Raw genomic sequence first — 57,671 nt, 5'->3', positions numbered from 1 at the left:
GTAGTCCACGGTCCGCGTCGCCCCTACTTCACCGAGGACGATGCCCGCACCGCGGAGGCGCCCACGTCGGAAGCCGCGAGGGCCGAGGGTGACGGCAGCGCCGCCAGCTCCCTCTCCACGGCGGGCTCCAGCTCCGCGAGGAACGCTCCGAAGAGGCGCTCCTCCAGGGCCAGCGCTTCCTCCAACGAAGCGCCCACGGCGGTGAGGCGCGCCACGCACGCGTCCTCGATGGTGCGGCGGTGGCTCTGCTCCTCGGTGACGACGCGCCCCAGCTCCTCACGGACGCTCGTGTTGCGCGAGGCCGCCTTGTAGAGCGGGTAGAGCACCATGGCGCGGCGCTCGATGGCCGTCGTGGTGAGCAGGTAGTGCAGGTACACGTCGGGCTGGCCGGTGTGCGCGGTGGCCCAGGTGGCCAGCTCGTGGTCCAGCCCCTGGAAGTAGCGGCCCGCCGCCTCCGGACAGAGGAAGGTGGTGATTTCACCCCCGGCCACCTCGGCAGACAGGCGCTTGAAGGCGAACGCGTGGCGCGTCTCGTCGGACAGATGTCCGAGCACTTCCAGCGAAGGATGACGGTCCGCCACCGTGCGCGAAATCTTCCGCGCCCCGATGAACTCCATGAGGGACAGGGTGTGCAGCCAGCGAGCCTCGAGCTCGGGAGCCTGGGCCAACTGACGAAGCACCGCCTGGATTCGGTCACGCATACCGCGCCTCTAGCGCGAGGACGGCCCGGGAGCGAGCACCAAGACGCCGCCCCCGCCAAGGCAACAATACGCGGCGCCCGTCATGCGGGCGCGGGCGCCTCCGAGCCCCAGAGTTCCTCCGCCACCGAGCGCGTCGTCGCGTGACTCACCGGCGACACCCCTTCCAGGAAGCGGAACAGCTCCATCGCCACCGCGTGCGGCGCGTCCCACATGACGAAGTGCCCCGCATTCGGGACCTTCATCCACCGCGCACCGGGGATGTCCCACGCCAGTCGCTCGCCGTACTTCGCGGGCAGGATGCCGTCCTTCTCCCCCCACAACACCAGCACTGGCACGACCAGGTGCCCCAGCTTCGACGCCAGCTCCAGCGTCTGGTTGGTGTTCAGCGCCACCGCGTCGCGTGACAGCGACACCATCCCCACCTCCGTCGCGTACGGCGCCAGCAACCCCTCCAGCATTTCCGCGGTCTGCGGCGTCGCGAAGCCCTTGCGCTTGAGTGCCTGCGTCAAGAAGCGCGTCAGGCGCTCCGGCGTCAGCCTGCGCGCCATCGCGGGCGTGCCCAGCTGCGCCATCAACCCCTTGGGCCACGCGTCGTAACAGACGCTGTCCATCAGACACAGCCGCCCCACCCGCTGGGGAAAGCGCACCGCGAGCTGCTGCGCCACGCCGCCGCCCACGTCGTGCCCCACCACCGTCGCGTCCACCACGCCCAGGCGGTCCATCCACGCCTCCAGCGCCTCCGCCTGCCGCGATATCGAACGGTCGAACCTGTCGCGCCGGTCGGAGAACCCGTAGCCCAGCAGGTCCGGCGCCAGCACGCGGTACGACTCGGCCAGCCCCGGCGCAATCCCGCTCCACAGGTAGCCCCAGTTCGGAATGCCGTGCAGCAGCACCACCGGCGGCCCCGAGCCCCAGTCCACGTAGCTCACGAACCGACTGCCCAGCTCCATCACCTCTTGTCGTCCCTGCCACTCGCGCCAGTTCATCGCAGCTCCTCCGCCGCCACCCAGTCCGGCACCAGCCGGGACGCTCCCGGCATCGGCTGACGCAGCATGTCCGGCACGTCCTGCACCAGCCGCGACAGGTTCAACAGCAAGGCCGGCGAGCGCCGCTCCAGCGCCTGCGTCACCTTCAGCACCGCCTCCGCGTTCTCCCCCAACGCCGACACCCGCTCGCGACTCAACGCCACCGGGTACGGCAGCGCCCGCGCCCGCCGTCGCGCGGACTCCAACAGTTGCTCCGATGCGCGCTGGAAGGCCTCGTCCTTCATGCGCGGCTTCAGCCGTCGCCACGCGGTCTCCAGATACGAGGGCCAGCAGCCCAGCGCGCGGTACTCACCCGGCACTCCCGGCGGCCCCACCGTCTTCACGATGTCCGCGAACAACGTCCGCAGCACAGCGTCGCCCGGCTTCTCCGCCACCCAGTCCATCGCCGCCATGCGCGAGGGGACGCCACGCTCCAGCCGCTCCGACGTCCCCAGGGCGCCCTGCTGTCCCACCGGCTGGCCCTCCAGCGCCATCCGCACCGCGGACACCATCAACATCACCCGAGGCTGCATCGTCTCGAACAGCTCCAGGGCTCCGCGCGCGTGGAAGCGCTGGCTGGGCCCCAGCCTCGTCGCGCCCCACGCGCCCAGCGCCTCCCACTGCACCGTCGAGTCCAGGACCTCCTGCCACAGGCCCAGCGCGGACTCCTCGAAGGCGCGCGTCTCCACGTTCGGCCCCAGCGCTTCCCACATCGCCACGAAGAAGCGCGGGTATGCGGCCCACGTGCGCAAGGACACGTCCACGCCCGTCACGCGCATCGTCCGCCGCAGCTCGTGGTAGACGCGCTCGACACCGCCCTCCGCCCCATGCTCGCTCACCTGTCTCACCCTGGCCATGCCGGCACCCCCGGCAACGGTGGGAACGGCGGGGCGCGGTGGACACCTCCCTCAGCGCACCCGGCCGCCTGGAAGGCCCCGCTCCCAGGGCAGTCGCCTCGCGGACATCACGTCGGCTCTCCACCACCTCGCCACCCTCCGGGGCGGTGTCGCCGGACACTAAAGAACACTCGCGGCTCCAGCGGTTTGACTCCGTCCTTGACGGCTCGCTTTGCTTCCGTTCGCGCGACGAAGGAGTCGTGCCTGCCTGGTTCGCGGGGGGCAACCAGCATGTGGCTTCGACACGTGTCGCATCGAAAGCCATTTCGAAGCAGCCCCCCAGGTGCGCGGCGAGAGGCGGACGCCCCGCGTGAGGCGTCTGGCCCCGCGCGCCACCACCACCACCGCAGCGAGGGACGCCAGCGGGCGCCCGGGGGAGAGACGACATGAGCAGCGACAACGACACCTGGGGACCCCGGCTGGTCAGCGTCCCCCTGGTCGGCGCGGTGAGCGATTACCTGCAGCGCATCCAGGACCTGGGCGCCGTGGAAGGCCCCGGTGGCGCGGTGGGACTCAACCCCGCGCTGGAGCCGGTGATGGAGGCGCTGCACCACCTGCTGGCCGGTGGAGAGGTGGAGGTCCGCGTCACGCGGCGCGGACACTCCCGGCTCGTCCAGGAGCTGCGTCAGCGCGTCGAGGACGCCACGCGCGAGGTGAACGAGTTCCAACGAGTGGCGGGCTGCACCCTGTCCACCACCGTATGAGCACGCGCTTCGCCGGCGGCGCCGCCGTCACGGCCTCGTTCCGGCGCTGGACGCGTGCCCAGGACACCGCGGAGGTGCTCGCCGCCGCCGGCGTGGGGGCTTGGTGGGCGCTCACCACCGTCGTGCTGGCGGTGCTCGCCGCCGTCGCGTGGGCGCCGGGCGCGAGCACCCTCTTCGGCATCTCCTTCGTCGACGGGCTGCTGTGCGCGGCGCCCATGCTCGTCAGCGGCCTGCTCTTCTCCGCGGTCCACCGGAAGCGGCGCCACATCGAGACGTGGGGCTGGCTGTGGCTGCTGCTCGGCGTGACGTCGCTGCACTTCTTCCTCGCCGCGCTGATGGCGATGTCGGACCTGCAGGGCGCCACCGTCATCACCTCCCTCTTCCTCTTCACCACCGCGTTCCACGGCCGGCTGCACCGCGTGACGCCCCGGCAGCCCTTCCTCGCCCTGGGCACGGCGCTGGCGCTGGTGGCCGCGCTGCCCTTGCTCGAGAGCCCAGAGCACCTGGTGTTGTTCGGCGTCATCGGCCCCGCCGCCCTCACCGCGGAGCTGTACCTGGGCACCTTCGCCGTGCAGCACGACCAGGCCCGCGCGGAGGCCGAGCGCCTGCGCGCCGCCGTGCAGGCGCAATTGCTGGAACAGCAGGAGCAGGACGTGGGCCGGCTGTCGCGCGCGCTGGGGGAAATCCTCGGCTACCACCACGAGCTGGACAGCGCGCTCATGTCGGCGGGCACCGCGGCGGACATGCTGGCGGTGATGGGGGTGCAGCGCAACGCGCTGGCCCGAGGCGACTTCGAGGACCTGGTCAAGACGCTCAACGACAGCCTCACCCAGATTCGGAACATGGTCGGGGAGATTCGCGCGAAGGGCCGGCGTTATGTCGGCTCGGAGCCGGAGCCGGTGGAGCTGACGCCGCTCCTGGAGGGCGTGCGCACCAGCATGGGCCTGCGCTTCCCGGACGTGGACTTCGAGGTGGCGGTGGAGCCGGGGCAGCCGCTGCGCGCGCTGATGCGAGGCGGGGCCACCACGCTGCGACGGGTGGTGGAGAACCTGGTGCTCAACGCCTGCGAGGGAGACGGCAAGCAGGGCGCCTCGCGCGTGCGCATCCAGGCCCGGGTGGAGCCGCTCAGCGGCCGGCTGGAAGTGGTCATCGCGGATGACGGGCCGGGCTTCCCGGCCGCGCTCCTCGACGTCCCCGCGGAGGAGCTCTACACGTCCAAGCCCGAGGGCACCGGCCTGGGCCTGTACACCAGTGAGTGCCTGCTGCGCGCCAGCGGCGGAATGCTGTACCGACGCAACGCCCCGGACGGCGGAGCCCTGCTGCGCCTGTTTCTGCCCAGGGAGTACCGATGAGCGGTGGAGCCCTTTACCAAGAGGCCCTGCGGGTGCTGCGGCGACTGGAGCTGCCCGAGGAGTCGGAGCACGACGTGCTCGCCGCGTTGGAGGCCGCCCAGCCGGGCCCCCTGCCCCTCTTCTACGAAGCCGGCGCGGAGGCCGGACTGGAGCGCCCCGTGCTCACGGCGCGCGGCGTGGGCCTCTTCTTCATCTTCTGCGCGGGCAACCTCGCCGACGACCTCATCGACGGCGACTGCACCTACTACGACACGCCCCTGCGCATGGGCCCGTGCGCGCAGTTCCTCCTGCAGAACCTCGCCTGGGCCACGCTGGCGGAGCCTCGCGCCCGCGTGCTCCCGAACGCCATGGAGGAGAGCGCACGGCTGTTGGCGCAAGCCGCGGGACCGCAGGCCCTGGAGGTGCGCGCCCAGGCGTGGAGCGAGCCCTTGTTCCGCCGGGTGGCGGAGGGCATCGCCGGGCGACAGTGGGCCGCGTACCTGCGCGTGCTCTGGGCGGGGACGTGGCTGGAGGAGCGCGCGGTGTCGGTGGGCCTGAGCCTGGGTGTGGCCGCCCATGTGGCGGAGGACATCCGCTCCAAGGACCCGCGCTTCACCTCCATGCCCCCGAGCGACCGGCTCACCGTGGTGACGTGGGGCAGGCAGGCCGCGGAGGCGCTGCGCGGACAAGACTTGCGCTGCCTGGACGCGGCGCTGCGCCGCATCGAACCGATACTTCCGGAGGTGGAGCCATGAGGGCGGAACCCCCACGGTGTGAAGCCCGCCATGACGCGGTGGCCGCCTACTACGAGGAGAAGACGGAGCGCATCCTCCGTCGCTACGGGCCCGGCCCCCGCATCCACTTCCACGTGGGGCTGGTGGACGACGTGCCTCCACCGGGCGAGCCGGAGCCGCTCGTGCGCGAGCGCGTCCACGCCTCCCAGGAGGCCCTGCTCGCGGAGCTGGCGCGCGCGGTGGGCTCGTTCCCTCGCGGAGCCGACGTGCTGGACGTGGGCTGCGGCCTGGGCGGCGGTTCGCTGTACTGGGCCGCCGAGCATCAGGCCTGGGTGACGGCGGTGACGAACGTGCCCTCGCACGTGGAGCTGGTGCGCACGTTCGCCGAAATCGAGGGCGTGGGCGCGCGCGTGAAGCCCCTGCACTGTGACGCGCTCGCGGTCCCGGGCCGCGCCTGCTTTGACGCCGTGGTGGCGGTGGAGAGCAGCAGCTACCTGCCGCGCGCGGAGTGGTTCCGCCGCGTGCGTGCGCTCTTGAGGCCCGGAGGCGTGGTGGCCATCGCGGACTGCTTCCTGGGCCGCCCCGAGCTGGCCGCGCCCTTCGACCGGTACTGGCGCACGCGCATCGGCTCCCTGGACGAATACCTGTCCGCCGCGCACGCCGCCGGACTGGAGCTGGAGGTCCGCGACGATGTGTCCGCGCGCGTGGTGGGCTTCTGGTCTCTCACGCTGGAGCTGCTCGCTCACGAGCGCTTCACGTCCCCCGGTCAGCCTCCGGCGCGCGTCCTCGCCCGAGGGGAGTCCCGCCGCGAGCACCTGCGACTCCAGCAGGCGTTGATGGATGGCGGACTGGAGTACGCGCTGCTCGTGCTGCGCCGCGAGGACTGAGCACCGCGCCTGTCCTCCGGCCCGGGGCTGACGAGCAAGCAAGCACCCCGGGACACCATGCCCCGCGCGCGGTGCGGCCCCAGCCTTGGGCGAGCCTTAAAAAAGGGAGGAGCGCGCGATGAGGACTTTCACGCGATGGCTGACGGTGGCGGCGGTGGCGGCGGCCCTGACGATGACGGGGTGCCGTGAGCGGAGCCGTGAGGACAACTCCGGGGCCATGGGTGGCTCTGGCGACAACAAGGGCGCCCTGGACCACCAGGGCACGGGCGGGTCCGGCAAGCCGACGAAGGGCACGGACGCGGGCACCGTGCGGTAGCGCCAACCGCGCCAGGTGGGCTCCGGCTGTTATCGTGACGACTCGACGTCGTCGGACAGCCGGAGCACATCATGCGCGGGTGGAAGTGGGGGAGCGTCATCGCGGGGGTGCTCGCGCTCCTGGCGTGGTGGATGCTCGGAAGCACCGAGCCCATGGCGCCCGCGCGCGAAGTCGCTCCAGCGCCCCGGCGCGCCTCGGGGGATTCGCTTCCGCGCACGTCCGCGCCCACGCGGGCGGAGCAGGCGGGAGCGGGACTGTCCATTCGCGGCACCGTGGTGGACTCGCTGGGTCGACCCGTGGCGGGCGCGCGCGTCTCCGCGTCGTGGCCGGAGGCGGGCGAGACGTTGTCGGAGCTCCCCTGTCCGGAGGAGGTGCTTCCCTCCTGGGAGGCGCTGGTCGATGCGTCCCAGGGTCGGCGCAAGCTCCCGTGGTGTCTGCCGCAGGTGGAGGACACGCTCACCGCGCTGCTGCTCGCGCGGCAGGGTGAAGCTCCCATCCACGCGGAGACCGTGTCGCGCGACGACGGCGCCTTCGTATTGGAGGGACTGCCCGAGGGCCCTCAAGCCCTCCTCGCGCTCTCCGAGCGGGGCACCGCGCTGCGCCCCGCCGTTCCTTCCGGCAGCCAGGACGTGGAGCTGCTGTTGGAGCCGCCGTGGTTCGTGACAGGACAGGTCCACGGGGACGGCGAGCCATTGGCGGGCGTCGCGGTGACGGCGGTCAGCATGCACCACACCCGCTTCTTCGATACGAGCACGGATGACCAGGGCCGCTTCAAGCTGGGGCCCCTTCCCCGCCAGAGTTATCAGGTGCTCGCGACGAAGGAGGGCTGGCTGCCGACGCTCGCGCCGGAGCGGTACAGCGACCAGGTCCGGGAGGTGACGCTGTATCGGCCCCGCGCGCTCCACGGCCGGGTGCTGTCCGACGGAGCGCCCGTTCCGGGAGTGGAGGTCCGAGCGGCGCGCGCCGACCTGGACGACGGGGCACCGGTTCCCCGGACGAAGACGGACGCGGAGGGACGCTTCACGCTGGAGCTGAGCACGGGCAGGTACGCGCTCACAGTCGAGCAAGGGGGCCGATACGCCTTCGCGCGAGTGGAGCTGGGCTCAACGCCTCCTCCCGAGGTGGTGTTGAAGCTGGGCGAGGCGCTCCAGGTCGAAGGCACGGTGTTCGACGATGCGCACGGCGCGGTGGAGGGCGCGCGTGTGAAGGCGCACTTCAGACAGGGCGGACGGGAGTCCCTGGAGGCAGTCACCGCGGCGAACGGCCACTACCGCCTGGGCCCCGTGGAGCCCGGCCCGTGGGAGTTCACCGTCGAGGCGAAAGGCCATGTGGACCTGACGGTGGGCCAGGAGCACGAGCTGGCTAGCGGCATGGGCCCTCGGGACTTCACGCTGAAGCGCACGCAGACCATCACCGGTCGCGTCGTGGACGGCGCGGGCCAGCCGATATCGGGCGTGCCCCTGGCGATGGAGCTGATGGGGACCGAAGGCCCCGAGGACTACGAGCCGCAAGAGCTGACCTTCTCCGACCGGGACGGACGCTTCGTGATGGATGCCACGCGCGCCGGCGGCTCCTACGAAATCACGGCGCGCAGTGACGACTACGTCCATGAGACCGTGGTGGCGACAGCCCCTGGCCCCGAGGTGACGCTCACCTTGCGCGCGGGCGCGACGGTGGAGGGGACGCTGACGGATGCGCGCGGCCTGCCGGTGGCGCGGTTCATGGTGAACGTGCTCCCGCTGGACCACGACGACGAGCAGGAACGCCTGCTGGAGACCGAGGGCACGGACGACCAGGGCCACTTCCGCCGCAAGGGCATCTACCCGGGGCGCTATCGCGTGGAGGCCAAGCAATGGGCGTCCAGCGTGGACCGGAGGGTCTGGGCCGACGTGGAGCTGCTGCCGGACACGGTGACGAAGGTGGAGCTGCGGCTCCAGGAGGAGCACTCGCTGGAGGGCATCGCCGTCGACACCGCCGGCCAGCCCGTCCAGGGCCTCTCCGTGCGAGCCCAGTCCCTGGCCAGGGTCGATGGCCCCAAGTTCATCGAAATCCACGGGGACCGGCACGAGAGACCGCGCGGTGTCCTCACGGACGCGGAGGGGCGCTTCGTCCTTCGCGGCCTGGGCCCCCTCGACCATGCGCTGTTCGCCATCAAGCCAGGCCATGAGCTGCTGCCGGAGCGTTGCTCGGGAGTCGTGCGCAGCGGCGAGGACGTCCACTTCACGGCGGACACGAAGCAGGTGCGGCTGGTGTTCCGGCGCCACCCCCACGTCCGGGGACGGCTCCTCGGACCAGACGGCGCGCCCCAGCACTCCTTCACCGTCGGACACACGCGGGTCCAGAGCGAGGACGGCACCTTCGCCGTCCCCCTCCACGAAGAGCCCATCACCCGTCAGTACCTCTTCAGCGTGTACGAGATGCCCACGGCGACGCGCGCGGTGAAGGGCGGCGTGGACGTGGCGGATGTCGACCTGGGGGACATCCGGCTGGAGGAGGGGCGCTACATCCAGGGGCTGGTGCTCGACGCGGAGACAGGCGCGCCGGTGAAGGGCGCCACGGTCGAACTCGACGCCGAGCCTGACGAGGACGGTGAGCGGGGCCAGCTCGCGGGCGCGCGCACGAACAGCGACGGCGAGTTCTATCTGGACAAGGTGGCTTCCGGTCCCCACACCCTCCGGATGAGCCACCCAGGCAACTACCGCGAGCTGCGCGTCCCGGTGGCCGCCACGCAGGAGAAGGTGACAGCGCGGATGGAGTCTGGCGCTCGCGTGAAGGTGACGGCGAGGGACCGCCAGGGCCGTCCGTTGGACGCGTTCATCAGCTACCAGGGAGCGGGCGACGAAGGCCTGGTCGAGATGGGCAAGGGCGTGAGCACGCTGCGCGGCCTGGAGCCCGGCCGCTATGCGCTCAAGTTGATTGCGCGGCACCGCAACGAGTCACTGCCGGACTTCCAGCCGTTGAGCGTGGACCTGCCCGAGCGCGGAGCGCTGACGGTGGCCTTCCTGCCCGCGACGGGAGGGGCCACGGTGAAGCTGCGCCTGCCCTCGCAAGTGGGCGTGGGCCTGGGACTGGTACCCGGCGTGGTGCCGCCTCCCAGCACCTCATCGGCGCTGCGCCACCTGATATTCCAGGGCCTGCCCTGGCAGTACAGGGAGGACAACCCGGAGGTCGTCTTCACCCATGTCCCCGAGGGCAGGGTCACCGTCTTCTTCCACACGTCCGACGTGCCCGGTCAGTTCCACATGGAGGAGCTGGACATCCCGGCGGGAGGGACGGTGTCAGTCACCCTACAGCCGTCCTGGCGGAGGCTCGACGTCGCGGCGAAGTGAGCGCCTCTCGCCTGGCTGACAGCGCGCGGGCGCCGCGGGTGGAAAGCAGGCTCCTCGCCGTGCTTCGGGTACGGTGCGGGGCCCGACATGCACTTCAAGTTCGTCCACGCCGCCGACCTGCACCTGGACACTCCCTTCCGTGGCGTGGCCGCACAAGGACCCCTGCTGGGACGCTTCCAGGAGTCCACCTTTCGCGCGCTGTCGCGCATCGTCGACCTGTGCCTGCGCGAGCGCGTCGCCTTCCTGCTCCTGGCCGGAGACTTGTTCGAGGTGAAGGACCGCTCGGTGCGCGCTCGACTGGCGCTGCGGCGCGAGCTGGGGCGGCTGCACGACGCGGGCATCGAGTCCTTCATCGTCCACGGCAATCATGATCCGCTCAGCGGCGACACCGGGACGCTGGGGCTGCCTTCGTCGGTGAAGGTGTTCGGCCCGGACTGGGAAGAGGCGGAGGTGCGGCGCGAGGGACGTCGGCTGTGCCGCGTGCAGGGCATCTCCTATCCGGACGTGGAGGTGCGCGACGACTTGTCCGCGCGCTTCCGTCGCACCGGGGACGGCTTCAGCGTGGGCCTGCTGCACGCGAACCTGGGCGGCGCCGAGGGACACGCCAACTACGCGCCCTGCACCCCCGCGGGCCTGGGCGCGCGCGGGCTGGACTACTGGGCGCTGGGACACGTGCACACGCGCAGCGAGCTGATGCTGCCCGGTGGCGGCATGGCGGTGTACCCGGGCAATCCGCAGGGACGGCACGCGCTGGAGACAGGGGAGCGCGGCTGCGTGCTGGTCGAGGTGGAGGACGGGGGCATGCGGCGGCGCTTCGTGCCGGTGGACACGGTGCGCTGGCATCGGCTGGAGGTGCCGCTGACGGGCGTGGCCACGCTGGACGCGCTGCTGGGCACGGTGGGTGAGGTGGTGGACGCCGCGTGCGCGCGGGAGCTGGACGGCCACGCGGTGCGCCTGGTGCTCACGGGGCGCGGGCCGCTGCATCGCGAGCTCACGCGGCCCGGAGCGCTGGCGCAGTTGGAAGAGGACTTGCGCGCGCGACTGGCGCGGGGGCATCCGCCGGTGCTGTTGGAGTCACTGCGGGATGGAAGTCGTCCGGAACTGGACTGGGAAGCGCTCCAGACGGAAGGCGGCTTCGCGCGCACCTTGCTGGAAGAGGCGCGCTTGCTGGAAGAAGACCCGGTCGCGCTGGCGCGACTGTGGGAGCAGGAAGCGCTGGGCAGCCTGGGCCAGCGGCTGAAGCGACTGGGGGTGGATGTGCTGGAGATGCCACGGACGGAGTGGATCTCCCGCGCGAGCCTGCTGGGCGTGGAGGCGCTTCACGAAGAGGAGGAGGGGGCATGAAGCCAGGGTTGCGCATCGATACGCTGCGGGTGCGGCGCTTTGGGCACTTCTCGGACCTGACGCTGGAGCTGGGGCCCGGGCTGCATCTGCTCCATGGCCCCAACGAGGCGGGCAAGAGCACGCTGCTCGCCTTCCTGCGCGCCGTGCTGTTCGGGTTCGAGCGCCGGGGGAACCCGGAGCGGTATGCCGCCCTGGACGAGGACACGACCATCGGCGGTGAGCTTCGACTCTTCACGGCATCGGGGCCGCTGCTCGTGCGCCGCATGGCCGCGCCTCGGGGCAAGAAGTCGGAGACGCTGACCGTGCTCGGGTCCGAGGGCGAGCCCGTGTCCGAGGAGCGCCTGCACGCCGCGCGCGGCCACGTCACACGCGAGCTGTTCTTCGATGTCTTCGCCTTCCGGCTGGAGGAGCTGACGGGGTTCGAGCAGTTCGCGAAGGAGCGCGGAGTGTCCGAGGCCCTCGTCGCCGCGAGCATGCAGGGCGCGCGACGATTGCCCGTCGCCATGTCCGAGCTGAGCAAGAGCGCCGAGCAGCTCTACAAGCCCACCGGCTCGAAGTCCGAGTTGAACGTGAAGCTGCGCGAGCTGGAGGAGGTGCAGGAGCAGCTCCGCGACGTGGGCAACCGGCCCGCGCTCTACTTCGCGAAGCGGGAGCGGCTGGAGTCACTCGGCGTCGAGCTGGGCGGCCTGGAGTCGCGCGTGCACGAGGACAGCCGCGAGCTGGAGCGACTGGCGCGGCTGGAGTCGGCGCTGGGAGATGTCGCCGCGCTGGCGACCGCCCGGACGGAGCTGGAGTCCCTCCCCGCGCTGGAGACGTTCCCCCAGGGCGGCGAGGCGCGGCTGGAGGCAGCGCTGAATCAGAGCAGGACGCATCGCGGGAACGTGGCCCGGCTCGCGGAGCAGTTGAGCTTCACGGAGGCGGAGCTGGCGCGGCTGTCCGCTCCTTCGCCGGTGCGAGGGCAGGAGGACGCGCTGCGGGCCGCGGTGGCGGCGTACTCGGAGCGCTCGGAGCTGGTGCGGGCGTTGCCGGCGCGGCGCGCGGCGCTGGGGATGAAGCGGCGACAGGTGGAGTCGGCGCTGGAGGAGCTGGGGCTTGGTGTGGATGGGCCAGGGCTGGTGGCGCTGGATTTGAGCGCGGGGGCTCGCGCGGGGTTGGAGGCCCTGTCGTCCCGGCTGGACGTGGAGGAGACGGGGCGGCGCGAGGTGGGTGGGGCGCTGGCTCGGGCTCGCTCGGAGCGGGAGCGGCTGGAGGGTGTGCTGGCGCGCGCGGAGTCGGAGCTCGCGGAGCTTCCAGACGTCCGTCCGGCGCAGGTGCGACAGCAGCAGACGGGGCTGGCGCGGATGCGCGACGCGCGCTTGGACCTGGAGCGGCTGGGTGAGCAGAAGATGGCGGCCCGGCGGCGGATTGAAGAACTGCGGGGGCTGGTGACGGAGCCTCCGACTGCGTCGAGCCCGGTGATTCCAGTGTGGTGGGTGCCGGTGGCGGCGGCCGTGGCGGTGACGCTCGCGGTGGCGGCGTGGCTGCTCGGGGGCACGGTGGTGGGAGTGCTGGGGCTCGCGGGTGGGCTGATGTTGACGGGCCTGCTGGAGCTGGCGCGGCGGCGGGTGGAGTCCGCGCGGGATGCGGAGCGTGGGGCGCGGGAGGCTCGGCAGCAGTCGCGAAAGCAGGAGGAGGAGCGACTGCGTGTGGAGCTCTCGGGGTACGTGGCTCGCGAGGAGCTGGCGCGTCGGGAGCTGCTCGCCTCCGCGACGGAGGCGGGGCTGTCTCCGGCGGCGACGTCCTCGGACATGACGGCCCGCGAGAGCGTGCTCGCGGAGGCACTGGAGCACGCGGGGCGACGCGAGGCACTGTCACGCGAGCGGGACACGCTGCGCGCCACGCATGACCTGGCGCTGCGCGACGAACGACAGGCGGATGAGCTGCTGCGCGGGCACGAGGCGCGGCACGCGTCACTGAGCATGGAGCTGACGACGTGTCTGTCGGCGCGACGTTTCCCGGCGGGGCTCCCCGCGCAGGCGGCGCTGGCCTTGTGGCGCGATGCCTCGGCGCTGCGGCAGCGGTGGCAGGACCTGGTCGCGGACGAGGCGGCGCTGTCCGCCGATGAAGCGGCCTGCGCGGACGTGGTCTCTCGGCTGCGAGCGCTGGCAATGGAAGGCCTCCTCCCTGAAGCTGAAGCGCCCGTGTCCCAGTCATCAGGTTCCATGGACCTGGTGGTCCTGCGAGTGAACGCGGCCCTGGAGGCAGCACGCGAGCAGGAGACGGAGCGACGCGCGGCGGAGGAGCGGCGTCGCGAGCTGCGCGAGGAGAAGGCCCACCTCGATGAACTGTGCCGCACGGAAGAAGCCGCTCTCGCGGCGTTGCTCTCCGAGGGCGGTGGCGGTGACGAGGAGACCTTCCGTCGGCGCGCCGTGCAGGCACACCGCCACGCGGAGCTCACCCGCCATGCGCGAGAGCTGGCCCACCGCATCGAGGCTCGCACGGGACTGTCCGACACCGAGGCCCGCGAAGCCCTGCGCGCCCTGGGCGGAGAAGAAGGTCTGCGCACGGTGCTGAGCCAGCTGCGCGCCCGACATGCGGAGGCGCAGGAGAAGTCGAAGGAGGTGCTCACCGAGCAGGGCGCCACGCAGAACCAGCTCGAGCAGTGGGAGAACGACGACCTGCTCGCGCGCCTGCGCATCCAGGAGGAGACCCTGCGCGCGAAGGTGGCGGAGCTCGCCACGCGCTACGCGGAGGACAAGCTGGCGCTGGCCCTGCTGGGACGCGCGCGTCGACGCTTCGAGGAGGAGCAGCAGCCGCGCGTGGTGCAGCTCGCCTCGGAGCACTTCGCCCTGCTGACGGAGGGCCGCTATCGCCGCGTGTTCATCCCCGCAGGTGACGAGCGTGAGCTGCGCGTGAGCGACGGCGAGCGGGACTGGAGCGCGGCTCAGCTCTCACGGGGAACCCGCGAGCAGCTCTACCTCGCCTTCCGTCTCGCGGTGGTGCGCGACTTCGGAGAGACCCGAGGCGCGCTGCCGCTCATCGTGGACGACGTGCTGGTGAACTTCGACCCCGGCCGGGCCCGAAGCGCCATCCATCTCCTGGCCCGTCTCGCCGAGCACCAGCAGGTGATTGCCTTCACCTGTCACCCCTGGCTGCGCGAGCTGTTCGAGGCCGAGGGCGCGCAGACGCAAACGCTGGAGTCCCGCGACTCCATCGCCGCGCTCCAAGCTGGCTGAATCGAGACTCCGGGTCTCGGGGCTCTCGGGACGTCCGCTGCTACACTCGTGAGCGTGGCGAGCGGAGGCGGCATGCGGACGTCGCGAAAGATGGCGGTCACTCTCGGAGCGCTCACGCTGGTGGGCGCGCTGGGCATGTGGCACCTCCCGAAGCCCGGGGATGCCCCGTCTGTTCCCCGAGCCTCCGCGCCTCGCGGGAGCACAGGCCTCATCCTGGCTCCACCCGCGCCACGGGCCGAAGGCACCCTGCGCATCCAAGGCATCGTCGTCGGAGACGAGGGTCCCCTGGCCGGAGTCCGCGTCACGGCCACGCGCCCCGAGCCAGGTCAAACCCTCTCCGAGCTGCCCTGTTCGCAAGTGCTGCGGCGGCACACCGGCGGGAGTCACGCGAAGTTTCCGGAGTGCTTCTTCGATGAGGAAGACACCACCCTGGAGTTGCTCCTCGCACGCCAGGGAGAGGCCCCCGTGTACGCGGAGGCGCTCACCACGGAAGACGGTCGATTCACCCTCGACAACCTGCCCGAAGGTCGTTTCACGCTCTGGGCCATCGGAGCGCGCGACGCACGACTCCAGCCGGAAGTCGCGGCGGGTACGGAGGGACTTCAGCTCCGACTCGGAGAAGCCTTTTTCCTGAAGGGACAGCTCATCGACGAGGACCTCGTGCCCCTGGCCCAGGTCCGGGTGATGGCCGTGCATCAAGGGTCGACACGCTTCTTCGACGGGGAAACCGGAACGGACGGCAGCTACCGCATGGGTCCGCTTCCCTCCGGAAGGTATGCCATCACCTTCGCGAAAGACGGCTGGCTTCCCACGTTGGCGAACCAGTGGCCCGACAATCCCCTGACACTCCTTCGCCCCAGGCGCATCACCGGCCAGGTGTTGAACCAGCGCTCGCCCGCCCCCAACGTGACGGTCTCCATGCATGACGTCACCCAGCGGCGGTACAGGAGCCCTCCCTCCGCGATGCGCATCACGGACAAGCAGGGGCGCTTCACCTTCGAGGAGCTTCCGCCCCAGTCCTTTCAGCTCAGTGCCAGCAAGGGTGAGCAACACGCGCTGGCCGAGGTCGACTTGAAGGTCCCTGGGACCTCGTCGGAGGTCACGCTGGTGCTGGGCCATGCGGCCCTTCTCGAAGGACGCGTGCAAGACGAGGCTGGAGCTGGCATCGAAGGAGCCACCATCACCGTCCGTGACGTCGACAACCACGAAGCCGCGAGTGCGAGAACCGACGCCGCTGGCCACTATCGGGCGAGCCCTCTGCTCCTCAAGCCCCATGAGGTCGAGGTCTCGGCGAGTCGCTACCTTCGTATCAAGCAAGCCATCCCTGAGCTGGGTCCCGGCACGAAGCGACTCGACTTCACGCTCCGCCCCACCGTCTGGGTCGATGGCGTCGTTCTCGATGAGGCAGGTCGCCCGATTCCGGACGTCAGCATCGAGATTCATGAGAAGCCGCAAGCGCCCAGCGGTGGATCATTCGTTATCGCCAGGACCCAGTCAGATGGAGCAGGACGATTCCACCTGGACCTCGCCTTGCCTGGCACATTCACCCTGAAGTCTCGGTCAGAGCGCTTCGCGGAGGACCAACGCCAGGTCCAGGCTCCCGACACGAATGTCCGCTGGGTCCTGAAACAGGGGGCGAGTGTTTCGGGGACGGTCCGGGATGAACTGGGAACGCCCTTGCCCGAGGTCAGCGTGAGCCTGTGGAGCCAGGAGCCCGATGTGCCCCACATGAGCGAAACCACGACGGACCCACAAGGCCACTACACGCTCGGGGGGCTCAAGTCGGGGCGATACGTGCTCGAAGCCATACACACCTCCGGAGCCGTGGAGCGCAGCGCATCCCAATCGATGGAGCTGCGCGACCAGGAAGAAGCGCAAGCGGACCTGCGCCTCGCCGCGGGCTGGACGCTGTCGGGAATCGTCGAGGACACCGCCGGCAACCCCATCGCGGGAGCCGCGGTCGGCCTCCTCGAGACTTCAGAGTCGGCGCCGGAGTGGCGACGTCATCAGAGGACCTGTGAAGGGCCACCCGTTACCATCACACAAGCCGATGGACGCTTCACGCTGCGGAACCTCCAGCAACCGAAACTGAAGCTGGGCGCATGGACCACGGGCGTCAGCTTCGCGCCCCACCTCTCCACGGGCGGCCACCATGACTCCGGGGACTTTCTCGTCCGCGAGGGTGCCCCCCACGTGCGCCTGGTCATGAAGCGGGAGGGACGCGTCCAGGGGCGCGTCGTGGGCCCCGACGGAAAGCCCATCACGCACTTCAACATGCCCTGGGAGGTCAAGCACCCGCGCGGCGAGTTCTCCGTGAACGTGGACAGCCCGGGCTCATTCCGCCTCAACATCAGCGCACGGGGAATGGCGCCGATATCCCGAGCGGTCGAGCTGCATGACGAGTCCGAGGTCATGGACCTGGGCGAGCTGCGGATGAGCCCTGGACGTCAGGTGGCCGGGCGCGTGCTGGACGCGGAGACGTCCGCGCCCGTCGCGGGTGCCACACTTCGCATTGCTCCAGACCGGATGCGCGGAGAGCCACTCCACCGTCTCGCGGAGCAGGTGGAGACAGCCCGGGATGGTTCCTTCTCGCTTCCCAACGTGGAGGAGCGTTCCCTCACGTTGTTCATTGAGGCCGGTGGCTACCCCTTGAAGCAACTGACCTTGGCACCTGGACCTCAGGAAGGTCTCGCGGTGCTCCTCGATCACGGCGCGAAAGTGGAGTTCTCCGTCCTTGATGCGCGGGGGCAGCCCACCAACGCCACCGTCTACGTGGACCGCGATGGCGAGGTCATGAACTCTCGCTACATCGAGGTCCCAAAGAGCGGCCTGCTCGTCGTGCGAACCCTGGGGCCCGGCGACTACCAGGTGCGAGCCATTTCTTCCTGGGACCGCCCCGCCACCTACGCACTCCAGCGCGTCCAGATTCCAGCGAGCGGGAGGGTTGCCATCACCCTCAAGGCCCGGCACGAAGGGGCAACCCTGAAGCTGGGGGTGAAGACCGATGACAGCTTGAGCCCCATCCTCCTCGTGGGTGAAGTCCCCCTGCCGGAGCGCACCAATGACGTGAGTGAGCTGGATAGCCGTGGACTGCCCAGCCAGCTCAGCGATTCCGGAGCCAGGGTTTTTCGAAACCTTCCTCCTGGCAAGGTGACGCTCTTCCTGATGAGGCCGAACCAGGAATACATTCACTGGGAACTCATCGACATCCCCGAGGAAGGCACGGTGGTGCGCGACGTGACGCCTGCATGGCGGCGACTCAAGCGCCACACCCCGTAGAGGATTGTCGAGTCTCACGAACCGCGTCGACGCACGACACGCACGTGGGTGACGAGCACGCGAGGTTCGCGTCAGCGCCCCGGGGTCCTCCACTGCTACATTCCCGGACGTGGCGAGTGGACACGACATGCGGAAGTCGCGACGGGTGGCGCTCACCCTCGCGGTGCTCACGCTGGTGGGCGCGCTGGGAGTGCCGTACCTCCTGAAGTCAGAGGATGTGCCCGCCCCCCGCCGAGCCCCCGCGCCACGAAAGAGCACGGGCCTCATCCTGCCCGCGCCCGCGCCACGGGCCGAAGGTTCCCTGCGCATCCAAGGTGTCGTGCACGGAGACCAGGGCCCCCTCGCGGGAGTCCGCATCACCGCCACCCGCTCCGAAGCACATCAGACACTCTCCGAGCTGACGTGTGAGGAAGTGCTGCCCCACCGTCGCGGAGACCGTCGGGAATTCACCCTGTGCTTCTACACGGAACCCGCCACCACGCTGGAGCTGCTCCTCTCCCGCCAGGGAGAAGCGCCCCTGTACGCGGAGACCGTCACGGACGAAGACGGCCGCTTCACCCTCGAACAGCTCCCTGAGGGAGCGTTCACTCTCTGGGCCATCGACCCGCGAGGTGCGCGGCTGCAACCGGGAGTCCTCGCGGGAACGGAGGGACTCCAGCTCCGGCTCGAAGGGGGCGTGTTCCTGGAGGGCACGGTCATCGACGAGGCCCTCGCGGCCCTGCCCCAGGTCCAGGTGATGGCCGTGCATCAGGGCTTCACCCGCTTCTTCGACGTGGAGACGGACGCGGACGGGCGCTTTCGCATCGGCCCGCTCCCCGCAGGAGACTACGCCCTCGCCTTCACAAGAGACGGCTGGATTCCGGACCTCAAGGGCTCCTGGTTCGCCGAGTCCGTGAAGCTCCTGCGTCCCCGCCGCCTCGTCGGTCGAGTGACGAAACAGGGCGCCCCCGTCCCCCAGGCCACAGTCCAACTGCGAGACATCACCCTCAACGAGCGGGGCATCATGCCCCCAGGATCCGCGAAGCAGCAGACCACGGACGCCCAGGGACGCTTCACCTTCGAGCCGCTCGCCTCGCATCACATCCAGCTCGACGCCACCCAGGGCGAGCACCACGGCAGGGCCCTGGTCGACATGAAGACCCACGACACCCAGAAAGAGGTCGTCGTGGAGCTGGGCCCCGGAGCCATGCTGGAAGGCACCGTGACGGACGAAGCCGGAGCCGCCATCGAAGGCGTGCGCCTCCTCATCCAGGAACGTCGAGCACAGCGCCAGTCCGTGGAGACCACCACGGACGCCATGGGCCACTACCGGCTCGGCCCGCTGTCCCTCGCGCCCCATGAACTGGAGCTCACCTCCCCTCGACACTTTCCCACCGGCGAATCCTTCGCGGAGCTGAGTCCTGGCACGAAGCGGCTCGACTTCACGCTGCGCACCCCGCTCTGGGTCGACGGGGTCCTCGTCGATGAAGCAGGGAGCCCCGTCCCGGACGTGTACGTCACCGTCGACAATCCTCCTTCCGAGGACACCGACGACACGCTCCTCCTCGCGCCCTACGAGGCCCGGTCGGATGAGCAGGGCCGGTTCCACCTGAACTTCCCCACGCCGGGGTCCTTCCTCCTGAAGCTCCTCGACGAGCCTCGCTTCCGCATGGAGGAGCTCCAGGTCCAGGCCCCGGACACGAAGGTCCGCTGGGTCTTGAAGCGAGGAGCCACTGTCTCCGGCACCGTCTTCGACGAGTTGGAAACGCCCATGCCTGGGCTCCTCGTGCGCCTGTCGACCGAGCCGCCCGAAGAAGGCACGACGAGCAGCCCGTGGCCAGAGGTGCTGAGCGAGACCCGGACGGACACGCGAGGCCACTATGCATTCGGGGGCATGAAGCCAGGACGGTACGTGCTCGAAGCCGTCCACGAATCCGGCGCCGTGGAGCGCTTCGTCACCCGACACCTGGAGCTGGGAGCGCGGCAGGAGGCCCACGTGGACCTGCGCCTCGAGGCGGGCTGGACGCTGTCAGGCACCGTGGTGGACACCCAAGGACAACCGCTCTCCGGCGCCGACGTCCTCATCCAGTCTCCGCCGGACTCCACTCCCAAGTGGCGCGTGGGCCATCGCCACCACGCCGCGGACCCCGTCACGCGCACCCGGTCAGACGGGCACTTCACGCTGCGAAACCTGCCGAGCCAGGACGTGGAACTGAGCGTGACGAAGCAGTCCTTCCGCCTCGCGCCTCACCTGTCCACCGGCGGCAGACCCGGGCTCGACTCACTGCATGCCCATGAGGGCGGACCGCCTGTCCGCCTCGTCATGTCGCGACGGGCCCGCATCCACGGGCGCGTGGTGGGCCCGGACGGCAAGCCCCTCACGCGCTTCCAGCTCATGAGAGAGGACGTGGAGCATCCCCAAGGCGAGTTCTCGCTGGACGTGGGGAGCGCGGGCTCGTGGCCCGTCATCCTTAAGGCCGAGGGCCTGGCGCCGGTATTCCGTCAGGTCGAGGTGCCTCACGACACGGCGGTGGTGGACCTGGGCGAGCTTCGGATGAGCGCGGGACGCAAGGTGGCCGGACGTGTACTGGACGCGGAGACCTCCGCCCCGGTGGAGGGCGCTCTGCTCATCCCCGACGTGGAACACTTCGACAGCGTGACGCTCCACCCCTACACATACTGGACCCAGGCGTACACCGCGAAGGATGGAAGCTTCTCCATCGCTCGCGTGGACGAGCGCTCCTCCGCACTGAACGTCCGGGCCCGCGGCTATCTCTCCAGGAAACTGAACCTGGCCCCAGGTTCCCAGGAAGACCTCACGGTGCGCCTGGAGAAGGGCGCGCGGGTGGTGTTCTCCGTCCTGGACGCGCGAGGTCAACCCACGAGCGCAACCGTCTTCCTGGACCGTGAAGGCAGGGAGTCGTCCCCCTACACCATCGAGGTCCCCGCCGAGGGACTCTTCGTCATGCGAGACCTCGCGCCAGGCGCCTACTGGATGCACGCCGCTGCTGGCGAAGGGAGGCTGGAAAGCTACGACTCGCGGCGCGTCCAGATTCCCGCGAGCGGCGGAGTCTCCATCATGCTGAAGGCGCGGTCCGAAGGCGCCACCCTGGAGCTGCGCGTGCGCAGCCCACCGCGCTTCACCCTGGTGCTCGTCTCCGGCGAAGACTCCTGGTCGCGCGAGGGCTACGACTTCTCGCGACTGCGCGAACGTTCCCTTCCTCATGAAGTCAGCAAGGAGGGAACGATGACCTTCCGGAACCTCCCCTCCGGAAAGCTGACGCTCATCCTGATCTCCAACGACTGGCGGGGCAGCTATCGCGAGGTCATCGACATTCCCGAAGCGGGCACGGTGGTGCGCGACGTGACGCCCGTCTGGCAGGCCATCCGGCGGTAGGCGCCCCGCATACGCGCACGTCTCGCGATAAAGTCATCACCGCGCGAACCAAATCCCAGCCCAGGTGTCAGTGCCCCGGACACAGCCGCGGCTGCATTCGCGGGCGTGGCGAGCGGAGGCGGCATGCGGGTGCAGCGACGGGCAACGAGCGCATTCGGAGTTCTCGCCCTGATGGGCATCCTGGGTGGACTTCTCCTCCTCAAGCCCGGAGCCCCTACCGCCACCTCTGCGCCTCGCGCATCCGCACCTCGAACGGGAACGGGCATCGTGCTGCCTCCTCCCGCGCCGCGTCCCGAAGGCACGCTGAGCATCCAGGGCGTCGTACACGGAGATGAAGGCCCGCTCGCCGGAGTCCGCGTCACGGCCACGCGTCCCGAGGCAGGTCATACACTCTCCGAGCTGCCCTGCTCGCAGGTGCTGCGGAGTTACACCGGCGGGAGTCATTCGAAGTTTTCAGAGTGCTTCTTCGATGAGATAGACACCACGCTGGAGTTGCTCCTCTCACGCCAGGGCGAGGCACCCGTGTACGCGGAGGCACTCACCGGGGAAGAGGGTCGCTTCACCCTCGACAGCCTGCCCGAAGGTCGCTTCACCCTCTGGGCCATCGGAGCGCGCGCCGCACGAATCCAGCAGGAAGTCGCAGCGGGCACGGAGGGACTTCAGCTCCGGCTCGAAGAAGCCTTGTTCCTGGAGGGACAGGTCATTGACGAGGACCTCGCGGCCCTGGCCCAGGTCCGGGTGATGGCCGTGCATCAAGGCTTCACCCGCTTCTTCGACGGGGAAACGGGAACGGACGGCAGCTTCCGCATCGGTCCGCTTCCTTCCGGAAGATATGCCCTCTCCTTCGCGAAAGACGGCTGGCTTCCCACGTTGGTGAGCCAGGAACTCTCGGAGCCCCTGACACTCCATCGCCCCAGGCGCATCACCGGCCAGGTGTTGAGCCAGGGCTCACCCGTCCCCGACGTGACGGTCTCCCTGCATGACGTAACCCTGCGGTGGTACAGGAGCCCGCCCTCCGCGATGCGCATCACGGACAAACAGGGGCGCTTCACCTTCGAGGCTCTCCCTCCCCGTTCCTTTCAGCTCAGTGCCAGCCAGAGCGAGCAACACGCACTGGCCGAGGTCGACTTGACGGTCCCCGGGACCTCGTCCGAGGTCACCCTGGAGCTGGGCAGTGCGGCGCTTCTCGACGGAAGCGTGCGGGACGAGGCTGGAGCTGGCATCGAAGGAGCCACCATCTCCGTCCGTGGCGTCAATCAGCACGAAGCAGCGAGCGCAAGGACCGACGCCGCGGGCCACTATCGGACGGGCCCTCTGCCCCTCAGGCCCCATGAGGTCGAGGTTCAGGCGAGTCGCTACTTCCGCATCAAGCAAGCCATCCCCGAGCCGGGTCCCAGCACGAAGCAACTCGACTTCACGCTCCGCACCGCCGTCTGGGTCGATGGCGTCGTCCTCGATGAGGCAGACCGCCCGATTCCAGACGTCAGCATCGAGCTTCACGAGGAGGAGCAAGAGCCCGTCGATGAATCACTCGCCATCGGCAGCCTCCAGACCCGGTCGGATGAAGAGGGACGGTTCCACCTGGACTTCGCCCGGCCTGGCACCTTCACCCTGAAGTCTCGGTCAAAGCGCTTCGTGGAGGACCACCTCCAGGTCCAGGCTCCCGACACGAATGTCCGTTGGGTCCTGAAACAGGGGGCGAGTGTTTCGGGGACGGTCTGGGATGAACTGGGAACGCCCTTGCCCAAGGTCAGGGTGAGCCTGTGGAGCAAGGAATCCGATGCGTTCCCGGTGAGCGAAACCACGACGGACCCACAAGGTCATTACACGCTCGGCGGACTCAAGTCGGGGCGGTACATGCTCGAAGCTCTCCACGAATCCAAAGCCCTGGAGCGCAGCGCTTCCCAGTCGGTGGAGTTGCGCGACCAGGAAGAAGCGAAAGTGGACCTGCGACTGGTGGCGGGTTGGATGCTGTCGGGAATCGTCGAGGACACCGCCGGCCAGCCCATCACGGATGCCGCGGTCGGCATCTTCGAGACCTCGAAGCAGGTGCCTGAGTGGCGACGTCGCCGGAGGAGCTGTGGCGAGCCGCCCGCCGCTAGCACGGGGGCCGATGGGCGCTTCACGCTGCGGTACCTCCAGCACCCGGAATTGGAGCTGGGCGTATGGAGTACGGGCTTCCGCTTCGCACCCCACCTCTCCACGGGTGGTCACCACGACTTCGGGGATTTTCTCGTGCGCGAGGGTGACACCCAGGTGCGTCTGGTCATGAAGAGGGAGGGGCGCGTCGTGGGGCGCGTCGTGGGCCCCGACGGAAAGCCCATCACGCACTTCACAATGCCCTGGGAGGTCAAGCACCCACGCGGCGAGTTCTCCGTGGACGTGGACGGTCCGGGCTCGCTCCGCATCAACATCAGCGCACGGGGAATGGCGCCGGTGTCTCGCGGCGTCGAGCTGCATGACGGGTCTGAAGTCGTGGACCTGGGCGAGCTGCGGATGAGTCCCGGACGACAGGTGGCTGGGCGCGTGCTGGACGCGGAAACATCCGCCCCCGTCGAGGGCGCCAGCCTTCGCGTCGCTCCAGGCCAGATGCGCGGAGAGCCACTCAAACGGCTCGGGAGGCATGTGACGACGAGTCGGGATGGCTCCTTCTCGTTTCCCAACGTGGAGGAGCAGCTCCTCACGCTGTTCGTCGAAGCCCCTGGCTACCCATTGAAGCAACTGACGCTGGCACCCGGTCCTCATGAAGGTCTCACGGTGCTCCTCGAGCGAGGTGCGAGCGTGGCATTCTCCGTCGTGGATGCGCGGGGGCAGCCCACTGACGCCACCGTCTACTTGGACCGCGATGGCGAGGCCATGGCCGCTGACCCCATCCTCGTCCCTGAGAGCGGCCAGTACGTCGTGCGAGACCTGGGGCCCGGCGACTACCAGGTGCGAGCCATCTCTCCCTTCGAGCGCCCCGCCACCTACGCGCCCCAACGCGTCCAGATTCCTGCGAGCGGGAGGGTGGCCATCACCCTGAAGGCCCAGCCCGAAGGGGCTGCCTTGAAGCTGAGGGTGAAGACCGATGACAACCTGAGCCCCATCCTCCTCGCGGGTGAAATCCCTCCGCCGAAGAGCGCCGGTGACGTCAGTGAGTTGGAAAGCCGCGGACTGCACAGCAAGCCCAGCGACGCCGGAGCCAGGATTTTTCGAGACCTGCCTCCTGGCAAGGTGACGCTCGTCCTGATGAGGCCGAACCAGGATTACATCCATTGGGAACTCATCGACATTCCCGAAGCGGGCACGGTGGTGCGCGACGTGACGCCCGTCTGGCAGGCCCTCAGGCCGTAAGCGCCCCGCATACGCGCACGTCTCGCGACAAAGCCATCACCGCGCGAACCAAATCCCAGCCTGGGTGTCAGTGCCCCGGACACAGCCGCGGCTGAATTCGCGAGCGTGGCGAGCGGAGGCGGTATGCGGGTGCAGCGACGGGTGATGGTCGCAATCGGAGTTCTCGTGCTGGCGGGCATCCTGGGTGGGCTTCTTCCCCAAAAGCCCGAAGCGCCTACAGCCACCCAGCGAGCACTCGCGCCTCGAACGGGAACGGGCTTCGTGCTCCCGCCCCCCGCGCCACGTCCCAAAGGCACGCTGAGCATCCAGGGCGTCGTGCTCGGAGATGAAGGCCCGCTCGCCGGAGTCCGCGTCACGGCCACGCATCCCGAGGCAGGTCAAACACTCTCCGAGCTGACCTGTGAGCAGGTGCTGCCTCACCGTCGCGGAGACCGTGACCGATTTCCGCTGTGTTTCCTCACGGACCCGGGCCCCACCCTGGAGCTGCTCCTCTCGCGCCAGGGAGAAGCTCCCATGTACGCGGAGACCTTTACCGCGGAGGACGGTCGCTTCATCCTCGACAACCTCCCCGAGGGAGATTTCACACTCTGGGCCATCGGCTCGCGAGAAGCGCGTCTGCAACCGGATGTCCCAGCGGGAACACAGGGGCTCCGGCTCCGGCTCGAGGAAGGCGTGTTCCTGGAGGGACAGGTCATCGACGAGGACCTCGCGCCCCTGGCCCAGGTCCAGGTGACCGTCGTGCATCAGGGTTCCACGCGTTTCTTCGACGGGGAAACGGACACGGGCGGGCGCTATCGCATCGGGCCCCTCCCCATCGGAGACGATTATGTCCTCGCCTTCGCCAAGGACGGCTGGCTTCCCTCCCTTGAAAGCCCGCGGATGGAGATGCGCGTTAAACTCCTGCGGCCCAGACGCGTCGTCGGCCGCGTGATGCTCCAGGGAGCCCCTGTCCCCAACGCGACAGTCCTTCTGCGGGACCTCACCAGCACGGGGCATGGTCCCGGGACCGAAGACACCACGGACGCCCAGGGACGCTTCGCCTTCGAGGCACTCCCCTCGCATCTGTTCCAGCTCGATGCCAGCCGGGACGAGTTCCACGCCAGGACCCAGGTCGACGTGATGACCCACGCCCCCGCGTCCGAGGTCATCCTGGAGTTGAATCGCGCGACCCTCCTGGAGGGGACCGTGTGCGACGAGTCTGGAGCCTTCATCGAGGGCGCCACCATCACCCTCCTGGAGCGTGCCAGGCTCCAGTGGCGCACGGAGGTCACCACGGATGCCACGGGCCACTACCGGCTCGGCCCGCTGCCCCCCATCCCCCACGACCTCGACGTCACCGCTCCTCGCCATTTTCGAGCCAGGGCATCCCTCCAGAAGCTGGCCCCCGGCACGCAGCGGCTCGACTTCACCCTGCGCACTCCACTCTGGGTCGACGGGGTCCTCGTCGATGAAGCAGGTCGGCCCGTGCCAGGCGCGCTCATCACGGTCGACAACCCTCGTTTCTCCAAGACCGACGACGCACGACGCCTCGCGCCCTACGAGGCCTTGTCGGATGAGCAGGGCCGTTTCCACCTGAACTTCCCCGAGTCAGGAACCTTCCTCCTGAAGCTCACGAAGGACCCTCTCTTCCGGCAGGAAGAACTCCAGGTCCGGGCCCCGGATGCGGAGGTCCACTGGGTCTTGAAACGGGGAGCCACGGTCTCCGGCACGGTCTTCGATGAGCTGGACACGCCCATGCCCGGGCTCCCCGTGCGCTTGTTGGCCGTGCCTCCCAAGGAAGACCTGGCGAGCAATCCATGGATGGACAACGCGGTGAGCAAGACCTGGACGGACTCGCAAGGCCGCTATGCGTTCGGGGGATTGAAGCGGGGTCGGTTCATGCTCGAAGCCGCCCACGAATCCGGAGCCGTGGAGCGCTTCGCCACCCAGCCCCTGGAACTGCGCGACCAACAAGAGGCCCACGTGGATTTGCGCCTCGCGGCCGGCTGGACGTTGTCCGGCCGAGTCGAGGACCTCGGGGGACAACCCCTCTCTGGTGCCGGGGTCTTCATCCATGAACCTCCTGATGCCACCCCCACGTGGCGAGCGGGCCATTACCGCTCGTCCAGGGACCCCTTCACTCGCACCCAGTCAGATGGTCGCTTCACGCTACGGAATCTGCCGAACCGGGAGGTGGAGCTGAGCGTGACGAAGGAGGCCTTTCACCTCGTGCCCGCCCTTTCCACGGGAGGCCAGCCCGGCCTGGATTCACTTCATGCCCAAGAGGGAGGACCGCCTGTCCGCCTGGTCATGTCGCGACAGGGACGCATCCAGGGCCGCGTGGTGGGTCCCAACGGCAAGCCCCTCACCCGCTTCCAACTCGGGGGGCGCACCGTGGAGCATCCCCGCGGCGAGTTCTCCCTGAACGTGGAGCACGCGGGTTCGTGGACTGTCGTGCTCCAGGCGAAAAACCTGGCGCCCGTGGTCCGACAGGTCGAGGTGCATCACGACGCGGAGGTGGTGGACCTGGGCGAAGTCCGGCTGACTCCAGGACGCAGGGTTGCCGGACACGTGCTGGACGCGGAGACCTCCGCTCCGGTGGCGCGCGCCATGCTCTTCATCAACCCGGAGGCATTGCACGGAGATCCACTGGAGCCTCACTGGACCCAGGAGCTCACGCCGCCGGATGGTTCCTTCTCCATCCCTCACGTGGACGAGCGTTCCACCACGCTGGATGTCATGGCTGAAGGGTACCCCACGAAGCGGCTGACGCTCGCCCCGGGCCCCCAGGAAGGCCTCACGGTGCTCCTCGATAAAGGCGCCCGGGTGGAGGTCTCCGTCCTGGACGCACAGGGCCAGCCCGCGCGGGCTTCCGTCTTCCTGGACCGCGAAGACAGGGGCCTGTCCCGAACGAGGGTCGAAGTCTCACCAGACGGTCCGCGCGTCGTCGTGCGAGACCTCCCGCCAGGCGACTACCAGGCGCGAGCCAGCCCCCATGAAGGAAGTTTCGAGACCTACTCGCCCCAACACGTCCAGATTCCCTCGAGCGGCGACGTTTCCGTCACCTTAAAGGCCCGCTCCGCGGGCGCCACCCTGGAGCTGCGCGTGAGCGGCCCTTCCCGCCGCGTGACGGCCCTGATCGCAGGCGAGGTCCCTCTCCTGGTCTTCACTCGCGACATCGTCGAACTGCGTGAACGCTCGCTACCTCACGAAGGCAGCAAGAAGGGAACGATGACCTTCCGGAACCTTCCGCCGGGCAAGGCGACGCTCTTCCTCGTGACGAACGACCGGAGGGGCATCTATCGCGAGGTCATCGACATTCCCGAGGCGGGCACGGTGGTGCGCGACGTGACGCCCATCTGGCAGGCCATCCGGCCGTAAGCGCCCTGCCCGCGCTCACCCGTGCGTGGACGCGAGCAAGACCTTCGTACAAGGGCTCGCATCATCTTCGAACGCGCGCACGTGCCCTGAAACGCGGTCGACGTTGAGGACTCGGCATCCACCCCTGGTGGGCATCCTCGCTCGTCATGTCCGGACTTACTTGGCAACGGCGCCGCGCAGGCCCGCCGCCAGAAGAACGGAGAACCGCTCCACCATGTCCCGCATTGCGAGCACCGAGGTCGTCATCCCCCAGTCCCTGTCCGCAGAGCAGCGACGACACCTGACGGACGCGCTCTACGCCGTGCATCAAGAAATCTTCGAGGGCGTCACGAAAGAGGGCTTCGCCAGGTACGTGGTGGAGTCCACCGCCGAGCACACCTGGATTCAGCTCCACCGCAACGAAGAGGGCGCGCTCGTCGGCTACTTCGCGTTGCACGTCTTCGAGAAGCAGCTGGGCGGCGTGACGACGGCGGTGTTCCGCGCGGAAGCCGGCTCGCTGCGCGCGTACCGGGGCGGCAACACCAACACGCGCTTCGGGCTGTTCCACATGCTGAAGTACCTGCTGCGCCACCCGGGCCGTCCCGCGTACTACCTGGGCGCGCTGGTCCACCCCTCCAGCTACGCCCTGTTCGCCAAGTACTGCACCGAGCTGTGGCCTCGCCGCGAGCAGCCCATTCCCTCCCCACTGCGCGCCTTCCTCGACGAGCTCGGCTCGGAGTTCGGGCTCGCCCGCGTGGACCCGACGAACCCGCTCTTGCGACAGGTGGGCTGGTGCACCCGCGACTCCGAGGTGGAGCGCGACTACTGGCGACAGTGCGACAAGCTCTCCGCGCGCTACTTCATCGAAGCCAACCCCGGCTACGCGCAGGGGCACGGGCTGTTGACGCTCGCTCCGGTGACTCGGGCCAACATCGTCGGTGTGCTGCGCGTCATGTGCGGGCGCGGCCTGCGCAAGCCCGTGGAGACGGCGATGAAGTGGGCGTACCGGCTGCCAGGAGGCTCCCGCCTGCTGCGCGGGAAGGTGGCGCGGCAGCTCAAGTCGTCGCCGCTGTTCGCCCACTTCGACACGCGCGCACTGAAGGCGCTCGCCGCGCGGGCCCAGATACAGGAGCTTCCCGCGGGCCACGATGTCTTCCGCCAGGGTGAAGTGAGCGACGAGCTGTACCTGCTCGCACGGGGCGCGGCGTATGTGCTCGCCCGGAACGGCACCGATGAAGACCTGGTGAATCAGCTCGGCAGCGGCACGGTGTTCGGGGAGCTCTCCACGCTCGTGGGAGGTCGGCGCTCCGCGACGGTGCGCACGGCGGCGACCTCCACCGTGGTGCGGATTCCAGGCGCCGCGCTGCGTCTGCTGTTGGAGCAGGACGCGGGCCTGTGCAGGAAGGTCTGGGGCACCCTGGCGGAGCGCCTCTTCGACGACATGCTGCGGGGGCAGCGCCGCTATGCGCACCTGGCCCGGAAGGAGCGACGCGCGTGGCTGCTGCGCGGAGAGGAGCATGTCCTCGCGCCAGGACAGGAGCTGCTGATGGCGCCGGGCTCCCATCTGTTCATGGTGGCGGGCGCGGTGGAGTTGACCCACGCGCCACCCCGGCTGACGGCGCGAGGCGTCCTGTTCCTGGAAGTGGAGCGGCCGCTGCCCCTGGTGGCGCTCGAAGCCACGCGGCTCGTCGTGCTGCCACGACTGGCGTCATCGGAGTATCAGCTCGCTTCTGATTTTCCGACGCACCTGCCGCTCCCCGCCGCGCCAGTGGCCATCCACGTGCGGGCGTGACACCTCTCCCAACTCCCTTGCCCTCCGCTCGCGGGCCTGTGGCACACTGCGGGCGCCATTCGACTCCTGTTCTCCATCCTCTTCTGGACGTTCCTCGCGCTCTCCAGCCTGGTGCTCTTCCTGGGTGCCATCGTGGTGTGGGCTGTCACCACGCCGTTCGACCGCAACGGCCGGGTGCTGCACCTGTACTCGTGCTTCTGGGCGCAGCTGTATTTCTACGTCAACCCGCTGTGGCACCTGCGGGTGGACGGCCGCGAGCACCTGCCGTGGCACGGGCCCGCCGTGCTCGTGTCCAACCACGAGTCGCTCGGCGACATCCTCGTCCTCTTCGGCCTGTACCGCCCCTTCAAGTGGGTCTCCAAGCAGGCCAACTTCCGGCTGCCGCTCATCGGCTGGAACATGAGCCTCAACCGCTACGTGCCCCTGGTGCGCGGCGACAAGCCGAGCATCATCAAGATGATGCGGCTGAGTGAGCGCTGGCTGGAGCGCGGCGTCCCCATCCTCATGTTCCCGGAGGGCACGCGCTCCGCGGACGGCCAGCTCAAGCCCTTCAAGGATGGCGCCTTCGCGCTCGCCCTGAAGATGCGCTGCCCCATCATCCCCATCGTCCTCACCGGCACGGCGCGCGTCCTGCCCAAGCATGGACTGGTGATGCAGACCTCCGCCCACTGCCACGTCCAGGTCATGCCCCCGGTGGACGTCAGCGGCTTCGACGACGTCGCCGTCCTGCGCGACCACGTCCGGGACCTCATCGTCGCGGAGAAGGCCCGCCTGGAGTCGCTCCCCGCTCGCGCCTGAGCCCCCGGCGACTTCGCCCCGAGCGCCCTGCTAGCGTGGGCCCCCGACGGGAGGGGACCATGCGAAGGCCAGCCGTGGTGGCGCTCATGCTCGGGGTGATTGGCCTGAGTTCGGTCATCGCCGTCGTCACCTTCCGCGCCCCCGACGATGGCGACGCCACGCCCACCGTCTCCAAGCCCTCCTCCCGGGAGCTGCCCGGCCCCAGCGAACCCACGCCTCCGCCGCGCGGCTCGCTGTCCCTCCGAGGCCGCGTGCTCACCGAGGACGGAGCGCCCGCCCAGGGGGTGGAGGTCTCCGCGTCGCGGGCCCTGCCCGGCGAGTCCCTGTCCGGCCTCCCCTGCGGCAAGGATGTCGAGACGCCCCTGTCCTCCTCCGCCTGCGAGGACCCGAGGGCCCTGCATGACTTGCGAGGACTCATCGACGAAGGCCGGGGCACGGCCCCCCTGCTGACGCGCGCCACCACGGCCCAGGACGGCACCTTCGTGCTGGAGGGACTGCCCGAGGGCAGCGTCGCGCTGTGGGCCGTGGGGCCCCAGGGCTCCGCGCTGGAGCTGGACGTGGAGACCCACGCGCAGGACGTGGAGCTGGTCCTCCAGCCGAGCGCCGTGTTCTCCAGCCGCGTCGTGGACGAGGCCGTGAGGCCCGTGGTGGATGCCAGCGTGACGCTCTTCCACGCCGAGCACTCGCGCTACTTCGAGACCCGCACCGACGCGGAGGGCCGCTTCCGCATCGGACCGCTGCCCGAGGGCGACTACGCGCTGGTCGTCTCCAGTCCGGGGTTCTTGACCGCGCACCAGACGAACCTCGTTCCGGAGGAGCTTTCGGCCGAGGACCTGGTGCTGCACCGGCCCCGGCGCATCCTGGGTCAGGTGCTCCTGGACGAACGTCCCGTCCCGGGGGTCCAGGTCCGCGCCCACGATTCCGACTACGAGCCCGAGAGCGACTCCGAGGACCCCCTCACTTCCATCACCGACGCGGACGGGCGCTTCATCCTGGAGGACATGGCGCCGGGCAGCTACGTGCTACGGGCGCGGCGGGGCGACCAGCAGGGAGAGACGGAGACCACGCTCGCGGAGGAGCAAGCCGACGTGGAGGTGACGCTGCATCTGGGCACCGTCGTCAAGGTGGTGGGCCAGGTGCGCGACGAGGCGGGACAGCCCATCCCGGACGCGCTGGTGACGCTGAACACCCACGGCGACGTGTCCACGAGCACCGATGTCACGACGGAGGCGGATGGGCGCTTCGTGTTCAACTCGGCGACGCTGGGCCACAACGACTTCACGGTGTCCGCCGTGGGTCACCAGTTCCTCTCGGTGAGCGACGTGGTGGTGACGGCGACGCTGGCGCCCCTGGACTTCACCCTGAAGCGCGCGTTCGTCATGGAGGGGCTCGTCACCGACACGGAGGGCAACCCGCTGACGGAGGCGGAGGTCATCGCCATGCCGTCGCGCCACGACTCGAAGCTCCGGCGCGACGGCACGCCCGCCTCCTTCGAGGCAGGGGACGTGGACGACCCCTTCAACAACGCGGAGAGCGTCTACACGTCGACTGACGAGAATGGGCGCTTCGTGCACAACCTGGCCGAGCCGGGACTCCACCGCCTCAAGGCGCAGGCCCTGGGCTTCCTGGACACGGAGTGGCAGCAGGCCCAGGTGCCCTCCCAGGACGTGCGCCTGGTCATGAAACGCGGCGCGAGCGTGGAGGGCACCGTGGAGACCACCGACGGCGCTCCGCTGCCCGCCATCCAGGTCTCCCTGGTGGAAGACGGCAAGGACTCCGCCCCCACCACCGAGGCCGTGACCGACGCGCGGGGCGCCTTCAACCTGCGGGGAATGGCTCCGGGCCGGTACTCCCTCCGGGCCATCCGCAACCGGGGCGGCCCGCCCCGCGCCTCGCTCTCCGTCGTGCTCGTGGGCGCGGAGACGAAGACGGTGACGCTGCGACTGGAGCCGGGGCTGTCGCTGTCGGGGCTCGTCGTGGACGAAGCCGGCAAGCCGATGCCCGGCGCGGAGATTCACGCCTACGTCCCCAGCGAGGATGGCGCTCGCCCGCGATTCTTCCACCACGGCCGCTCTCCCTTCCATGACGCCTCCAGCGCCATCACGGATGAGCAGGGCCGCTTCACGCTCGAACACCTGTCGCCGACCCCGTGCAGGCTCAGCGTCAGGAAGGAGGGCTATCAGTTGATAGCGGAGCCGCTTCAGGGAGACGAGTCGGCCCGCTCGCGAACTCCCCAGGTCATCGCGGCGGCCGGGTCGACGAACGTGAAGCTGGTGCTGCGCTATCAGGGGGGCATCCGGGGCCGGCTGGTGCGCGAGGACCGCACGCCCATCACCCGCTTCGAGGTCAACGAGGAGTTCTTTCGCGAGCCGGACGGCACCTTCCACATCCCCGTGGAGGAGCCGGGCCGCACGTGGTTGACGCTGGAGGCGCCGGGCCTCGCGCGCGTGCTGCGGGAGGTCCACGTGGAGCCGGGCCAGGACACGGACCTGGGTGACGTGGTCCTCAAGGCGGGGCGTCGGCTGCGCGGCCGGGTGCTGGACGCGGCGACGTCCGCACCAGTGGTCGGCGTGGAAGTGCAGGCGTACCTCCCCCTCACCCCGTCCGCGGGGGAGGAGGCCCCAGAGGAGCAATCCCTGGCGCACGCGCGCACCGCCGCCGATGGCGCCTTCGAGCTGCCTCCCATGGAGTCGGGCGCATCCTTCCGCCTGGAGGCCTCCCATCCGGACTACCTGCCACTGAGCCGGCAGGTGGGCCCGGGAGAGACGACGCTGGAGCTGCGCGTGTCCACGGGCGCCCGGCTGGATGGCACGGTGAAGGACCGCGAGGGCCGGCCCGTGAGCACCTTCCTCTACCTGCATCCCCTGTCTCCGGCTGGCGCGGAGGCCGTCATGTTGGAGGAGGACGGCGGCGACTTCCACGCGACGGGACTGGCGCCCGGGGAATACACCCTCATCGCCCGGGAGACGACGACGCAGCAGGGAGACACCGTCCGCTTCATGCCCCTGCGCGTGAAGCTGGGGCCGGGCGAGCGCAAGGTGCTCCACCTCCAGGAGCTGGACGGCGGCGCCACGCTGAAGCTGCGACCTTCGCCCCTCGCCACCAACCCGACGCATGCCGTGACGGTCCTCCGCTACCACCTGTTCGCCGGCACCGTGCCGGCCCCAAGCAGTTGGGAAGAACTGGAGCACCTCGCGGAGACGCTGGGGATTCCCACCGCGTCGGACACCACCTCCACGTTCGAGCACCTGCCCGCGGGCCGCTACACCTACGTCCTGATGGGCAGAAACCACCTGGCCCCGCACTGGGTGATACACCGCGCGGAGGTGGACCTCCCCGCGCAGGGGGTCGTCACTCCGGACATCCAGCCCACCTGGCTTCCCCTGTCGAGCAGCGACCCCTGAGGTCCGAAGCGCCCCGTTTGCATCCCGCGAGGGCGCCACTTAAGGCTCCGCGACATGGGCAACAAGCCTTGGGCGGGAAACGACGCGGAGCTGGAGCTGGACTGGGGCGCACGCGCGCCGCGTCCCACGGCCGACGAGCAGGGTGTTCCCCAGGAAGACCCGCCCCAGGAGATGCTCGCCGGAAAGGGCCCTCCGGGAGACCCGCGCTACATGAGCGTGGAGCTGCGCCTGTCGTTGGAGGCCGTGCTGACGGCGGCCCAGGTGCGCATGCGCCAGTTCCGGGAGGCGCTCGAAATCCTCATCGGCTGGGAGGGGAAGAACCGCTACGAGGTCTGCGACGCGGAGGGCCGCGACACCGTGTACGTGGGCGAGACGGGCGATGGCTGGGCGTCACAGCTCCTGCGCAACTTCTGGCCCTTCTACCGCGCGCGGCTGGAGTGCATGACGGTGGGCGGCACGCTGGCCCTGGCGGTGGAGCTGCCCTGGCACATCTTCTTCGCGCGAGCGGAGGTGATGGCGTGGGACGACCGGCCCATGGGCACCATCGTCCAGCGCTTCCGCTTCTTCAGCCGCCGGTTCGACCTCCTCTCGCCCGCGGGCGTGGTGATGGCCACCGTGGAGGGGCCCTTCTTCAAACCCTGGACGTTCCGCATCCTCCAGCGGGGTGAAGAGGTCGCCGTCATCCGCAAGAGATGGAGCGGACTTTTGCAGGAGACCTTCAGCGACGCGGACAACTTCAGCCTGGACTTCCAGCCCGCGTGCAACGACGGCAGGCTGCGTCAAATGGTGCTGGCCGCCGCGCTGCTCGTGGACCTGACGTACTTCGACAACCGGAAGAACAGCTCCGGCGGGGGCGTGGACCTGGGCTCGTAGCCGGGCGCCAGGCTCGGTGGCCTCGCGGAACAGCCGAAACCGAGAACTCCCGGACCCCATCGCTCCCCCGCTGTCCAGGCAGTCGGCTTGTGGTAAGTCCCCAGGCCCATGTCGACGAGCGATGCGCTGAACGCAGCAGACCTCGAGCGGTTGGCCCAGGCGGAGTCGCCGGACCTGGCCGATGCCGTGCTCGCCCTCCTCGAGCAGTCGGAGCCGGAGCCCGAGGAAGGCAAGGCCCCGCCCAAGGACGCCTTCACCTTCGAGAAGCTGCTGCGCTCGCTCTCCCAGGCACAGGCCCGGTACAGCTCCGAGAGCCGCCGCGAGGCCTCCTCCGAGGCGTGGCAGCGCTTCAAGGCGCAGAAGGACGTGCCCCAGCCCGCGCGGCTCGCGCTGGCGGACCTGCTCGTCTCGCTCTACGCGAAGAACACCGACGCCTCCCGCGCCATCATCCTGGAGCTGGCGCGCAAGGCGGACTTGAAGTTCGGCCTGTGGGGCGGCCTCAAGCGCATCTACAAGCTGGCCGAGGCCAACCACGACGCGGAGCTGTTCGGCGTGCTCGCCTGGCGCTTCGACGTGGAGCGCCGCCAGTCGTACCGGCACGAGGTCTCCGGCGGCACGCTCCAGTACCTGCGCCGCCGCGCGTGGCGCTACCTGCGCCACCTGGGCGCCGCCGTCCCGGAGCTGTACCCGCAGTTCGCCGTGGAGGTGCTGCGTCACTACGACGAGGACACGTCCTGGCACTCCGTCTGGGTGGCCCACCACATCTGGGCCACTGAAAGCGGCAACTACACCGCCAGCGCCTTCCCCATCCAGCCGCCGAACGACACGCTGAAGCACCGCGCGTTCCCCGACGCGTGGAAGCGCTCGCCGGACGCGCTGATGCGGCTGTTGGACACGTGTCTGTCGGACCCGGCCGCCCGCTTCGCCATCCAGGGCCTGCGCAAGGACTTCCCGGAGGCGCTGCGCAAGGTGACGCCCGCCTGGTTGGACAGGCTCGCCCGCCGGCCGCTGGGCAGCGCGCACGACTTCCTCGTGGAAACGCTGCAGGGCTCGCCGGAGTTCCACCAGGGCAAGCTGCGCGCGCTCGGCCTGCACGAAGCGGTGCTCGCGTTGCTCTTGTCTCCCAGTGGCAAGGCGCGCACGTACGCGATTGAGTATGCGCGGGCGCACGCGCAGGACCTGGCGGCGGACCGGCTGGCGGAGCTGGTGGCCCAGGGCGAAAGCGACGTGAAGTCGTTCGCCGCGGCGGTGCTGGAGAAGCGCAACCCGCGCGAGCTGGGGCTGGAGCTGCTGGGGCGGCTGTTGTCGTACAAGTCCACGGCGGCCTTCGCGGCCAAATCGTTGGAGCAGTCGTTCGACCGGGCGGAGCTGACGTCGGGCTTCCTGCGGGACATGTACCTGGGCACCTCCGAGCAGCTCAACTGGGCCAAGGGCTTCGTCTCCTCCAAGTACGCCGCTGGCGAGATGCCGGTGGCCTTCTGGAAGGAGCTGCTCGAGGACCCGCGCCTGAAGAAGAAGCGCTACCCGGTGGAGGGGTTGGTGGTGAAGGCGCTGTCGGCCTACACGCCCGCGGTCATCGGTCCGGAGTGGATGCTGGACAAGGCGGCGAACCCGAACTTCGGCGACCAGATGGCGACGTGGCTGAAGCGCGCGGACAGCCTGCCCGGGCTGGACGTGGAGAAGGTGAAGGGGCTGGTCTTCAGCGCGAAGCACCGGGAAGTGGCGCTGGCCATCCTGGGCAACCGCAAGCTGTTCACCGCGCGGCAGCTCACGGTGCCCTGGCTGCTGGCGCTCGCGCGCCGGGCGGACCCGACGCTGCACGACTTCGCCCACCGCTACCTGCTGGAGTACGTGGTGCCGGCGGACTTCAGCGACACGGGTGACGCGGCGGCGGGCCTGGAGCGCCTGTTCGAGCTGGCGCTGGGGGCCAAGCAGCCGGTGCCCGTGCGCACGTTCGCCCAGACGTACCTGCGCTGCCACCACCCCGTCATCGGCCCGGAGCAGCCGGAGTCGAAGTCGTACGAGCTCAAGCCGAAGGCGCCTCGCAAGGCGTACACGCCTGAGAAGCTGTGGCCCGCGCTGTTCGACGCGCGCGACGACGTGCGCCGCTTCGCCCTGGCCATCACCCGCGCGGAGCTGCGCGCCTGGGGCTGGCACACGCGGGTGTACGAACTGGCCGAGGCCGAGGCGAAGGAGATTCGCAACCTGGCCTATGACGCGCTGTTGCGCGCGGGCGAGGACGGCGCGGACGCTCGCTACGTGCTGCACCCGGAGGAACTGGACGCCGTGAAGGTCTTCTCCCTCACGGAGAGCACCAAGCGCAGCACGCGCGAGGTCGCCGTGGAGCTCATCCGCCGGCACTACGCGCGGCTGGGCGGCGCGGAGCGGCTCGCGTGGCTGATGCAGAGCGCGGACCGTGAAGTGGGCCTGTTCGCAGTGCGTCTGCTCTGGGAGAAGCACCGTCCCACGCACCTGCCGGAGGGCTGGAAGCCGGCGGGCGCGAAGGAGGCTCCGTCGGCGGGTGGCGGCGAGCGCTTCGCGGACGTCGCGGCGCTGCGGGACTTCCTGCGCAAGATGCTCTTCGGTCTGCCTCCGGGCCGGGCGAAGGAAGCGCGCGAGGGCGAGGTGCAGAAGCGCCTGTCGGCCAGCGTCGCCAAGCGCCGCGTGATTGAGCTGGTGAGGGACCTGGGCCTGGATGACGAGAACTTCGCCCGCGTCGTGTCGCCCGTGCTGGGGGAGTTCACCGGCTCGATGGCGAAGGGTGAATGGCAGAGCTGTCTCGCATCCCTGGTCCAGCTGCGCACGGCGCATCCGAGCGCGCAGCTCGGGGGCCTCTGAGCCTCGCGTCACTCGCCTCCAACGAGTTTCGAAAGAACACCATGTCCGTCCTTTCCATCGGCAACATCGAGAAGCTCCGGGCCCTCGCGGCCAGCCCCCGGGTGCTGCTGCTCGGCGGCGCTCGCGCTTCCGTCTCCAGCCGCGTCACCGCGTATGAGCCGGGCACCAACAAGGTGCTGTGGAGCACCGAGCTCCCCTCCGCGGTGAATGCCCTGGCCCTGTCGGGCGAGCGCTTCGCCGCCGCCTGCGCGGACGGCACGCTGCGCTTCGGCACCCACGCCGACGGCAACGTGCAGTGGCAGCTCGAGGGCGCGCACCCCGGCGGTGTCACCGCGCTCGCCTCCAGCCCGGACGGCAAGGTCCTCTTCAGCGCGGGCGCGGACGGCATCGTGCGCGGCTGGGAGTGGGACTCCACGCGCAAGCTGCACGAGTGGAAGGCGTCGCCCCAGTCGCTGCGCGCCGTGGCGGTGGACCCGTCCGGGACGTATGTCGCGACCGCGGGTGACGACGGCGTGGTGCGCTCCTTCACGCGCGCCTCTGGTGAGCGGCGGGACATGGTGGGCCACGAAGGCGCGGTGCGCGCGCTGGCCTTCACGCCTCGCGACGGACGGCTCGTCTCCGGCGGCGACGACGGCAAGCTGCGCCTCTGGTACCTCGTCGGCGCGGTGGAGTTCGAGGTGCGCGGCGACAAGGACTCCGGCCATGCCGGCTCCGTGCTCGCCCTGCTCTTCCCGCCCACGCCCGCGACGAAGGACGACGAGGAGCCTTCAGACCGCATCTGGTCCGCCGGCAGCGATGGCAAGGTGAAGGCGTGGCGGCTGGACGAGCGCCGCAAGCCGCGCACGTTCGACTGCGGCAGCAAGCCCACGAACGCACTGGCCTTCCTGCCGCCCGCGAACCCGCGCGCGGCGCGCACGGCGCTCGGCTCCGTCTTCACCGCGAGCGACGACCGGCGCGTGCTGCGCTTCGGCATCGAAGTGGACGGCAAGCCGGGCAATGACCAGGACACCTCGCAGCATGGCCTGGACCTCCTGACGGAGTCGGTGAAGGCGGGCCGCCCCAAGCGCGAGGCCGCCGTGCGCGAGGCCGCCGCGCTGGACGAGCCGGAGGCCTTGGAGTTCGTGCTCCAGGTGCTCGGCACGGACAAGGAGGCGGAGGTGCGTCGCCTCGCCGCCCGTGAGCTGGGCGCCAGGGGCCGCACCGCCGCGCGGCCGAAGCTGCGCGAGCGGCTCAACGACGACCATCCGCAGGTGCGCGAGGACGCCCTCAAGGCGCTCGACGTGCTGGAGACGGAGTCGCCCCTGGCCGCGCCCCGCGCCGCGCTGGACTCGCGCTTCGTGGACATGCGCGTGGCGGGTCTGCGCCGGCTCGCGAAGCTGGGGGGCACGTCTCCCCTGGTGCCCGGCCTCATCGCCGGCAAGCTGAGCGAGACCGAGGCCGCGGTGGGTCTGGCCGCGCTGGACGCGCTCTGCGAGGTGACGCCGGGCGGTGACACCGAGCCCCTGCGCACCGCCTTCGAGCGCGGCCCCGCCCGCCTCCGCGTGGAGGTGCTCATCCGCGCCGCCGGAGCGGGCCTGTTGGGTCATGCGCAGCTCCAGCCGCTGGTGGCTCGGGCGCTGGACGACGCGGACGCGGACGTGCGCCGCGTGGCCTTCACCATCCGCGTGATGGAGCGCCGGGCCCTGGCCCACGCCCTGGAAGCCCGCGACGAGGACTTCGCCCGCTCCGTCAAGGACGTGGCCCGACGACTGGTCGCGCGCACGCGCGGCCCGAGCGGCGCAGCCCTGGCCATCACTGACGCGGACCTCCAGGCCGCTCGCGACACCATGCCCGCGCAGGGCGCCGTCAGTGGCGCGCTGGCGGAGAGTGACTTGGAGCCGCTGCTGGCCGCCATGGCCTGCCGCACGCCGGACACCGCCGTGCGCGGTGCTCGCGGCCTCGCGCAACTGGGTGACGCGCGGGCGCTGGGCGCGCTGCTCCAGCTCTCCCGCGAGCCGGAAGCCCCCATCCGCCGTCAGGCCGCCGCCGCCCTCCAGGCGCTCCAGGATGCCCGCGCCCGCGAGCGGCTGGTGTGGATGCTGGACGACGAGGACGCGGACGTGCGCGCCGCCGCGCTGGACGCGGTGGTGACGCTGGACGTGGAGGCGCCCCTGTCCTCCGCCGAGGCGGCGCTGCGCTCCGGCCACGAGGACGTGCGCGTGCGCGGCCTGGACCGGCTGGTGAAGCTGGGCGCGGCGACGCAGGGCGCGGAGCCGCTGCTCGGCGACGCGCTGGAGGACGAGTCCGCCAAGGTGCGCGGCGAGGCGTTCCGCACGCTGTGGGCGTGGAACGAGAAGGTGCCGGAGAAGGCGTTGGACCGCGCGCTCGCCGGCCGCTTCCCGGACCTGCGCAACCGCGCGGTGGAAGTCCTCTCGCAGCGCGGCACCGAGGGCTGGGCGCAGGAGCGCCTGAAGAAGTCCGTGGAGGACCGCGACGCGGGCGTGGCCACCGCCGCGTACGAGGCGTGGGTGAAGCTGGTCGGCAAGGAGAAGCCGGAGCCGCACCTGGCGGCCCTCGCTTCCACGCATCCATCGGTGCGCGTGCTGGGCGCCAAGGGCTCCGTGCATGCCCCGGTGGAGACGCTGCGCTCGCCGCTGCTCAAGCGCGTGCAGGACGAGGAAGTCGTCGTGGCCGTCGCCGCGCTGGAAGCGCTGGACAAGCTGGTGCCCGGGGAGAACGGGCCGTTGCTCGCGGGCATCGCCGCCGGAGAGCTGCAGGTGCGCGTGAGGGCCGCGGAGCTGCTCGCGCCGCGCGGCGCCGAGGACATCATCGAGCCGATGCGCGGGCTCATCACCGACAAGGACCTGGAGCGGCTCTACACTCCGGCGTACCTCATCCCGCTGCGCATCCGCGCCGCTCGCGCGCTGGCGTCGCTGGGCTCGCGGCGACTGCTGTCGTTCTTCGCCACCGTGCTGGTGCCCAGCGAGCTGGGCGACCTCCAGGAGCAGGGCGCGCGCGGCCTCGCCACCGCGGGCCGTCGGGGCGACGAGGGCTACCTGCTGGACACGCTGGGCCACGCCAACGTGGCGGTGCGCTCGTGGGGCGCGGACGGTCTGTCGCGCCTGGGTGACGTGCGCGCGCTGCCCGTGCTCACCGGCAACCTGCGCAATGACCACCTGCCCATCCGCCTGGGCGCCATCCTCTCCTTCGCGGCCCTGGGCCCCGAGGGCGACGGTGGCCTCTTGCACGGCCTGGAAGACCGCGCCCGCGAGGTGCAGGAGATGGTGTTCGCCATCGTCCTCGCCCGTGACTTGCGCGCCAGCCGCCGGGGCGAGCCGCCCGACCTGCTCGCCAGCGCCCTGTCCAGCGGCAGGCCGGAGGTGCGCTACGCGGCGGCCCGCGCGCTGGAGCTGCGCACGGAGACGGACGCGTACCGCACAAACCTCGTCGAAGGCCTGTTGCCGCCGCGCCCGGAGAAGGTCGGCGACATGAAGGAGTGGCCCGCCGAGGACGAGCGCGCCCGGCGCATGGTGGGACTCGCCGAGGCCCTCTCCAGCGAGCAGCCCGAGCAGCGCTACGCGGCGGCCCAGGTGCTGCTGCTGCGCAACAAGCCGCTCGACTACTTCCGCGAGGCCCAGAAGGTCGCCCGCCCACGCACGCTGGAGGCTCCGTGGAAGCCGGAGACGGCCCCTGGCGCCTCGCCCGTGCAGGCCACGCCCGCCAAGAGCTGGCTGCGGCGGCTCTTCTCGGCGGTGAAGCCGGGGACGCCGGGCACTTCGCCCGAGGCCAGCGCCAGCGCGGAGCGACAGCACCTGCGCCGGCTCGCCTTCGGCGCGTACGTGGGCCTGCTGCGACAGGTGTCCGCGGGTGACGATGAGAGCCACCGCGTCCGCCGCGATGCCGTGGACCGCGTGGTGAAGCTCACGCTGGAGGGCTTCGCCGGGACTCCCGCCGCCGTCGCCGCGCTGCTGCGCGCGCTGGAAGATCCGCACCAACTGGTGCGCAAGGCGGCCCTCACCGGCCTCAAGGAGCTGTTCCCCGCGGGCAGCGATGAGCCGTTGTCGTTGGCCCTCGCGTCGCTGGCGCCGGACGTGGCTCGCGCCGCGCTGGACGAACTGGCGGAGCGCGGTGACGCCGCGAAGCCGCGCATCACCGCCGCGCTCAACTCGCCGCTGGCGGACGTGCGTCGCTACGCCTTCGAGCTGCTGGAGAAGCTCAGCCCGGCCGGAAGCCTGGAGCCGCTGCTGGCCGCGCTCGGCAGCGAGCACGCGGACCTGCGCGTGGGAGTGATTGAGCGGCTGGCCGGTGCCAACGACTCGCGCGTCACCGAGGCGCTCGGTCGGGCCATGGCCAGCGAGCACGAGGACCTGCGCCTGCGCGCCTCGGAGCTCCTGGCATGGCGCGGAGATGACCGGGCGGTGGAGGTGCTGGCCTCCTTCCTGCGCTCGGAGACGTCCGCCGTGGCGAAGCGCGCCTCGGAGGCGCTGGCCCGGCTGGCCACGCCCTCCGCGGTGAGTGCCCTGGCCGCGCGCGTGGCCGTCGCCACGGAGGCGAACGAGCGGCTGCGATTGGTGGCCGCGCTCGGACAGACGAAGCGCGCGGAGGCGCTGGACGTGCTCGCGCGACGAAGCACGGAGGACGACACGAGCGCGGTGCGCGTCGCGTGTGTCGCCGCCGCGATGAACATCGCGGGCACGGACGTGAAGAAGCGGGACGCGGCGCTCGCGGTGCGCTTCCTCCGCTCGCCGGTGAAGTCCAACGACGTGGCGGTGCGACTGGCGGCCCTGAAGGAGCTGGAGCACGGCGCGGAGGCCGGTCAGTCCGAGCTGCTGGTGGGCCTGTTCTCGGACCGGGACCTGGCGGTGCGCGCGGAGGCGGTGGCGCTGTACTCCAAGCGCGTCATCGAGCACGGCGTCCCCGTGGGTCCGCTGGAGGACGTGCTGCGCGGTGGGGCACGCGAGCTGATGCTCCCGGCCGCCGAGGGCGTGGCGCACCTGCGCGGCATCAGCGCGCTGCGGCCCCTCTTGCTGTACTCCCGCGCGGGTGAGGATGGACAGCGCGAGCGCGCCCTGCTCGCCCTGGGCACGCTGGGTGACCCGCGCGCATTGAGCGAGCTGGAGACGGTGGCCGCGGGTGGCACGCCCGAGGCTCCCACGGAGCCGTCCATGGTGTGGGCGGCGCTGGAGGGCCTGGGCCGCCTCGCCGGTCGCCTGCCCGAGGGCGAGGAGCGCCGTCGCGTCGAGGAGAAGGTGGAGGCCGCCGCGGTGGAGGGCTCCACCACGGAGCTGCAGCAGGCGGGCGTGAAGGGCCTGCGCGCCATCGGCGGCGAGCGCGCCCGCGTGAAGCTGGAGGCGCTGCTGCTCGACACGGGCACCCGCGACGAGGTGCGCATCACCACGGCGCAGGAGCTGGGCAAGCTCAAGGACGTGGAGGCGGAGGCCACGCTGGCCACCATCCTCGACGACGGCGACGACGACCTGCGCCAGGAAGCGCGCAAGGCGCTGGACGCGCTCTTCCCGAAGGAGCGCACCCGCGTCGAGTTCCTCGCCGTGGCCAGCATCAACGAGGACATCTCCGAGCCCGCCGCGGCGTACCTGTCGCGCGAGGGTGACCCGGTGCTGCTCGTGCCCCGCCTGGCCACGCTGACCAACGAGGAGCTGCGGCTGCGACTGCGCCGGGGACTCGCCCGTCGTGGCGCGCTGCCCGTGACGGAGACGGTGGCCCTGCTGGCCCACGACAAGCCGGAGGCGCGACAGGAAGCCGCGCTGCTGGTGGGCACGTGGACCGGTGAGGCGCGTCAGGCCGGTCAGGTGGATGTCGCGGCGCTGGCTCGCGCGCTGGTGTCTGCCGAGCGGAAGACGGCGGCCGACTGGACGGCCTCGCCCCCGGGCAAGAAGCGCGAGTCCCTGGCCACCGCGTGGGAGCGGCTCTTGTGGGCGGGCTCTCGACTGGGCGCGGCCAGCCTCGCGGACTCCGCGCGCGCCATCCTCCAGGGTGGCGAGTTGGCGTCTCCCGCCACCGTGCGCCAGGAGGCGGCGCGCGTGTTGTCGCGACTGGGCACGGCGGGTGCGACGCTCAAGCTCGTGGGCCAGGACACCGGTCCCGTGCTGACCAACGCCAAGGAACTCGCGGCGTCGGCGGAGGCGCTGAAGGGCGCGCTGGTGGACCCGGACGCGCGGGTGCGCTCGGCGGCGGCGGACGCGCTGGCGCGACTGGCGCCCGAGAAGGCCTCGGCGTGGGCGCTGGAGGTGAAGCCCTTCGACCCGGTGGCCCTGGGCCCCACGGGCGCGAAGGTGCCGGCGGAGGCATTCACGACGTCCGAGGGCCGTCGCCTCGCCGAGCCCGCGCTGCTGGCCCACGGGAACATCGCTCCGCTGAAGGCCCTGGCGGAGAATGCGAAGCCGGAATTGAAGCAGGAAGCGTGGGCCGGTCTGGGTAGGCTCGGCGGTGAAGAGGCGGCGAAGCTGCTGCACGAGGCCGCCTTCGACAAGTCTCAGTCCGTGGAGCTGCGCAAGGCCGCGTGGCGCGCCCACAAACGTGCACGTCGCGCCGTGGAGCGCGCGCGCAACCGGAAGGAAGGAACCCCGTCGTGACGACCGCCACCCGACACCCCGTCGAGCTTCGCTACGCCACCGCGAGCGACGTGGAGTCCACGTCGGACGCCTCCCGCGTGCTGCTGGCCCTGGAGGGCTCACGCGGCACCGTGGGCGTGCGTGGACGGCTGAAGGACCCCGCCCTCTTCCGCGACGCGCTCACCGCCGCCTTCGGCATCCTCTCCAGCGACTTGCGCTACCGGGGCAAGGACCGCACCGCGTACCTCGCCTACCTCATGTCGAAGGGGAAGCGGGCGAGCGCGCAAATCTGGGAGGCGCAGAAGGCGTTCCTCGACAACGCGCTCGACGGTGAGGAGAAGCAGGACGAGGTGCTCGACCCCGTCCTCACCGTGGACCCGGACAGCGTGTCCCTGGAGGTCTTCTCCCGCGACGAGAGCGCCTACGCGCGCCTGTCCTTCGACAACAGCCTCTTCGAGGGCCGCGAGGCCGCGCACGGCTCCACCTTCCTGGACGTCCCCGCGAACCTCTCCTCGCGGATGGACCGGCTGCGCACCTACCTTCCCGTGTCGCTGGAGGCCCACGTCGCCCTGCCCGCGAAGGCAACCCGCGAGCCTCGCAACGTGGAGGTGCCTCACGCCTGGCTGCGCGGCTTCCTCCAGGTGCAGTCCGCCGCCACGCTGCCGGCGAACTCCTGCGTGCTGGCGCCCATCGACCTCTACAACCTCCTCTTCGCGCTGCGCACCCGCAAGGCGAAGAAGGCTCCGCGCGCGCTGCGCTTCGAGCTGGTCCCCGGCGCCCCGCCGCGTCTGGTGCTGGAGCCGTGGGAGCTGGTGCTGGAGTGCCATGGCGGCACGTACACCGGCACCGCGCCCGCCGTGGTGCGGACGTTCGGCCGTCAGCGTCTGGTGGCGCTCGCCCGACTGTTGCCCCACGCGAAGTCGGTGCGCCTGCAGCTCATGGGCCCCGGGCTGCCGGTGTTCTGGGTCATCGACATGGGCGCGGCCACGCTGACGTTGGGCCTCACGGGCTGGACGGAGAGCGGCTGGTCCTCCGCGGCGGCCTTCGATGTCCTCATGCCCCGCGCGGTGCCGGACGGGCTCGCGGAGAAGCTGCGCGGCAAGCTGCGCGCGGACGGGCCCCTGCCCTTCGACACGCTCGTCGCCGCGGCGGGTGGCGCGTCGAAGGAGCACGTGCGCGCCGCGCTCCAGTTGGAGTGCCTGCGTGGCAGAATCCTCTTCGACGTCGCGAAGGGTCAGTACCGTCCCCGCGAGCTGATGGCCACGCCGGTGGACGAGTCCGTCATCCGCTTCGGCAGCGAGCGCGAGGCGCGGGCCCACCGCCTGCTGGGTGATGGCGGCCCGGGCGCGGGCGAGGTGAAGCTGACGAAGGTTCACGACATCGTCGGAGAGGGCACCCGCATCCACGGCGAAGTCGTGGACCGCGAGGCGGTGCGCAGCTTCTTCCCGAGCTTCACGTTGGATTTGGAAGGCCGCGTGAAGGACGCGTCCTGCGGGTGTCCGCACTTCCGCCGCTCCGGCATGCGGGAAGGCCCCTGCGAGCACCAGCTCGCGCTGCGCCTGGCCTACGCGCGCCGCCGCACCGAGGAAGAGGCCCTGCGCAAGACGCCCGAGGGGCGAAAGCTCATCCGCGCGGAGACGCGCTCGTACGTGCGGCGCGACGCGGAGAGCGGACAGGAGATGGTGTATCGCGTGTCTCTGGACGGTCAGGTCGTCGCCGTGGAATGGGGCCCTCGCACTGGCGAGGCGCGTCATCAGCGGCTCTGGTTCGACACGGACACGGAGGCGCGGACCGCGTATTTCACGCGCCTGGAGAAGCTTTCGGCTGAAGGCTACATCGACGCGGCGTCAGCCTTGGTGTAAACCCCCATTCACGGCTCGGCCGCTCACGCAGCGGCCAAAAGGGCAGGTGCGACGGAAGACACGATGAGACGCGCTTCACGCGCGAGCAGCCGAGAGAGGTCTGGAGTGCATCAGCCTGAGCGCCTCGAGCGCGGGAGCGGCGTTGCGCCGCTCCGGTTGGAATGCAGGACACTCTCCGCAAGGTAGCCTGTTCTTGGCTCTCTCCCTCCTAGGCACTACTGCCGGCGGGGGCAGCTGAGCCAACGACGCGATCGCCGTTTGCCCCCGCCGGCAGTAGTGCCTAGGAGGGGAGAGCCGGTGAGGCTACCGTGCACCAGGTAAGATGGTGGTGCTTTCCTGGCCTCCCTCGACTGCTCGTGATGATTGCCCGCCTCGTCCGACGCCGACGCGCCCCCTCGAGGTTCTGACATGACCGCCAGGCTGGAGTCGTTCGTCCCCGCAGCAGCGCCGCAGGCCGTTGCCACCCCCGCGCCCCAGGCTCCCGCCGCCAACGCGGTCGCCCAGCGCGAGGCCCGCCGCGCCGCGCATGAAGCCCTGCTCATCCGCTGGAAGGCCATCGTCGAAGCAGGCGGCGCCGAGTCGTGGGCCCAGGGCCAGCTCGTCTCGCGCGGCCTCGCCGTGGCGGACCTGGACTTCTCCGGCGCCTCCGAGAAGGAGAAGACCGCCTGGAAGGAGAAGAAGAAGGCCGAGGCCGCCGAGCTCCGCGCCCTGGGCCGCCAGGCTCATCAGGCCTGGAACGCCACGCACATCAGCCATCTGGGCGCTGGTGTGCACTGGAAGGAAGACGCCGGCTCCGACAAGTTCGACGTCGCCCACCGCGAGGAGCGCGCGAAGTCCAACGGCCTGCCGGAGCTGGGCACCGTGGACGCGCTCGCCAAGGCGCTGGGGCTGAGCGTCGCCAAGCTGCGCTGGTTCGCGTTCCACCGCGAGGTGGACACCGGCTCGCACTACATCAGCTGGGGCATCCCCAAGCGCGACGGCGGCACGCGCACGATTACGTCCCCCAAGCCGGAGCTGAAGCAGGCCCAGCGCTGGGTGCTGTCCAACGTGGTGGAGCGGCTGCCCGTGCACGGCGCGGCGCACGGCTTCGTCGCGGGACGCTCCATCCTCACCAACGCGCTCGCCCACCACGGCGCGGACGTGGTGGTGAAGGTGGACTTGAAGGACTTCTTCCCCACCGTGACGTGGCGGCGGGTGAAGGGCCTCCTCCGCAAGGGCGGCTTGCAGGAGAACACCGCCACGCTGCTGTCGCTGATGGCCACCGAGGCGCCTCGCGAGACGGTGCAGTTCCGCGGCAAGACGCTCTACGTCGCCAAGGGTCCCCGCGCGCTGCCGCAGGGCGCGCCCACGTCTCCCGGCATCACCAACGCGCTGTGCCTCAAGCTGGACAAGCGCCTGTCCGCGCTGTCGAAGCGCCTGGGCTTCATCTACACGCGCTACGCGGACGACCTCACCTTCTCCTGGACGAAGACGAAGCAGCCCAAGGCGAAGCGGGCGCAGGGCCCCGCGGTGTCGGTGCTGCTCGCGCGCGTGAAGGAAGTCGTCGAGGACGAGGGCTTCCATGTTCACCCGAACAAGACGCGGGTGAGCCGCAAGGGCACGCGTCAGCAAGTCACGGGGCTGGTGGTGAACAAGGCCCGGGACGGCGTGGCGTCCGCGCGAGTCCCGCGCGACGTGGTGCGCCGCCTGCGCGCCGCCATCCACAACCGCCAGAAGGGCAAGCCCGGCCGAGAGGGCGAGTCCCTGGAGCAGCTCAAGGGCATGGCCGCCTTCGTCTACATGACGGACGCGGACAAGGGCCGCTCGTTCCTCAAGGACCTGGAAGCGCTCGAGGCCCGCGAGAAGGAAACCCCGAAGGTCGCCTGACCGTCGTCGTCAGGGCACCGCCGGGGCCACGCTTCCGGCGGCATTCTCCCCGCCCGACAGCAGCGCCGCATCGAAGAAGGCGCGCAGTCGGCGGGGATACTCCTGGGGCTCCACGTCGCTGAAGCCTCCATGACTCGCGCCCTGGATGCGCCACGTCTGGGCGTACTCGCGCACGTGGGCGAACAGCTCGTCCGCGAGCGGCTGTCCCGACTCTTCCGTGCCCATGACGATGAGCAGCGGCCGGGGACGGATGTGGTCCACCGCGTCGATGGTGCGCACCTCGTCGAGCGCGATGCCCCGGCGCCAGAAGGGCACCAGCGCGCCGGACTGGGACACGAAGCCGAAGCGGCGAAAGTCATACGCCGCCGCCAGCCACAACGTGTTGAACGGAGACAGCAGCACCACCGCGCGCACGCCCGTGTCCTTCGCGGCGACCTCCGCCACGGCGGCCGAGCCAATTGAAAAACCGAGGGCCGCCACCTTCCCGGGGTCCACGTCAGGGCGAGCTCGCACGAAGGCCAGCGCGGCGCGCACGTCCAGCCGCTCCTTGTCACCCCACGTGGATGTCTCACCCTGGCTCTCGCCATGGGCGCGCAAATCGAACAGCAGCACGCCGTAGCCCGCGTCGCGCAGGATGCGCGCCTCTGGCAACAGGTCCGCGCGTGTCTGGGATAACCCATGCGCCATCACCACGGCGGCGCGGTTGCGCGAGGGCACATACCAGCCACGCAATTCCAGCCCATCCTCGGTGAACAAACGCACGTCTTGCGCCTGCGCGAAATCAGCGGGCCGCGTGGGAGGCGTGCGGGGATAGTGGAAGTACGCCTCCGAGTGGCGCAGGGCCCGTCCGAAGAGGGCCAGGGCGACGAGCACCCCCAACACCAGCACGCCCGCGACAACCCTCCAGCCCTTCATGAAACACCTTCCCCGGGTCATGCCCGGCTGCCCGTCCAGCTTCACGCGAGTCACCCGCGACACAGGGGGGCGTCCATGGTCAACCTCGCGCGGGCCAGCTTACACTGGCGTGATTCAACTCGCGGTGACGCATACCGCGCATCACCTTTGCACTCGCAGGGATGCTGTGAGCACGTCCAAGAAGACTTTCGATGCGGTGGTGGTGGGCTCCGGAGCGTGTGGCGGCTGGGCAGCCAAGCAGCTCACGGAAGCAGGGTTGAACGTGCTGGTGCTGGAGGCCGGGCGGAGCGACCGGGCGGACCGCCTGCTCTGGGTGTGGCACCGCCTCCGTCAGAAGCTGCTCGGCTACCAGGCGGAGACGGACACCACGCGCAAGCAGCGGCAGTCTGTGCAATCCACCACCTTCGCCTGGCCCTTCCATCCGCACGCGTTCGTGGATGACGTCGACAATCCCTACACGACGCCGGGCGACGCGCCCTTCACGTGGATTCGCGCACGGCAGGTCGGCGGGCGCACGTCGGTGAAGGCGCACGGCCGCCAGTTCTACCGGCTGTCTGACTTCAACTTCAAGGCAGGCGGGCTCGACGGCCAGGGTCCGGACTGGCCCCTGACGCTGGCGGAGCTGGCGCCGCACTACGAGACGGTGGAGCGGTGGATGGGCCTCTCCGGCAACACGGACGGGCTGGACACGCTGCCCGACTCCGTCTTCGCCTCATCCATCGCGATGAACCCCGCCGAGCAGCACCTCAAGCAACACGTGGAGCGCCGCTGGCCCGAGCGCCGCGTCGTCGTCCGTCGCACCGCGGGCGCCCCCATCACCCTCCCCGCCGCGATGAAGACGGGCCGCCTCACCCTGCGCACCCACGCGGTGGTGAACCAGGTGCTGCACGACGCGAAGACGGGCCGAGTCACCGGCGTCACCTACGTCGACACCGAATCCGGCAAGACGCACGAGGCGCACGGCCGCGTGGTGATTCTGGCCGCGGGGACCATCGAGACGACGCGGCTGCTGTTGCACTCGAAGAGCGCGGCGTTCCCGGACGGGCTGGGCAACTCCTCGGGGCAGCTCGGCCGCAACCTGATGGACCACACGTACCTGCTCGGCATCGAAGCGAAGATGAACCTGCCGCCCGAGCAGCAGCGCGCCGAGCAGAGCTGGGCGTACATTCCGCAGTTCCGCAACGTCACGTCCCGCGAGGAGGGCTTCGCGCGAGGCTATGGCGTGCAGGTCTTCACCTTCGCGGACAGCTGTCACTTCGTCCCCTTCGGGGAGATGGTGCCGCGCGCGGGCAACCGCGTGACGTTGAGCGCCACGGTGAAGGACCGCTGGGGGATTCCGGCGGCGCACATCGACTGCCGCCACTCGGAGAACGAGCTGCGGATGTGCAAGGACGCCGTGGCGGCGTGTCAGGAGATGATGAAGGAAGCGGGCTTCACGGTGGAGAAGGTGAACGACACCCTGTCCACGCCGGGCATGGCCATCCACGAGGTGGGCACCGCCCGCATGGGCACTGACGCGAAGACGTCCGTGCTCAATCCGTGGAGCCAGAGCTGGGACGTACCCAACCTCCTCGTCATGGACGGCGCGAGCTTCCCCTCGCAGGGGCCGCAGAACCCCACGCTGACGATGATGGCCCTCGCCGTGCGAGCCAGCGCGCACCTGGTCGACGAGCTGAAGGCCGGCAAGCTCTAGGGCCCTGACGCGAGGGACGCGGCCACTTCGCTCCACGTGGCCGCGTCCTCGAAGCAAGCCTCACGCGTCGGGCTTGGTGTGCTTCTCGTGCTCCTTGGGCTTCTCGCGCAGGCTGATTCTCGAGCTCCACATCGCGGGCGTCATCACCACGATGAGCAGCGTCAACAGCACGGTGCCAATCATCAACTCCCAAATCATGTCCATGGTCTCGCTCTACTGAAGGCGGGCTGACGGCATGCCGGAGCGACAGACCTCTCGCACACGGCTCCTGAATGCATTCCGGAGGCGAGGGCGCGCTTGCCCCAAGACACGGGGACGCGACCTCGCCCAGGGCACGGAGCCGCAAGTCGTGGGCCTCGACAGGAACCGAGGACACACCACGAGCCAGCCCCGTGCGCCGGAGCGCTCAGAGGAGCAGCGTGCGGATGCGGAGGAAGACAGGAGGCCCCTGTGACGGGGGCACGTTCCAGAGAGACAGGGAGCGTTGCGAGCCCCACTCGGGCGCCTTGAGCGGCAGCCAGGCGACCGGCGGCACGGCGACGGGCGGCGCGACGAAGGGACTGGCACTGGAGAGACTGCCCTCGGTGGGAGCAGGCAGGTCCCAGTGCGGCTCCTCGCAGCAGTCCCACTGGAGCGTCGGCTGACCGTGGGAGTCCGCGTGGGAGGAGTCCGCTTTCGAGTGCTCATGGCAGCGGCACTTGGAAGCGCGCGTCTGGACCTGCTTCTCGCAGTAGTGCCCCAGCCCCGCCACACCGCTGGCGGCGACCTGCCAGCCGAGGAGCAGCACGAGCGTGAGGAGACGCGACAGTCCAGACACGATGCCTCGGGTATACGCCCCGCCAGCACCCTCCGCAACGCGCGCACCCGGAGCGGACCGCGCCACACTGACAGGGCCCATTCGAGAAGCTCGCGGCCTCAGTAGAGCAGTCCGTCCTTGGGTTGCACGGGCTGGGGAAGCTCCGTCTCCCCGAGCATCTGTCTCAGGTTGATTTCGATGGTCCGACTGAGGGCCGTCATCGGCGTGTCGCTGAGGTCGTCCTCGAACGGTGTCTCGATATCCCGCCCGACGGCGTCCAGGCCGATGAACAGGAACGCGATGATGGCGGTGACGGCCGGAGTGAGCCAGCCCAGCTCCTCCACGACACCGAGCGGCAGCAGCACCAGGTAGGCGCGCGTCATCGCGAACAGCATGCTGTCGTACTGGCGCGGCAGCGGCGTGTTCTTGATGCGCTCACAGGCGCCCAGCAGGTTGGTCATCTCGGTCAGTGTCCGGTCCATCGTCACGTGGAGGAACAGCACCTTCTGCGGGTCTGACACCTGGCCGTAGATGCGGCGCAGGCGCGTCGCCATCCACAGGAGAATCGCGGAGGGGACGTTGTGCTCCTCTCGCAGGGCGTCGATGACGTCGGGCCGGAAGAAGGCGACAATCTCCGGCAGCGGGTCCTGACGGCGCAGATGACAGCGCAGCGCGTGTACGAAGCCCATCTGCGCGTAGACCAGCTCGCGTGCGTCCTCGGTGATGTCTTCGACCATCCGGGTGATGACGCCGCGCGGCTCGCCCTGGGCCTGAAGCGGAGTACCGAGCACCGCGACCTCGCCCGACGTGTCGCGCGCGCCGGAGGGCACCCGTGCCTGACCGAACCTGTCTCGGACCGCGCCGTCGCTCGCCCGAGTGCCGCGCACCGTCAGCAGGGCACTGGGGCGGTCCACCGCGCTGCGCAGCAGGCGCGAGGGCACCGCGGCCAGCTCCAGCTCCGTGAGTTCGTCACCCGGCTGGCGTCCGGGACGGGGGAGCAGCGTGAGCACCTGACGAGCGAAGGTCCGAGACCAGTTCACCACGCCGCCCCACAGCGTGCGGGCCTCCCACCAACGGTCGTAGGCGGAGTTGTTGCGGAAGGCGAGCAGCACACCCAGCGCCGCGGCGAGCACGGAGATGGGCATCGTGGGCACCGCCATCCAGGACGCGCCGAACACGCGATAGCCCACGACGATGGCCAGGGCGAAGAAGACATGCACGGCCACGGGGATGCCCGTGTAGCGGAGGATGATGTGCCAGGAGAGCCTCCGGCCGACAATCATTGCGCGCGCGCTCCGGGGTGAGAACTGCCTGCTCGGAGCGTCTAATTCCGGAGGTGCGGGCCGACAACGGTCAGCCGCGCACCGCCGCGAGGATGTGTCACGCAGACGCGCTGTCGGGTGGCGAACTGTCCTGGAGCGAGCAGAGCCGCTTCGGCGGTGGCCCCTCTCCGCGACGTCCTCACCCCGTCACGGCCCGCGATGGGCACCCATGCAGTCCGCGAGCGTCGTCGCGAGCAACACCTCCGATGACCCGCGCGCCGCCGCGTCAGTACCGCTCGCCCCGTCCACCGAGCACCGCGCCGCCGCGTCAGTACCGCTCGCCCCGTCCACCGAGCACCGCGCCGCCGAGCAGCGCCACCGCCATCACCAGCGCCACGGGCCCCAGCCAGTTGCCCCACCTCCGCGCCAGGAAATAACCCGCGGTGTGCCAGGGCACGCGCATGACGGCGGTGCCGCGCTGGCCATCGCCAATCTCCGTCAGGATTTCGCCCGTGTCGTCGATGAGCGCGGAGACGCCCGAGTTCGTCACCCGCACCTGGGGCCGGCGCGTCTCGATGCTGCGGAAGACCGCGTGCGTGAGGTGCAGCCTGGGCCCGGGCGTGCCCCCGAACCACGAGTCATTCGACAGCGTGAGCAGCAGGTCCGCGGTGGCAGTCGCCTCATCCGCGACATAGGAGGGGAAGAGGGTGTCGTAGCAGATGAGCGGCGCCACCCTGAGTATCCGCCCGTCGCGCCGCTTCAGCAGCACCGTTCGCGGCCCCGCGCCCGGCGACCAGCGTCCCGTCCACGGCAGCCACTCGCGCAGGCCCGGAGAGTCGATGAGCTCCGGCACCCACTCCGTCAACGGGAAGAGCTTCGACTTGCGGTACACCTTGCGCGTCGGGGCCTCTCCTTCTTTGTCTCCCGGTGACAGGAACATGGCGGCGTTGAACTCCTTTCCGCCCTCCACGTCATACGAGCCGAAGATGAGCGGCACGTTCCGCGCGGCGACATAGGCGGAAATCTCGGCGTCCAGCTCCGCGCCCGCCTCGCTCTTGGGCACGCCGAAGGGCGTCGGGTACACCGTCTCCGGCCAGATGAGCACATCCAGAGGAGCCTCGCGCAGCAGCGAGTCCGACAGCGCGTAGTGCGTGTCGAGAATCATCCGCACCACTTCGTAGGTGCCGTGCTCCGCCTTGAGCTTCTCGTAGTTGATGATGTTGGCCTGCACCGCGCCCACCACCAGCGCCGTCTGCGAGCTCCGCTCCACCACATACTGGGCGAGGCGGAAGGAGCCATAGCCCAGCATCACCACCACCAGCGCCACCGCCGCCACCAGGGGCTTCAGCGCACCCGGAGCCCCGCGCGTCCTGAACGCGCGCCCCATCGCGAACACACACTCATTGACGAACAGCAGCGCCAGCGTGAGCCCGGGCGCGCCCGCGACGTCCGCGAACTGCCGCAGTCGCTCCGAGTAGACGAAACCCTGCCCCAGCGTGTCCGCGAAGGGCTTGGGCGCGAGCCACTCCACGCCCACGTACACCAGCACGCTCACCATGGGCGGCAACCACCCGGCCCGATTCCCCACCGCGCGCCGCGCCAGCTGCCGCGCCAGCGCCGTGACAGGGAACTGGAGCTGGAACACCGGCGCCAGGAGCAGCATCAACAGCCAGCACAGCCACAGCGGCGCGCCCGAGTACGACTGCAGCGCGCCCGGAAACCACCCGAGGACGGCGGCGCTGAAGGTGACGCTGAGCCCCGCGCCCAGCAACAGGGCCTCGCGCGAGGAGCGGGCCCGGTCCACCACCACCAGCCACGGCACCAGCGCCACCCAGCCGAGCAGGGTCCACGGCATCCGGAGCAGCGAGAACACCCACAGCGCCAGGGTGGTGGCGAGGACGGCGCCCAGGCCCCCGACGAAGCGCCGGCCGGATGACGCCTCCTCACGCCCCAGCATCTTCAAGGCGTGTCCTTGGACTCGTCGGACTTCGGCAGCTCCAGCATGCGCACGGGCATGCCAGGGGGCGCCAGCTCCGCGGGCACCACGCGATTCTCTGGAATCTCCAGCGGCTGCCCGTTCGCATCCACGGGCTGGTGGTCCGGATGGAACATCAAGATGGCCTCCACGCGCTCACCCTCGTCCGTGGACTGGTAGTGGCGCACGTAGCCGGGAGGTAGCTCGAAACCCTCGGGCACGACGAGGCCGCGCTTGAGCGGCTTGGTGCCAGGGCGATAGAGCTGAATCCCCGTGGGGCCGGAAGAGGGCACGTCGGGCTCCGTGGCGGGCGCGGGCGGGGCGGTGGGCTCCCCCATGACGGGCGTGGAATCCCCCAGCAGCGGCTCCTTCGCCGGCGGCCTGCGCACGGGCGCGCGCGCCACCACGGGCTCAGGCGCGGTGACGGGCGGCGGCGGGGCTTCGACATAGGGCGTGTCCTCCACCTCCACGTCGGAGGCGCTCAGCCACGCGCTCAGCGCGATGCACAGCACGGTGAAGACGAGCGCGCCGCCCACCAGCCACCGCGCGACACCGCCTCCAGGGGAGGAGCGAGTCGGGGCGACATGGGTGACGCCGTCACGGTCGACACGCCGTTCAGGGGATGGGTGCTGCGGCCGCATGCTCGCCGTGAGACCTCCGCGCTGCGTATGCTACGGACACCCTCTCGCCGAGGCAATGTGGCCACTCCCGGCGACCACTCCCCGCCCCTCGCGCCATGAGCTCCCCTTCCGTCGACACCCTCCCTGTCAGCGCGCCGCCGCCCACGGCTTCGCCCACCGTCGAGCCCGAGCGCTTCACGCTCCACGCCTGGACGACCGCGCGACGCGGCGTGGCGATGTCGGCCCGCTTCGTCACCGTGGGCAGCCTGCTCTTCTTCACCGCCTGGTTGCTGTGGGACATCCTCGAGGGCGCGGAGACGCTCAAGGCCGAGCCCCTCGTCTGGAGCCTCGTCCTGGGCGGAGGTCTGCCCCTGGCCCTGGTGGCAGTGCTGCGCTCGCGCGCCCGCGCCACGCTGGAGGTGGGCGACAGCACCCTGACGCTCACGCTGCGAGACGGCGCCCGGCTGGAGATTCCGCTCGACGCCGTGGAGTCCGTGCGTCCCTGGCGCCTGCCACTCCCTGGGCCCGGGCTGACGCTGCGCCTGAAGTCAGGGCGCGCGCTCGGATACGGCCTGGAGGCCGAGGACGCGGTGCCGCTCCTGGAGGCGCTCGCTCGACGCGAGGGCTCGCTGGGCGCGGCGGTGACACATCCGCTGGTCCGCTATGGGCGGGCGCGCCGGGAGCTGTGGCGCAAGCGCTGGTATCACCTGGTGCTCAAGCTCGTCGTCTTCCCGCTCGTGCCCGCGGGCATCTTCTTCCGGGCGCACCAGTACATCGCCTTCGGCGGTCCGTTCGGCGAGTACCAGCTCAACGGGCTGAAGGCCTATCTGCTCTCGTTCGGTCGCTACTACGCGCCGGTGACGCTGAGCCTGCTGCTCATCGCGTGCTTCTGGCGGGGCGTGGCGGAGCTGGTGTCGCTGGCGGCGGCGCGCTTCGCGCCGTCGTGGACGCGGGGCGTGCGCAGGGGCGTCGAGTGGCTCTGCCGGCTCATGTACTACGCGGGCATCATGGCCTTCACCGCGTCGCGCTTCCTGATGTGACATGAGCGGCGCCGGAAACGACGAAGCCCCCGACTCTTCGCGAGAGTCGGAGGCCTCGAGGTGAAGCTCACCCGCCCGACGCGGGTGCGAGCATCAGGGAGCGGTGGGGTTGAAGCGGGCGCTCTCCCAGCCCATGCGCTCGTGGCCCGTCTTGTTCCACTCGGGATTCTTGCCGTCGACCACCTGCGCGTCCGTGAACTGGGGCGCGCCCGTGCCGGAGCCCGAGCCGGAGAAGATGCTCACGCTGATGGTGGTGCCGAAGTACGTCGGGTGGGTGTTGTCCGACTGGATGTAGTCGTAGCTGGTGCTGGCGTTGACGAAGTGCGTGTTCGCGTCGCGCAGCGTGGAGCGCAGCGCGCCGGTGATGCGAGCGACATACGCATCCTCCGTCTCACCCGCGACGTAGCGCAGGGCGGCCGAGTCCACCTGGCCGTCGCCGTTCGAGTCGTAGTCCGCGCCCATCATCTCCGCGAAGGAGTCCGCGCACTGGAAGCCGTACCGCGCCGCCAGGTTGCAGGTGCGCCAGTTGCTGCGGGCCAGCAGGGGGAGGAACTTCACCTGCTTGTTGATGGTGGCACCCGTCGCCGAGTCCTTGCAGGCCGTCTGGACGTTGTCCGCGGCGAAGCCCGGGTAGTAGATGTTGGAGACAATCTTGACCTTGGCGGAGGTCGCGTACTGGTTGATGGCCTGCATGGCCCTCTCCGTGTACGTGGTGCAGGCCGCCAGCGCCGCCTCCAGGCCGCTGTAGTTACAGGTGCCCGTCTGGTCCGTGAAGGCGCTGCGCGCCTGCAGGTAGTCGTTGCCGCACATCTCGAACATCACGGCGCGCGTGTTGGCCGTCTGCATGTACGAGCGCTCGGAGACAATCTTGTTGTTGTAGATGTCGTCGGCCCGCGCGCCGGACTTCGTGCGGCGGATGACCTCGATGTCCGTGTTCCACAGCTTCGCCAGGTACTCGCCCTGGACGACGGGGGCCGCGCGGCGCGCAACGCCACCGATGCCACCGTTGTAGCCCGCATAGATGGAGTCGCCGTAAGCCACGACGCGATACTTCGTCGTGGACGTGGACCGGTCGATGGTCCACGACGTGTTCTGGTTGATGGTGCTCGCCATCGCGCTACCACTCACCGTGGCGGCCGCGACAACGGCGACGAAGGACAGCCCATTGCGACGGAAGGACATGCCCGCTCTCTTTTCTTCCCGCTGGGGGAATGTAGGGGGAAACCGAACGCTACACGCCGTCGATTCGCGAATCACCCGCAAACTGGAATAACGCGAGCAGTCAGAATTCGCGGATTGCATGGAACCCAAAGTGTCGCGCCCTTGGGTTGTCTGATTCCTGACGCGCCGCGACGTATGACGCGGTGTTTCACGATGTTTCAACAGTCTCGGAGGGAGGCGCGGTGAGGTGGACGGGAGGAGCGCGAGTGCTGGGGCAGTGGTTGGTGCTCGGGGCGTTGGTGGGGGTGGTGTGCGGCGTGGCGTCTGCGGGGTTCCTGTGGCTGCTGGACGCGGCGACACAGCTGCGGGAGCGACAGGGCGCGCTGGTGTACGCGCTGCCGTTGGCGGGGTGGGTG

33 protein-coding genes (1 of these 33 running past the window's edge) are annotated in these 57,671 nt (G+C 70.1%); 23 read left to right on the top strand and 10 right to left on the bottom strand.

Translation table 11 applies throughout. From position 1 onward, the window contains the following. Positions 1-4 carry the end of an SAM-dependent methyltransferase gene (locus HUA78_RS23495; protein WP_174455962.1) on the top strand. The gene continues 731 nt to the left of window position 1, outside the view, so only the last 4 of its 735 coding nucleotides appear in the window; its start codon lies beyond the left edge, outside the window; its stop codon occupies positions 2-4. A gap of 19 nt (positions 5-23) precedes the next feature. Here HUA78_RS23495 and HUA78_RS23490 read toward each other — a convergent pair whose 3' ends face one another. From HUA78_RS23490 to HUA78_RS23480, 3 genes are all read right to left on the bottom strand, one after another. After that, positions 24-701 (bottom strand): hypothetical protein, encoded by a 678-nt coding sequence (locus tag HUA78_RS23490; RefSeq protein ID WP_174464771.1) that lies wholly within the window; start codon positions 699-701, stop codon positions 24-26. An 80-nt stretch (positions 702-781) separates the two neighbouring features. Beyond that, positions 782-1,687, bottom strand: a complete 906-nt coding sequence (locus HUA78_RS23485; protein ID WP_174460255.1) for an alpha/beta fold hydrolase — start codon at positions 1,685-1,687, stop codon at positions 782-784. Further along, positions 1,684-2,583 (bottom strand): halocarboxylic acid dehydrogenase DehI family protein, encoded by a 900-nt coding sequence (locus tag HUA78_RS23480; RefSeq protein ID WP_174460256.1) that lies wholly within the window; start codon positions 2,581-2,583, stop codon positions 1,684-1,686. The genes HUA78_RS23485 and HUA78_RS23480 overlap by 4 nt, the downstream gene beginning before the upstream one ends. A gap of 425 nt (positions 2,584-3,008) precedes the next feature. On the opposite strand from HUA78_RS23480, the gene HUA78_RS23475 reads away from it, so the two are divergent. The 20 genes from HUA78_RS23475 (at position 3,009) to HUA78_RS23380 (ending at position 47,793) form a co-directional block, all read left to right on the top strand. Beyond that, positions 3,009-3,326 (top strand): hypothetical protein, encoded by a 318-nt coding sequence (locus HUA78_RS23475; protein ID WP_254623859.1) that lies wholly within the window; start codon positions 3,009-3,011, stop codon positions 3,324-3,326. Then, positions 3,323-4,678: a HAMP domain-containing sensor histidine kinase gene (locus HUA78_RS23470; RefSeq protein WP_174477198.1), complete on the top strand. Its 1,356-nt coding sequence runs from the start codon at positions 3,323-3,325 to the stop codon at positions 4,676-4,678. The genes HUA78_RS23475 and HUA78_RS23470 overlap by 4 nt, the downstream gene beginning before the upstream one ends. Beyond that, positions 4,675-5,412, top strand: a complete 738-nt coding sequence (locus tag HUA78_RS23465) for a hypothetical protein (RefSeq protein WP_174460257.1) — start codon at positions 4,675-4,677, stop codon at positions 5,410-5,412. Before HUA78_RS23470 ends, HUA78_RS23465 begins: the two co-directional genes overlap by 4 nt. Continuing rightward, entirely contained in the window at positions 5,409-6,278 is an 870-nt protein-coding gene (locus HUA78_RS23460; RefSeq protein ID WP_174460258.1) for a cyclopropane-fatty-acyl-phospholipid synthase family protein, read from the top strand. Before HUA78_RS23465 ends, HUA78_RS23460 begins: the two co-directional genes overlap by 4 nt. Before the next feature lie 118 nt (positions 6,279-6,396). Then, positions 6,397-6,594, top strand: coding sequence for a hypothetical protein (locus HUA78_RS23455; RefSeq protein ID WP_174455969.1), 198 nt, complete (start codon positions 6,397-6,399; stop codon positions 6,592-6,594). 71 nt (positions 6,595-6,665) lie between these two features. Then, entirely contained in the window at positions 6,666-9,923 is a 3,258-nt protein-coding gene (locus tag HUA78_RS23450) for a carboxypeptidase-like regulatory domain-containing protein (protein WP_174477197.1), read from the top strand. Between the two features lie 87 nt (positions 9,924-10,010). Then, positions 10,011-11,267: a DNA repair exonuclease gene (locus HUA78_RS23445; RefSeq protein ID WP_174464776.1), complete on the top strand. Its 1,257-nt coding sequence runs from the start codon at positions 10,011-10,013 to the stop codon at positions 11,265-11,267. Continuing rightward, entirely contained in the window at positions 11,264-14,482 is a 3,219-nt protein-coding gene (locus HUA78_RS23440) for an AAA family ATPase (protein WP_174477196.1), read from the top strand. Before HUA78_RS23445 ends, HUA78_RS23440 begins: the two co-directional genes overlap by 4 nt. A gap of 72 nt (positions 14,483-14,554) precedes the next feature. Next, positions 14,555-17,761 (top strand): carboxypeptidase-like regulatory domain-containing protein, encoded by a 3,207-nt coding sequence (locus tag HUA78_RS23435; RefSeq protein ID WP_174477195.1) that lies wholly within the window; start codon positions 14,555-14,557, stop codon positions 17,759-17,761. Between the two features lie 127 nt (positions 17,762-17,888). Continuing rightward, positions 17,889-21,137 (top strand): carboxypeptidase regulatory-like domain-containing protein, encoded by a 3,249-nt coding sequence (locus HUA78_RS23430; RefSeq protein ID WP_174477194.1) that lies wholly within the window; start codon positions 17,889-17,891, stop codon positions 21,135-21,137. A 267-nt stretch (positions 21,138-21,404) separates the two neighbouring features. Next, positions 21,405-24,470 (top strand): carboxypeptidase-like regulatory domain-containing protein, encoded by a 3,066-nt coding sequence (locus HUA78_RS23425; RefSeq protein ID WP_174477193.1) that lies wholly within the window; start codon positions 21,405-21,407, stop codon positions 24,468-24,470. A 261-nt stretch (positions 24,471-24,731) separates the two neighbouring features. Continuing rightward, positions 24,732-27,830 (top strand): carboxypeptidase-like regulatory domain-containing protein, encoded by a 3,099-nt coding sequence (locus HUA78_RS23420; RefSeq protein ID WP_174477192.1) that lies wholly within the window; start codon positions 24,732-24,734, stop codon positions 27,828-27,830. A gap of 214 nt (positions 27,831-28,044) precedes the next feature. Further along, positions 28,045-29,601 (top strand): cyclic nucleotide-binding domain-containing protein, encoded by a 1,557-nt coding sequence (locus HUA78_RS23415; RefSeq protein WP_174477191.1) that lies wholly within the window; start codon positions 28,045-28,047, stop codon positions 29,599-29,601. A 111-nt stretch (positions 29,602-29,712) separates the two neighbouring features. Then, positions 29,713-30,399 (top strand): 1-acyl-sn-glycerol-3-phosphate acyltransferase, encoded by a 687-nt coding sequence (locus HUA78_RS23410; RefSeq protein ID WP_141644511.1) that lies wholly within the window; start codon positions 29,713-29,715, stop codon positions 30,397-30,399. A gap of 59 nt (positions 30,400-30,458) precedes the next feature. Next, positions 30,459-33,803 carry a carboxypeptidase-like regulatory domain-containing protein gene (locus HUA78_RS23405; RefSeq protein WP_174477190.1) on the top strand — a complete coding sequence of 1,115 codons (3,345 nt, stop codon included), beginning with the start codon at positions 30,459-30,461 and terminating at the stop codon, positions 33,801-33,803. A 54-nt stretch (positions 33,804-33,857) separates the two neighbouring features. Continuing rightward, positions 33,858-34,676, top strand: a complete 819-nt coding sequence (locus HUA78_RS23400; protein ID WP_174477189.1) for a phospholipid scramblase-related protein — start codon at positions 33,858-33,860, stop codon at positions 34,674-34,676. A gap of 108 nt (positions 34,677-34,784) precedes the next feature. Then, the gene (locus HUA78_RS23395; RefSeq protein WP_174460269.1) at positions 34,785-37,514 is read left to right on the top strand and encodes a hypothetical protein; all 2,730 of its coding nucleotides are present in this window, start codon (positions 34,785-34,787) and stop codon (positions 37,512-37,514) included. A 41-nt stretch (positions 37,515-37,555) separates the two neighbouring features. Beyond that, positions 37,556-44,086, top strand: a complete 6,531-nt coding sequence (locus HUA78_RS23390; protein ID WP_174477188.1) for a HEAT repeat domain-containing protein — start codon at positions 37,556-37,558, stop codon at positions 44,084-44,086. After that, complete coding sequence (locus HUA78_RS23385) at positions 44,083-45,927, top strand: SWIM zinc finger family protein (protein WP_174455981.1); 1,845 nt, start codon at positions 44,083-44,085, stop codon at positions 45,925-45,927. The genes HUA78_RS23390 and HUA78_RS23385 overlap by 4 nt, the downstream gene beginning before the upstream one ends. Positions 45,928-46,335: 408 nt before the next feature. Next, a complete protein-coding gene (locus tag HUA78_RS23380; protein ID WP_174477187.1) occupies positions 46,336-47,793 on the top strand; it encodes a reverse transcriptase family protein in 1,458 nt (485 codons plus the stop codon). Positions 47,794-47,802: 9 nt separating this feature from the next. Here HUA78_RS23380 and HUA78_RS23375 read toward each other — a convergent pair whose 3' ends face one another. After that, positions 47,803-48,708, bottom strand: a complete 906-nt coding sequence (locus HUA78_RS23375; protein ID WP_174477186.1) for an alpha/beta hydrolase — start codon at positions 48,706-48,708, stop codon at positions 47,803-47,805. Positions 48,709-48,874: 166 nt separating this feature from the next. Here HUA78_RS23375 and HUA78_RS23370 point away from each other — a divergent pair, with 166 nt between their 5' ends. Continuing rightward, a complete protein-coding gene (locus HUA78_RS23370; protein ID WP_174455984.1) occupies positions 48,875-50,401 on the top strand; it encodes a GMC family oxidoreductase in 1,527 nt (508 codons plus the stop codon). A 60-nt stretch (positions 50,402-50,461) separates the two neighbouring features. On the opposite strand, the gene HUA78_RS23365 is transcribed toward HUA78_RS23370, so the two are convergent. The 5 genes from HUA78_RS23365 to HUA78_RS23345 all read right to left on the bottom strand — a co-directional run bounded on the left by HUA78_RS23365 (position 50,462) and on the right by HUA78_RS23345 (position 55,075). Beyond that, complete coding sequence (locus tag HUA78_RS23365; protein ID WP_174455985.1) at positions 50,462-50,605, bottom strand: hypothetical protein; 144 nt, start codon at positions 50,603-50,605, stop codon at positions 50,462-50,464. 202 nt (positions 50,606-50,807) lie between these two features. After that, positions 50,808-51,218: a hypothetical protein gene (locus HUA78_RS23360; protein WP_371745645.1), complete on the bottom strand. Its 411-nt coding sequence runs from the start codon at positions 51,216-51,218 to the stop codon at positions 50,808-50,810. 98 nt (positions 51,219-51,316) lie between these two features. Then, positions 51,317-52,480: a bestrophin family protein gene (locus HUA78_RS23355; RefSeq protein WP_174477185.1), complete on the bottom strand. Its 1,164-nt coding sequence runs from the start codon at positions 52,478-52,480 to the stop codon at positions 51,317-51,319. Between the two features lie 307 nt (positions 52,481-52,787). Continuing rightward, positions 52,788-54,416 carry an apolipoprotein N-acyltransferase gene (gene lnt / locus HUA78_RS23350; RefSeq protein WP_174460459.1) on the bottom strand — a complete coding sequence of 543 codons (1,629 nt, stop codon included), beginning with the start codon at positions 54,414-54,416 and terminating at the stop codon, positions 52,788-52,790. 2 nt (positions 54,417-54,418) lie between these two features. After that, entirely contained in the window at positions 54,419-55,075 is a 657-nt protein-coding gene (locus HUA78_RS23345) for a hypothetical protein (RefSeq protein ID WP_174477184.1), read from the bottom strand. Positions 55,076-55,170: 95 nt separating this feature from the next. Between HUA78_RS23345 and HUA78_RS23340 the strand changes: the two genes are divergently transcribed. Then, positions 55,171-56,094, top strand: coding sequence for a hypothetical protein (locus tag HUA78_RS23340; RefSeq protein WP_174477183.1), 924 nt, complete (start codon positions 55,171-55,173; stop codon positions 56,092-56,094). Between the two features lie 93 nt (positions 56,095-56,187). On the opposite strand, the gene HUA78_RS23335 is transcribed toward HUA78_RS23340, so the two are convergent. Then, positions 56,188-57,276, bottom strand: coding sequence for an SGNH/GDSL hydrolase family protein (locus tag HUA78_RS23335; protein ID WP_141644499.1), 1,089 nt, complete (start codon positions 57,274-57,276; stop codon positions 56,188-56,190). Positions 57,277-57,671 lie beyond the last annotated feature (395 nt).

Source organism: Myxococcus sp. CA033 (assembly GCF_013336625.1).
GTDB lineage: Bacteria > Myxococcota > Myxococcia > Myxococcales > Myxococcaceae > Myxococcus > Myxococcus llanfairpwllgwyngyllgogerychwyrndrobwllllantysiliogogogochensis.
This window is presented reverse-complemented; position numbering and strand designations above follow the sequence as displayed.

Excerpts from the sequence above, each read along its gene's own strand:
- HUA78_RS23490 (WP_174464771.1), bottom strand. The coding sequence starts at position 701 with ATGCGTGACCGAATCCAGGCGGTGCTTCGTCAGTTGGCCCAGGCTCCC.
- HUA78_RS23485 (WP_174460255.1), bottom strand. The coding sequence starts at position 1,687 with ATGAACTGGCGCGAGTGGCAGGGACGACAAGAGGTGATGGAGCTGGGC.
- HUA78_RS23480 (WP_174460256.1), bottom strand. The coding sequence starts at position 2,583 with ATGGCCAGGGTGAGACAGGTGAGCGAGCATGGGGCGGAGGGCGGTGTC.
- HUA78_RS23475 (WP_254623859.1), top strand. The coding sequence starts at position 3,009 with ATGAGCAGCGACAACGACACCTGGGGACCCCGGCTGGTCAGCGTCCCC.
- HUA78_RS23470 (WP_174477198.1), top strand. The coding sequence starts at position 3,323 with ATGAGCACGCGCTTCGCCGGCGGCGCCGCCGTCACGGCCTCGTTCCGG.
- HUA78_RS23465 (WP_174460257.1), top strand. The coding sequence starts at position 4,675 with ATGAGCGGTGGAGCCCTTTACCAAGAGGCCCTGCGGGTGCTGCGGCGA.
- HUA78_RS23460 (WP_174460258.1), top strand. The coding sequence starts at position 5,409 with ATGAGGGCGGAACCCCCACGGTGTGAAGCCCGCCATGACGCGGTGGCC.
- HUA78_RS23455 (WP_174455969.1), top strand. The coding sequence starts at position 6,397 with ATGAGGACTTTCACGCGATGGCTGACGGTGGCGGCGGTGGCGGCGGCC.
- HUA78_RS23450 (WP_174477197.1), top strand. The coding sequence starts at position 6,666 with ATGCGCGGGTGGAAGTGGGGGAGCGTCATCGCGGGGGTGCTCGCGCTC.
- HUA78_RS23445 (WP_174464776.1), top strand. The coding sequence starts at position 10,011 with ATGCACTTCAAGTTCGTCCACGCCGCCGACCTGCACCTGGACACTCCC.
- HUA78_RS23440 (WP_174477196.1), top strand. The coding sequence starts at position 11,264 with ATGAAGCCAGGGTTGCGCATCGATACGCTGCGGGTGCGGCGCTTTGGG.
- HUA78_RS23435 (WP_174477195.1), top strand. The coding sequence starts at position 14,555 with ATGCGGACGTCGCGAAAGATGGCGGTCACTCTCGGAGCGCTCACGCTG.
- HUA78_RS23430 (WP_174477194.1), top strand. The coding sequence starts at position 17,889 with ATGCGGAAGTCGCGACGGGTGGCGCTCACCCTCGCGGTGCTCACGCTG.
- HUA78_RS23415 (WP_174477191.1), top strand. The coding sequence starts at position 28,045 with ATGTCCCGCATTGCGAGCACCGAGGTCGTCATCCCCCAGTCCCTGTCC.
- HUA78_RS23405 (WP_174477190.1), top strand. The coding sequence starts at position 30,459 with ATGCGAAGGCCAGCCGTGGTGGCGCTCATGCTCGGGGTGATTGGCCTG.
- HUA78_RS23400 (WP_174477189.1), top strand. The coding sequence starts at position 33,858 with ATGGGCAACAAGCCTTGGGCGGGAAACGACGCGGAGCTGGAGCTGGAC.
- HUA78_RS23395 (WP_174460269.1), top strand. The coding sequence starts at position 34,785 with ATGTCGACGAGCGATGCGCTGAACGCAGCAGACCTCGAGCGGTTGGCC.
- HUA78_RS23390 (WP_174477188.1), top strand. The coding sequence starts at position 37,556 with ATGTCCGTCCTTTCCATCGGCAACATCGAGAAGCTCCGGGCCCTCGCG.
- HUA78_RS23380 (WP_174477187.1), top strand. The coding sequence starts at position 46,336 with ATGACCGCCAGGCTGGAGTCGTTCGTCCCCGCAGCAGCGCCGCAGGCC.
- HUA78_RS23375 (WP_174477186.1), bottom strand. The coding sequence starts at position 48,708 with ATGAAGGGCTGGAGGGTTGTCGCGGGCGTGCTGGTGTTGGGGGTGCTC.
- HUA78_RS23365 (WP_174455985.1), bottom strand. The coding sequence starts at position 50,605 with ATGGACATGATTTGGGAGTTGATGATTGGCACCGTGCTGTTGACGCTG.
- HUA78_RS23355 (WP_174477185.1), bottom strand. The coding sequence starts at position 52,480 with ATGATTGTCGGCCGGAGGCTCTCCTGGCACATCATCCTCCGCTACACG.
- lnt (WP_174460459.1), bottom strand. The coding sequence starts at position 54,416 with ATGCTGGGGCGTGAGGAGGCGTCATCCGGCCGGCGCTTCGTCGGGGGC.
- HUA78_RS23345 (WP_174477184.1), bottom strand. The coding sequence starts at position 55,075 with ATGCGGCCGCAGCACCCATCCCCTGAACGGCGTGTCGACCGTGACGGC.
- HUA78_RS23340 (WP_174477183.1), top strand. The coding sequence starts at position 55,171 with ATGAGCTCCCCTTCCGTCGACACCCTCCCTGTCAGCGCGCCGCCGCCC.
- HUA78_RS23335 (WP_141644499.1), bottom strand. The coding sequence starts at position 57,276 with ATGTCCTTCCGTCGCAATGGGCTGTCCTTCGTCGCCGTTGTCGCGGCC.